The following is a 57,671-nucleotide window of genomic DNA, read 5'->3' as shown; positions in this document are numbered from 1 at the left end:
ATTCACTTTTAAGAAGGCTTTGAGCCCTAACATTACCAAGATAATTCCTAACACCCCGAAAGGATAAGCAACAGCGTAGGCGGTAGAGAGGTTCGGCATTGTAGCTGGGTCGCCTTTAAATACATCTTCTAAAGTAGCTTGAGCAGCTCCTAACCCTGGAGTGTTGGTTACGGCACCTGACATTATACCTACCAAGGTACCCATATCGGTCTGGGTGATGTAGTGGATAGCAATTACAGTAAGTACACAACTCACAATAGAGAGCACTGCCAAGAGATTGAATTTGATACCTTCTTTTTGGAAGGAGGCAAAAAAGCCAGGGCCTACTTGTAGTCCGATGGTGTATACGAACAGAATCAATCCGAACTCTTTTACAAAATGTTGAATATGGGGGTTTACAGTGAATCCTAATTCGGCCATAGCGATACCTGCGAAAAGTACCCAAGCAATACCAAAAGAGATGCCAAATATTTTAATTTTTCCTAAAGCAACTCCTACTGCGATAACCACGCTATACACTATCACAGTGTAAGCCACACTCTCGTGGTTAGTCATCAAGTTCCAAAGCCATTCCATTTAATGTCTAATGATTAATGTTTAGTGTTTAATGATTAATTAAGCTCCCGACCTCCGAAGAGGGACAATCCACAAATACAAGTGTTTGTAAGGGAACTGTTTTTATATAGATTTAAGAGAAACTTTGCCAAAGGTGCGAGCCACACGAGCTGAGAACTTTGGCAAAGTTAAAATTTTATTTATTATCCTAAGAATGGATAACGATAGTCTACTGGTGGTACAAAAGTTTCTTTGATAAGGCGTGGCGATACCCAGCGCAATAGGTTTTGGGCAGACCCAGCTTTGTCGTTAGTACCTGAGGAGCGTGCACCACCGAAAGGTTGTTGCCCCACTACGGCTCCTGTAGGTTTATCGTTGATATAGAAATTACCCGCTGCGTTTTCGAGTACTTTCACTGCTTCGTCTAACGCATAACGACAAGTACCAAATACAGCTCCTGTGAGTGCATAAACTGAAGTTTCATCAACGAGTTTCAAGGTTTCTTCCCATTTAGAGTCATCATATACATACACAGTTACTACAGGTCCGAAAAGTTCGGTTTCCATAGTGGTATAATGAGGATTGGTGGTTACAATCACGGTAGGTTCTATAAAGTATCCTTTGCTTTTATCATATCCACCACCTACAAATATCTCAGCATCTTTGTCTTTTTTAGCTTGGTCTATATATTTAGCTAATTTATCGAAAGAATGTTCGTGAATTACCGCAGTGATGAAGTTCTCAAAGTTTTCAGGAGAACCCATTTTGAAAGAGAGTACATCTTTTTTTACCAATTTCAGCGTTTCGTCTGCCTTCGATTTAGGTAAGTATACGCGAGAAGCGGCACTACATTTTTGTCCTTGATATTCAAAAGCTCCACGAGTAATAGCCGTAGCTACTTGTTTGGGGCAAGCACTTGGGTGGGCGATGATAAAGTCTTTACCACCTGTTTCACCTACAATTTTAGGATAAGAGCGATAGAGGTGAATATTGTTACCTATCTTTTTCCAAATATCTTGGAATACTTCGGTAGAGCCTGTAAAATGAATACCTGCAAAATGAGGGCTTGCTAAAACAGTATCGGTAATCATAGCTGCATCGCCGTGCAATACGTTGATAACACCATCGGGTAAACCTGCTTTTCTGAGGACTTCTACTATCATTTCAGCGGAAAATATTTGTGAAGTACTTGGCTTCCAAATGACTACATTTCCCATAAGGGCAGCACTGGTAGGAAGGTTGCCTGAGATGGCGGTGAAGTTAAAAGGCGTGACAGCATATACAAAACCTTCCAACGGACGGTATTCTACACGATTCCATACGCCTTCGGAAGAGTTAGGCTGGTCGTTATAAATATTAGCCATAAACTGCACATTAAAGCGCAAGAAGTCTATCAGCTCGCAAGCAGAATCTATTTCGGCTTGGTGTACTGTTTTAGACTGTGCTATCATAGTAGCAGCGTTCATTTTAGCACGGTAAGGACCTGCAATGAGGTCGGCAGCTTTTAAAAAGATAGCAGCGCGTTCTTCCCACGCAAGGTTAGCCCACTGAGTACGCGCCTTTAGCGCTGCTTCAATGGCTTGTTGTACGTGTTCTTTGCTCGCTTTGTGGTAAACACCCAATGAGTGCTTATGGTCGTGAGGGGAATGCATTTCACCTGTCTGACCTGTACGTACGGCTTCACCTCCAATATAGAGAGGGGCATCTACTTTAGTATTCCACAATTCTTTATAGGCTTGTAGTACAGCCTCACGCTCAGTACTTCCTGGCGCATAACTTTTTACGGGTTCGTTGGTAGCTTTAGGAACCTTAAAAAATCCTTTTCCCATAGTATAGTTGTTTTTAGTTGTTGATACAATTCGAAAATTTCGGCTAAATTACAACAATTATTTGAATGTGCAAATTTTGATGAGATAATTTCTCAATTCAGGTGAAAGATAAAAGGTAGAGAGTAAAGAGTATGTTATAACTTCGTACAATTGTTTTAACTCGTTTGATAACTTTTTATGCTGTGAGCAAGTTGAGATATTTTAGTAAAAAGTGAAGAGAGAAAAATGTTTTGAGGAGGAAAATGTATCTGAATATCAATGTTTATTCGAAGGAAGAGCGAAGCTAAGACGAATCTAAGACGAACAATGAACGTTGCAAAACACGCGGATAGATATAGAATGAACGGAGGGTAATAGGAGTAAAACGAGTATAAACTGGTTTTATTAGCTTTACTTATTGTTTAAAAAAAGAGACTGTTCTTTTTTAAGGGACAGTCTCTTTTATTATTGCTAAGTGATATGCACAAATTTATAAAAAGGTACCACTGCTTTCAGGAGAAAGATCAGAAGCTATAATGTCGTCTTGATCTTTTTTTATTTCGGCTTTACTAACGCCAAACTCGCGCATTGCATCTTCTACCGTCTTGTCTTCTCGCAAAAGGTCTGTGTAGATATGTATAGGTATTTTTACATCTAACACTTTATTAGCAGGCACAGTATTATAGGTTAGATTTGCGGGCTTGGTAGCGAAAACACCTAATACGATTTGTAAATCGAAGTTTATATAGGTTCTTTTTACTTCAAAGAAACCTTTTAACCCTATCTGTTCTTTTCTAAGCTCCCCTTTAGGGGCATTAGGGTTTTTATCAAAACCACCGCCTTTGATGTACAACTCTTCAGGATTAGTATCACGATATTTGTAGTCGAGTGCTTCAGCTTGGGTAGGCACAGTTGTATTGCTGGCTACTGCTGCAAAATTATTTGCGATAAAGAAGAATTGGTAGTGATTAGGAGCATCACCAGTGCTCAGTTGTGCATTTACACGCTTGCCGTCTTTATCGTAAAATATCAATTCTATACCGTATAAGCTCACGCCTGCATTGTGCTGATGATTGTGGAGAGCATCTTCGTCCTCATCTTCATCGTGGTGATCATCAGCCACTACATCAGTTCCTTCCCAGCGGATAGCAGTAGGGTTATCGGTAGCAGGTGTAGGCACTCCATTTATGTTATTAAAATAGAAACGTTGTACTGTTTTGAGGTATTTCACAGGGTAATCGGGGTTTCCGTGAAAATAGCCGTGAGAATGCCCTTTGGTAAAGCGCACTTCGAGTTTGCTCCACGTAAATTCAGTAGGGTCTGTAATAATAGGGTTTTCTGGGTCTTTGTCCTTACTGCAAGAATTAAGGGTTATTGTTACAAATAGTAAAAATAAACTGATTTTTAAGATATAATATATTCTTTTCATCGTTTTTTAATATTAAAAGTTATTGTTTTGTAAATAATGTATTAGCAAGGTATCACCTTTGCCAAAGTTTAAAATTTTGACAAAGTTCATAATACACACAGCTAACGAATAATCTGTATAGGGAGTATCATATCGGAGTCTAATTGAAAGGCGTTAGAATACTCCACTACGTTGTATGGACGCTCTTCTTGAGTTTTAGGGTTGAGCTTATTAGCAATAAGAAAGTGTGCTAACTTGATGCGCAACTTGTAATCACCTGCGGTAGCGTCGTCTTTGATGTGAAAGACGCCTTTAAGTCCAATAGGGTCGCGCTGCTCAGGGTTGGTTTTATCCCAAGTGCGCAAGCGCAAATTCACTCCTTGTGTGCCGTAAGTACCATTTTCGGGGTCGGTATCCTGATATACATAGCTTACCGCTTTGTTCATAGCCGTTACCATAGCGGTTCTTCCCGCTTCATCTTTAGGATATTCTCCTTGAAATAACTGAAAGAAGTGCTGATGAATAGGAGCCATTTTGGCACTTACAAACTCGTGGTTCATACGAGCTCCATTGTTGTAATAGACAATCTCGAAACGATATTCGTGTCCCACTTGCCATTTTATAGGCTCGGTGATGTCATACACTATTCCTTTAGCTGATTTGTTGGCGGTGCGCTCTTGCACCTCGTTAGTTCCTAAATTGGTAATGATAAACTGCACTTTGTCGGGCATATCGTGCCCTCTGTCTTTGGTTTCATCGTTTGGAGAAGTGGGTTTAGTGTTGTCTTTACTACAACTGCCCATTGTAAAACATACTAATGCTATTAGACTAATAGCTTTTAAATAATAAGATATCTTTTTCATTTTAATAGTGTTTAAAAATTGTAATTTACTCTTAAATATACGTTTCTACCCAAATCGTGGGCATAGTACCTAAAACGATTGGTGTATTCCTTATATTCAGTATTAAAAAGGTTTTCGGCGGATAACCTTATGTCCAGGGTTTGGCGTTTGCCTATATCCAAAGTACCTCCTATGCTCGCCTCGAAAAGGTGATAGGCATCGGGTGTAGTAGGTACTAACTCTTGTGAGGGCTCAAAGCGTGTTTGCTTGGCTACAAAAGTATGCCCTATGCTAGCACTCATACGGCTTAATAAACTGTTGCGGTGCGTTTTGTTATATTCTAGCGACTGACTGAAACGAGGGGCAGGGATAAACGGAAAGTAACGCCCCGTTTTCACTTCGTTAGCCCATACTACTGAGGCTTTCAAATGGTAGTCTAAACTTGTAGGATTGCCTAGTTGTGCTACTCTGTTTTTGTTTAACAAACGAACAGTAGCATCGAGGTCAGCGCCTCTAAAAAACGCATTGGCTTGGGTGTACTGAAAGATAGGATACACGCCTGAAAAGAGGGTTTGCACTTCGCCGGTAGGATAATCGTAAATGTAATTCTTAATATATTGGATATAAAGGTCGAGATTTACATTCCAACGTTTATTCTCATTGTTTAGCAAAAGAGAGGTAACCCACTTCACTCCTGTTTCTGATTCGAGCTTATCGTCACCTAAATCATAAGTGCCTGCGCCGTGATGAAGTCCGCTACTGTACAGTTCGTTCACCTGAGGAGCACGCCACGCCACGCCTATGTTAGATTTCAGTTGTGAAACTCGTGAAAGAGGCATTGTTCCTCCTAAGGTATAGGTGAAATTATGGAAGTTGTGTTCGCCTCCGTAACGCTGTGAGTACATATCGTAACCATCGGCATTGAGGTACTTATAGTCGTAACGTACACCTGCTTCTAATAACCAAGCATCTCGCTGAAAACGTTGTATTGCAAAAGCACCATAACTAAGAGAGGCATAGTTAGGGATTACAGGTACTACCCCCGTACCGGGTTGGTTGTAGTTGTCCTGCTTGTTGAAACTACCCCCTATGGTACTCTTCCATTTGCTGTAAGCGTTTTCCCAATACACATCGAGTGCGTGGGTAGTGAGCTCCATATTTAAGGCTGGGATGCGGGTTCTGTCCATTCGGCGAACACTGAACTCCTGACGAATATCTTTCTGAAAAGCGTATTGTGCGGTGAGTTTTCCTCCGAAGGGCAAGAAATAGAACGCTTTACCTTTTAACAGGTGGTGCACTACTTTTTGCTTGGGCGCATTGATGCTATACGAAAACGGATAGGTGGTAAGCGGTCTTCCAATTTCGAACCGAGCGAGCAAATCGTCTAAATTCCCAATATGCGAACCGTAGAACACACTGCTTTCGTTCTCATACCTACTGTAAAATATTTCGGCAGTACCTTTTTCCTTCTGAACGCCTGTTGCTACTGAGAAATTGGCTTCACGAGCAGCAGTGTTATTCAGTAGGTAATTAGCTGTACTGATGTCGCCTGAACGTTTTAAAGTTCCTTGTACACGCCACGCCCAAGAAGGTAACTCGGGGACTGAACTTTCGACTTTTAACGTAGTACTCAATTTGCGTCCGTTAGAGCCAAACGAAGAAGCTAAGTTGGCGTGCAGACCGTCGCTATAAGGGAGTTTTTTTTGTTCTATGAGAATCACTCCACCTAAGGCATCAGAGCCATAACGCACCGATTCAGCACCTTTTACCACCGTTATTTGGTCGGCTACCAAAGGGTCGATTTCGGGAGCGTGGTCGGCACCCCATTGTTGTCCTTCTTGGCGCACTTCGTTGTTGAGTATCAAGATACGATTGCTGTGCAAGCCGTGAATTACCGGTTTGGCAATAGTCGCGCCTGTTTGTATCATCGATACTCCCGATATAGAGGTGAGCACTTTGGCTAAATCGTCGCCTTGTTTGTCTATCAAGCTATTTCTTTTGAGCGAAATGGATATGATAGATGGAGTTAAGCCTCTCACATACTGTTGAGTTGTATGTCCTGATACGGTAGTCCCTTCGAGTACGCTCACTGCTTCTTTCATTACAATCACAAGAGGTTGTGAGTGTGGAATGATGACAGTACTTTCGTAATCGTGATAACCTAAATAGGTTACTTTGATAGGGTAAGAGCCCTTGCTGAGTTTTTTTATCGTTACCTTCCCATCGGCATCGCTTATAAAGTGCTTTCCAACGAAATGCACTACCGCATTGCCTAAGGGTAGTTTTTGAGTGTCTTCTATTTGCAGTTGCAAGGTTTCTTGCGCATATAGCGAGAATGCACAACTGAGTAGCAGAAGACTGAATATCTTTTGCATAAAATCAATTTGGAAATTTTGGGAATTTGAAAATTAGCAAGCTGGGTAAGAAGAGGAATGACTCCTCTTTTGCTAATTTACTCATTTAGTCGTCTGCTAATTACATCGGAGGACCTCTTGAAAAGATAGTAAAGGCGTTTTGAGGAAAGCCTTTTTCGATAAAGAAGAATACTGCTGTTGTACTTTGCTCTAAGAATTGATAGATAAAAAATGAAGGAGCAAAGAACTGATGCAGTTGTACAAAAATACAATCGTGATGAGTGTCTACCGCTGAAAGGTGAGCGTTGTGATGACACTTATCGCCGGTAGCTATAGCGCATAACTCTTCCTGAGTGTGGTGATTATGAAAGAATTCCCCCACCGGAAAAGCTACTTTCAGCATACAAAACAGTAGCAGAAAGGCGAAGATGCGCGTGTGTAACGATTGTCTTTTCATAGTTTTCAAGATGCAAAATTACAAAATAATTATGAATTGCAAAATATAATAGAGCGATAAATTTTAGTTTGAACAAATTCTTACTAATAAAAAGCCATAGTAGAAAAGATTTCTACTATGGCTTACTAAAAAAACAAGCATTGTTTTTTAGAAAAATTAATAATCAATAAAGGTTACTTTTTAAAAAAACTCTACTTCATAAACATCAATGTACTGATTATTATATTTTTTAAAGTTTTTAAACGTTAATGTTCTTACTTTGATAGGAACTTTGAACTTTATACAAAGTTTTTTTCTGTGTTCATCACGTGTGTAAGTACCTTGCAAATATTCCTTTATATTATCAGGAGTTGCATATATATCTACTCCCCCAATAGTTTTATTTTCTGCCCATCTTTGATTTTGTACAATGATAACTCCTCTTACTGTTGTTTCTTCTGTGAAAGTTGTTTTTAAATATACTTCTTCTTCAGTATTAATCCACCAATTTGTGTTATAATTTTCATCTTTAAGAGCTCCTAATCTATCAGACTTATAATTAGAATCAAAAGTATATTTATTACTATCCAATTTTTTGTCGTCATCAATAGTATCAGCATTTATTAGTTCTATATTATCTCCTTGCGGGTACTCTTCTTCTGTAAAACTAATTTTAATACGATATGCTGAATCTTGGTCAGAAGTGGCTACGGGCAAATCAGTAGGAGTAGTACTAGTTACTTTCACACGGAAACGTAAAGTATATTCCTTGGTGATGTCCAAATCTTTAAAGGCATAGGGTTTAAGCGTTACCTTAAAAGTTTTAGAAACTGTACCAGAGCTCAATTCAGCTTTTTCAATGGTGAAAGATCCCTCAGGGAGACTACGCTCATAGCCCACTTTTTCGGTTTCAATTTTTAGATTAATTACTTCACCGTTTTGTAAGGCACGTTTGGCAAACTTAGGGGTGAAAGTGAAAGTGGTAGCACTGATAGTCTTGGAGGTAGGATCTCTAAATATCTTTTCTATTGTTTCGTTAGGCGAAAAGATAACTAAGGTTTTAGAAAGATCAACAGGAGGGTTACTCACTTGTGGGACAGTGGGTGCAGGTTCTTTTAGTACATCAAGTTCTTTGGTGTCGGGGGTACAACTTATAGCTAAAACAGCTGTAAGTAGTGCCCCTAATAAATATATTCTTTTCATTGTTTTAGCTTTTTTAAAATTCTACTTCTGTATTATAATCAACGGTAGGTAATTTTTCTTCTACACCTATTTTATGTACATACCATTTTTCAGGCATTTTTTTATGAGGGTTAGTAGAAGCATTTTTAATTACTTTTTCATTGTCTTCTGTTTCCCAAGGGTCTTCGTTATAGGGGACATAGAGTTCTAAACCTTCACTATCAGGTTTTACGAAGTTTTGAGTTGCAACTACCTGTCCTTGTGTAAGGGCTTTACTCCACAAACGCATTTCGCGCACATAGGCATTGAGATTGCCATTACCAAAGCAAAGAATAGGAAAATCATGTATTTTAGCAGGAGCAACAGAATCAAACATCAATTCTCCATTTACATAAATTTTCAAGTAAGGGCTATCGTTGTTTTCTTCGTATACTACTGCTATGTGATACCATTTGTCGGCAGTAGGAGTACCACTCACAGCATTAAATTTAAATCCTGTACCCTTGGGAGTATTAAAACCTAATTTCAAACCGCTATTCATTATAGTAAAAGAACCACCATATAACACATTGTATAGAGCTGAATTAGAATCAGCACGACCATTGGGGTACATCAAACCTGCATTATTTGATGCATTTACAGGAGCAATAGAATACTGCATTGTCCAAGCGGTGAGTTTTACATCTTTTTCATATGTTTTACCACTTTCTTGTTTACCTGTATTTTTACCATAGATAGCGTGGAAAGCTCTGTTTCTTAGATGTGCTACTTTGGTTTTAAATGAACGATTCAATAAAAATAAAGCGGTTTTTCTATCCCCTTGGGCTATGATGTTGCCATCAAGAGGGTGTAAACGCACAGCTACAGCATAGTTATTAGCTCCTGATAATTTATTGCCTTGTGCATCTTTTAAAGCTTTGATGTTAAATTGCAATTTGCCAGTGGAGACCTGTTGTCCCTTAGGAATAAGTACTTTAAAACTATTGCCTGTTTGAGGAGTACCATTACCTGTATAACTCATTTCTATCACATTAGCAGGTAACAATTCATAATCCACCTTATTAGCCTGATTATAGTTATCTATCACTGTGGCATCGAGGGTTACTTGGTAGTAAGTATCTTGTGATACAGGGTTAGCTAAGCGGACTTTTATTTCGGTGGCTTTTTCACTACCACTATCGTCTTTAACCTTTATGGTAGAAACAGCGGCATTGTCAAATAGAACTACTTTTTGAGGAGTAACCCCTGAGGTATTAGGTAGTTTTTCACAAGCTATAACAGTAAGTACCCCAATTGTTAGTATTAAAATCTTTTTCATAGCTTACTTTTTATTAGGTTTATTGATGGTGATTTCTTCTTTAAAATCTTTATACTCCTCGTTGGAGCGCGGGTCTATAATACGGATTGCCTCACGCAACCAAGCGTAATGTTTGTATTTGCGACCGCTAATTTTATTACTTTCCATATATCCTTTAAAAAGGGAACTTTCGGCAGAAAAGGAGTAGTCAAGCTCGCCGTGGTAAGAACCTACCCCTCCCACTTTTCCTATTTTTGTTGCTTTTGCTTTTACAATTATAGAAAGGTAGCTTCCTTTTTCAAATTCAGAGGTGGAAACACTTTTGTGAGGATTACTTGTAAAAGGTTTATCTACCCTTGTATCTCCATAATCTTGCATAATATATTTGCTAATATAGCTATCTACATCATCTGTATTGATAAGTTTTTCATATTGTCCATCAAATAACAAACAGTATTTTTTCTCTGCATAATTTCCTTTTTCAAAAAATGGTTTGTAAGCTTTGATATATTCTTTTTCTTTTTGGTGATAACCTGTGTGGTTTTCATCGAAGAGTTCGCGCAAATACTGCTTGCGTTGTTCTCCTGAATATTTTTCACCAAAATATTTACCTATTTCTCGAATAAAAGTATCCATATTCTTTTGATAACCATTGGTAGAAGAACCAGAAGCAAATTCATTATAACTGTAGTAGTTATGATTACCAATAGTAGGCTCCCAGTCAATATCAAAGCCATCTAAACCACAAGCAATAATATAACGGGCTAATTCACGGGCGTAGATTTGGCAGCGATAGGTTTCGTTATCAGAATCTTTCTCTTCGCCATATTTTTCTCTGAAAAGGGTAAAACCTGATTTATTTCCTTCATTAGGTAATCCTTGTCCTACATTGGATACTTGCCAACACAAAAAGATTTTGCTACCCTTTTTGTGAAATACCTCCAAGTCGTATTTCTCGTTATCAGTCATATCAGCGGGTTGTTTACCATAACCTCCCCATAGAGAAATGGCAGTGGTAGTATCAGGAATAGATTGTAACCACGTACGTTCGAGTCCATCAGCGGCACGCCAGCCTGTCCACCACATATAAATAAAAGGTTTTTCGCCTGTATTAGCCCACGCTTTTTGTTTGTATTCAGTGAGCATTTTATAGTAGGCTTCCCATTTTTTTTGTGCCTCAGCTTCAGCTTTGGCTTTGGCTTCAGCTTCGCGTTGTTGTTCTTGTTGAGCACGTTGTGTAAGCTGCTGTTTATAATCTTTTTCTATATCTAAAGGCTCTGTTTTTACACAGTTTATTACTAGTAACCCTAAGAAACAAAGACTAATATGTTTTATATAATTTAAACTTTTCATAGTAATTATTTTTTTAATATTACTTATCTTTTTGTTATTTGCAATTATCTTGTATTGGGGTTTGCATCCCACCATAGGTGGGTATTACAGTCGTCAATGGCGCCAGCTCCCAATAATTGAATACCTTTTAGTACATTTTCTCTGTTTTCACCTGTGTATTCTGATTGTGGATAGATAGCACGGCGTACTCCTTTGGTACGCCCATCGGTAGACATTATAGTGTTACCGTGAATCGCATCAGCATTGTATTCTACAGGCTTGATTTGACGAGGATAACCTGTTCTGCGCCACTCACTCCACGCTTCGTGTCCATCGGGGAAAATGGCTAAATACTTTTGGGTGATAATTTTCTCTAACTTATCTTCATTAGTACCATTATAGGCTACGGTTACTGATGAAGGGGCTGCTTGATTGTATTTACTGTCAATAGGATCTATGTAATCAGCTGGTTTATCAGTATTGTTATTAGTATAGGCATTAGAGTTCACTCCGTTTTCTCTAAAACTCATAGCAATACCTTCTTCATAAAGAACTTGGTCTGTTTTAGCATCAGTAGTAAGTCCAAAGAGTTTTGCCTCTGCTCTTAGGAAATATACTTCTGAGGTTTTCATTACAAAAGTGGGACCATCTTCTTTAACGTTAGGATAACCAAAACCTAAATAATCTTTTTTACCCATAAATCCTGCACGAATACCCTGTAACTGTGTTTGGTTAGTATAACCATCAGGTTTTTCAGTAGGGTTGAGTTTAAAGTATACTGTCAATCGAGGATCGTTATATCCTTTAAGATAAGACAATATAGTAGCTCCAAGACGTGTATCTTGATAGTTATTGGCTATCATTTCTAAGCAATTTAAGATGATGAGGCGTTCATTCGTTTGAAGTTTTGCCATATCAGTAACGTCTTCCATTACTCCTCCGTCTAAGGCTTTTTGAGCTTCCTCTTTAGCTTTGTCTTGTGCTACATATCTGATACGCACAGCCATACGGAGCCTAATAGAGTTAGCAAACTTAATCCATTTATTTAAATCACCTCCATAGAAAAAGTCATTTTCGCGTATACTTTCTGGCAAACTATAGCTTTGTTTGAATTCTTTTAGATAGGTAGTAGCTTCGGTAAGTTCTTTGAAAAGCTGATTGTATATAGCTTCTACTGAATCATAAGGTACCTTAGTAAGTCCTTTTCCTTGATTTGAGTAAGGTAGCGGACCAAACATATCAGTAGCACGAAGCACCCCTAAAACTTTACAAATCATCGCCATTTGGTATACAGCTTTATAGGTAACATCATTAGCATCGGCATCGATGGTATTGGCTTTGATATCGCGCCAAGAAGAGATGATATTACTAAACATACCAGAATAGTTATTGTTCATCCACCATTCAGCCATATAACCTGTAATCATAGTTCTACCGTTGTTCCATTTATTGATAGGAGGAGCCATATAGCCTACATAGCTGTCTCCCATCATATTGATGGAAGTTTGGTAGAGATTTGTTCCATTCACAGCGCGAGTAGGAATAATTTGATTCTGAATAGTACCTAAATAACCTGCTACATTTACCCCATCACGTTCAGCTAACTTTTTAGTGGGGTTGGTGGGATTAGTATTTATCTCCTCAAAATCTTTGGTACAAGAGAAGATGAAGAGTGATAAAATACTGATATATATTATCTTTTTCATTGGTTTATATTTTTTAATTGATAATAATTTTTATAATGCTGCCTTAATAGAAATACCCAAACTTCGTAAAGAGGGCATTCTGAAAAAATCTGCAGTATTGCTATATCCTCTTGTATTTACAGTTGATTCAGGATCAAAAGGAGCTCTGAGATATAACATTGCTAAATTGTAACCTGTTACTGACATACTTAGCGATTTAAGCCATTTCATTTTGTTTATTTCATTTAATGGTAAACGGTAGGTTAGTGATAACTCCTGAATGCGTATATTGGTAGCATCGTAGCTATAGTAAGCGGGCAAGCTCACTCCTCCGTTAGCAATGGTCTCATAGTATTTTTTGGCATCGTATAGCTGTCCGTCTATCATTACGCCACCTCTGTCGCGAGCATCGGCAGTAGCTTTTGATACACCATATTGGTCAAGCCACGCTTGAGTACGTGATTGCACAATGCCACCAAAGCGACCATAAATCATTACATCAAGTGATAGATTTTTCATAAAAGTAAAACTGTTTCGCCAACCCATTGTAAAATCAGGAGCTGTGTTACCTATGAGATACTCACGGGTATTATCAATTTCGTAAGTACCTTTACCAGAATCTACTAATTTACCGTCGGCACCACGTTTGAGGAGTTTATCAGTAATCACATCGGTCATAGATCCTCCTTCGCGTATACCTCCTACTTTAGTGATACTGAAGTGAGATCCGTCGATAGGGTTGCGGTAGTTATGCACTAATTCCTTTACGAGGTTGACGTTGCGTGTGAAAGTAATATGGCTACTCCAATCTAATTTTCCAAAAGATTGGTTAAAACCTAAACCTGCTTCAATTCCCTTATTTTCAATATTACCTGCTTGTAGCCATAAACGTTTATAACCACTAGACTCTGGTAAGTCATATGACAAAAGTTGGTTATAGGTATTTGATTTATATAGAGTAACATCCAAACTGAGAGCATTTTTTAAGAGTTTAGCATTCATACCTATTTCATAAGATTTGGTACGCTCAGCAGTAAAGTCAGGGAAAGGATAATCTCTATCAGGACTAATGCCTGTGCCACTAAATCCAAAAGTACGGGTACCTGGTGTAAAGCCTTCTTGTGAAATAGGAGAACCTACTTCGGTATATGAACCGCGCACCTTTAAATAGGACAGCCACTCGGGCATTTTTACAAATTCTGAAATGACGCCTGAGAGTCCTACTGAAGGATAGAAAATAGCTTCATCTTTGGTATTGACGAGTTGCGATGCCCAGTCTGTACGCCCTGTGAGAGTAAGAAATAAGCGACTTTTCCACCCTAACTCAGTACTACCAAAAACAGCTATATTACGTGTATGACTATGGGTTTGTACTTTTCCTCCGCGAGGGTCTAAATTACTTGCTGCAAAGAAGTTGGAAATAGTGTGAAGATTTCCGCGGAATCCTGCGGTTTTATTAAGGTTGTCGTCATAAGAAGAACCTATGTTGGCAGTGATGTTGAAGAGTTTGCGGTCGTTACCGTCGTGGTCTACATATTTACCAAAGTTCTTATTGATGTTCAGCATTATATCGGCATAAGTTTGGTTAATAGTACGCATAGTGTAGCGCCATTCCCCACGTTTTCCTACTCCTGTACTTGGGTCGGAGGTAGCATAAGCTCGCATTTCGCCTTCTCCTTGTGTGTTGTCAATACGTACACGCCCGCTGATGTTTAACCAAGAGAGTACATCGTAAGTAAGTGAAGCTGAATACATATTGCGTTTTCTTTTTTCAAAGAAGAGTTGGCGATATATATTCCAATAAGGATTTTCTTTTACTACACCATTAGATACATTACCTACGTAGGGGTAATATTGTTCGTGAATTTTGCGAGAAGGATTCCAGCGCTCCCACGCTTTTAGTTCGTCAAAGTTATCCCCGCGTGGGAAAAGGTATAAAGAGGTCAGAGGGTTAAACCAGCCTCCTTGCGAATACATATTTTGATTACCTTGCAAAATATAGCTCGCCGAGAAATCGAAATGTAATTTGTTATTAAAAAAATGACTTGTATTGCGTCCCATAAAGTTATGGCGATAATAGCCATTGGTAGGGATAATTCCTTTAGAATCAGTAGAAGCGAATGATACAAAGGTTTGATTTTGTGCTGATCCTAGTGAAAAATCTACTGCATTGTTATGTACTATCCCTGTGTGGAAAAATTTTAGAGGGTCATAGGTAGAAGGAGTTGCAAGTTTAGGTCCCCAGCTGGTTTCTCCACTACTGCCGTAGGTGTTTTGGAACTCAGGTGTAATAAAAGGAGTAAGTACTTCTACTTTTGAGTTGAAGTTTACTGCTACTTTACCTTCTTTTCCTTTTTTTGTGTTGATAATCACTACTCCATTGGCAGCTGCAGCTCCATAAAGGGCAGCTGCAGAAGGTCCTGTAAGTACGTTGATACTTTCAATATCTTCGGGATTGAAGTCTGAAATACTTTCTCCCCCTCCTACGATACCGTTGTCACCGCCATCAGAGGCAGAAGAAGCATTGTTGAGGGGAATGCCATCTACTACATAAAGAGCATTGTTACTACCTGTGATAGATTTTGCGCCACGCATAATCACTTTGGTAGCACCTCCTACTCCTGATGCACTACGTTGGATATTTACCCCCGCTACTTTACCGTTGAGATTATTCACGAAGTTAGCATCTTTTACTTTGGTGAGTTCTTCCGCTTTCACCTGTTGAACGTTGTAACTCAGTGCTTTTTCTTGCCTTTTGATACCCAAAGCCGTTACTACTACTTCACCGAGTTGTTGAGTTTCTTCTTTTAAGATAATGTTTAGAGTAAATGTTTTTCCACCTCCTGTAGGTATTTTTTTACTTTGAGAAATAAAACCAACAGAACTAAATTCGATAGTAGCTCCTTCTTTCACTTGGATAGAGTACTTACCATCCATATCCGTTGCCATACCACGCGTTGTAGCTTTCACAACAACCGTTACACCAGGGAGAGGAATACCTCCTTCATCGGTAACCTTCCCTGAAACTGTTTTTTCCTGTGCTAACAAAATACTGCCATAAATTGTTAAAAGCACTGCTATAAAAAATCTTTTGTTCATAGAATAGTATAAAAAAATTAATACTTCAAGATGTATTTCACAATTGGGGGCAAAAGTACAAAATGTTTTTAATAACGTCAAAGATAAAAATGAATATTTTTTAAAAATAATAAAAATATTCTATAACTTTATAGATTTGCAGGATATTCTTTGTGAAATCTTAAAGTTGTGATGTGATTTTTTTTAATGATATTGATATTAATTAATGTCAGTTTGATGTAAAGAGTGGTGTTATGCCTTAGGGGGCGAACAGTTCAGAAGGGTGTGGAGCCTTCGGAAGATATCGGAGAAGTTCGGAAGAGGGGAGGGAGGGTTTTTGATGAAAAAAGGCTATTAGATGGGTGTGGTTAGCTTATAGAGAGCTTATACGAATCTTGGACGATTGGTATAGAAAGGGTGTGTAAGTATTTGAAAGTGAGTGGTTAAAAGATGAGAAAAAGAGGTGGTTTTGAGGGTAATAAAACGAATTAAAACGGAAGTGAAGAGGTGGTTGAGATATATGAGAACCATATTTGAACAATATGTGTGAATAATTTTGTATATTTGCCGAAAATTAGAATGTATGATAAAACTTATTGTAACGGATATTGATGGTACTTTGGTGAATAATCAGAAGGAAGTACCTGAGAGTTTTTGGGAAGTTTTTAAGGAGATACGAGCCCGTAGAATTAATTTTTGCGTGGCGAGTGGACGACAAATACAGAGTTTGCACGAGCTTTTTGCACCTATTAAAGACGAGATAGCTTTTGCTCCTGATAACGGAGCTTCGCTAATATGCAAAGGGAAGACGCTTTTTGAAAACCCTTTGAACCCTAATGGTATTCGCCCCATATTGGAAACTTGTGAACAGATTGGGCAGATAGGGGTAGCGCTTTGTGGAAGAGAGAATGCCTACATTAAGACGGATAGTGTTACTATTTTTGATGAAATAGCCAGACATTATCCCGCTCATACAAAGGTGATGAACTTTTCGGAAGTGAATGATGACATCTTTAAGATAACTATTTGTGATGAAGGAATTTCAAGGATCAATAGCTATCCTCTTTTGAAAAAGTATGAGAATGATTTTAATGTGGTGGTCTCAGGTGAGATATGGCTTGATATTACCCGAAGTGATGTGAATAAAGGGGTGGCGGTAAGACGTCTGCAAGAAAAATTAGGGGTCTTGCCATCGGAAACAGTGGTTTTTGGCGACCATATGAACGATGTGGAAATGATACAAACCGCTGAGATGAGTTACGCGATGAAGAATGCCCAAGAGGCTTTGAAAGCTATTGCTAATTACGTGACTGAATACGATAATAACGAGGCGGGGGTAGTGAAAACTATACAGCATTTGATAAAATAAAAGAAGAATAGCAGAAAAGAAGAAGTACAAAACTCATAAAAAAATAAGAAAGGTTACCTGTTGATTTTCAATAGGTGACCTTCTTTTTTGCAAGAAAAATTTAAAATTGGACGCAAAAAAATAATACAAAAGATATATAAGATACAATTATCTTTTATATATTTGCACCCAGAAATTACAAAAACACTAATATATTTTATTTATGACAGCTAAGAAATTATGGATTTGGCTTGGGGCAACAGTGGCTGCTTCATTCCTTGTGCTGATTCTCTTCGGTATAGAAATATACCGTACAGCACCTCCTTTCCCCGAAAAGATTGTAACGACCAATGGGGAAGTGCTCTATGAAGGGCAAGACATTAAAGATGGTCAGAATGTTTGGCAATCGATGGGTGGTCAAACCGTAGGTAGTATCTGGGGACACGGTGCTTATATAGCACCCGACTGGAATGCTGATTATCTACACCGCGAATCGGTATTGCTATTAGAGCTCTTTGCTCAGAAAGACGGTAAGGTGTACAAAGACCTACCTGAAGATGAGCAAGCGAAGTACCAAGTGCAGTTGCGCAAAGAGTTGCGTACGAACACCTTTAACCAAGAAACAGGTGTGATTACCTTCTCGCCAGAGCGTGCTCAGGTGGCTAAAGAGTTGGCTACATATTACACCAAACTCTTTATGGACGACCCTTCGCTAAGTGAAACGCGCACTCATTATGCGATTCCGAAGAATGCTATCAAAGACCCTGTGCGTATGCAACAGATGAATGCATTCTTTACGTGGACTTCTTGGGTATGTAGCACTAATCGCCCTAATAGCGATGTAACCTATACCAATAACTGGCCTTATGACCCTGTGATAGGCAATCACCCCTCGACTTCACTACAAATGTGGTCAGGATTTAGCGTACTGATGTTGCTTTTCGGGGTGGGACTCTTGGTGTATTATCACGCAAGCAACAAAGAGGAAGAAGAAAATGAACATCTTCCTGCGGAAGACCCAATGCGCGGTATGAAACCTACACCTTCAATGAAAGCTACCCTTAAATACATTTGGATAGTATCGTTACTTATCTTGGTACAGATGGTGGCAGGGGTGATTACAGCGCACTATGGTGTAGAAGGAGGAGGTTTCTTTGGCATTCCGCTTGATATGATATTTCCACAGGCTATTTCGCGTAGCTGGCACGTACAGTTGGCTATTTTCTGGATAGCAACCTCTTGGCTGGCTACAGGACTTTACATAGCTCCTGCGGTATCAGGACACGAGCCTAAATATCAAAAATTGGGGGTAAATATACTCTTTATTGCCCTACTGATAGTGGTGTTAGGTTCTTTGGCAGGACAATGGTTTGGCGTGATGCAAAAATTAGGCTTAGTAGAAAACTTCTACTTTGGACATCAAGGTTATGAATATCTAGAATTGGGTCGTTTTTGGCAAATACTATTGCTTGTAGGCTTATTCTTGTGGTTGTTCTTGATGGTAAGAGCTTTATTACCTGCTTTACGAAAGAAAGACGAAAACCGCCATTTGTTATTGCTTTTTGTGTTAGCTTCTATTGCTATTGCCGCTTTCTATGGAGCAGGCTTGATGTACGGTCGCCAAACACATATGGCTATTGCCGAATATTGGCGTTGGTGGGTAGTTCACCTTTGGGTAGAAGGCTTCTTTGAAGTATTTGCTACCGTAGTGGCTGCTTTCTTGTTCTCACGTATGGGCTTGTTACGCTTGAAAGTGGCGAGTGCCTCAGTATTGTTCTCTACTATTGTATTCTTAGCAGGGGGTATATTGGGTACATTCCACCACTTGTATTTTAGTGCTACCCCTACGGGTGTATTAGCCTTAGGAGCTACTTTTAGTGCTTTGGAGATTGTGCCTTTGGTACTCATAGGATATGAGGCTTATCACAACTACAAGATTTCTAAATCTACTGAGTGGATAAAAGCCTACAAATGGCCTATCTATTGCTTTATTGCGATGTGTTTCTGGAACTTCCTTGGGGCAGGAATCTTTGGTTTTGCTATTAACCCGCCTATTGCCTTGTACTACATTCAAGGATTGAACACTACGGCAGTTCACGGACACGCAGCCCTCTTTGGGGTATATGGTATCCTTGGTATTGGACTTATCTTGTTTGTGCTTCGCGGTTTGTATCCTGATCGTCACTGGAATAACAAGATTCTTGGTTGGGCATTCTGGTTGATAAATATAGGGTTGCTCGTGATGTTGGTAGGAAGCTTACTTCCTATAGGTATTATGCAAGCAGTAGAAGCTATTCAAAACGGCTATTGGTCAGCGCGTTCTGAGGAGTTTATGCACACCGATTTGATGCAAACCATACGTTGGTTACGCATTCCAGGTGATATACTCTTAGCAATAGGTGAATTGCTATTGGTATACTTCATCATTGGACTTAAAACCGGTTGGTCATTAAGAGACAAGCGATAATTTACAAAATAAACTTGAAAAAGCCAAAGAGCTGTCCTCAAAAGAGGACAGCTCTTTGGCTTTTTGGGTATAAAAAAGAGCAAATCATAAGCCGGATTCTGTACCTACTCTTACCGAGCAGGTGCTTATCATTTATCTCGGTTAATGATTGCTCATTAGCTCTAACCGCCTACCCTCCAACATCGGGCGAGCAACCCTCAAACGCTGGTTTACGCGACGTTGCACCTCATAGAGTTTACCTGATTTCACTATGGCATTACCCATACATTCTTTCTGTTGCACTTGTCCTCGCCTCACGGCGGACGGGTGTTACCCGCTATGATGCTCTGTGGTGTCCAGACTTTCCTCTACTTTCGTAGCGATAAGCTGATTTGCTCTTTTAATCTTTATTAGTAGTCTCCTAAAGTTTCAGGATTCTGTGCCAAGCCTTTGGCTAATTGCTCGTCGTTAGGAGCCTTGCCGTGCCAAGCGTGAGTGCCCATCATAAAGTCTACCCCATTACCCATTTCGGTATGGAGTAAGATACACACGGGTTTGCCTTTGCCGGTTAAAGCTTTTGCATCTGCCAATCCTTTTAAGATAGAGGCGATATCGTTACCCTTTTCAATATCGATTACTTGCCAACCAAAGGCTTCCCATTTGGCGCGAAGGTTGCCCAAAGGCATTACTTTATCAGTAGGTCCATCAATCTGTTTGAGGTTGTAGTCTATAGTAGCGATGAGGTTGTCCACTCCTTTACCCCCGGCATACATTGCCGCTTCCCATATTTGCCCTTCTTGCAGTTCACCATCGCCGTGGAGGGTATATACCAAGTGGTTATCGCCGTTGAGTTTTTTAGCTAAAGCCACCCCAATCGCTACTGAAAGCCCTTGTCCCAATGAACCCGAAGCCACGCGCACACCTTCCAACCCTTCGTGAGGTGTAGGGTGTCCTTGTAAGCGAGAATTGAGCAAGCGGAAAGTGTTCAGTTCACTTACTGGAAAGAACCCACGTCGTGCTAATACACTGTAAAACACTGGCGATATATGTCCGTTAGAGAGGAAGAATAAGTCCTCGTTTTTACCTTCCATAGAGAAAGGTAGTTTGATGTCCATTACCTCGTTGTAGAGGCATACAAGAAATTCAGCGCAACCCAAAGAGCCCCCTGGGTGACCTGAATTTACATTGTGAACCATTCTGAGGATATCTCTACGCACCTGCGTAGTAAGGTCGGTAAGTTGCTGGATATTCATTGTATTTCTTTAGTTTTAAATTTTTAATACCGCAAAGGTACAATTTTTAAAGACAAAAGCAACAACGGAAGGATAATAAATTTTATTTCTTCATATAATGAGCTTTCTTATACATTATCTTTGAAAGTAGGAAAGAGGGCATATATGAGAGGAAGCGCATTAACCATTTCATTTGTTTTGGGAATAGAAGCAATGCTTTCTTTTCAGTAATAGCTTGTGTGATTTCCCTCACAGCTTGGGCTTCGGTTACAAGAAAAGGTTTCTTAGAGAGGTCGTTGTGGTTGAGGTCGCGTAGTTTTTGGGTATCTACATAGCCTGGAGCAATGGTAGTAATTGCGATTCCATACGGACGCAAAGCACGGCGATAAGCATCGGCTATTTGTATCACACTACGCTTGGTCTTGGTGTATAGGCTTGACTCGGGGTAGTCTAAAATACCTGAAATAGAAGCGAGTAAGACTATCTGTCCGCCTGTGTGGCACATTGCTTTTCGTCCAACTTCTAAGCAGTTCACAGCTCCCATAATATTGGTTTGAAGCATTGCCACAGCCTCTTCATAGCTAATATCATCTGCTACATCTTCAGCATAACTACCTGCACAATTGATGAGCAACGACAAAGCCCTCTCACCTACGAATTGCTGTATAACGTTTTGTAATTGCACTATATTGCTTACATCGGCTTGGTACTTCTCAAAACGCGATTCATCAGTGAGCTTTTGCAAATCTCTTCCACATACGCCTACGCGATTGCCTTGTAGGTGATAATAGCTTGCCAATGCTAACCCTATGCCTGAGGTGCCTCCTATGATAAATACATTCATTGTTTAAAAGCGTTTATTGTAGTTTGATAACCGTAGTTCCATTGTTTTTCTATTTGTTCACGATAGTGAGCGTAGTTTTTTGGGAAGTGAATACCTACCGTACATCGCTTCCAGTTGATATACTTCTCTGAGTAAAATCGTTTTAAGACCATAGTAGCATCGCGGGTATTGATGAGCCGAGCGGGATATTGTGCTACTTCGGCTAAACGCTCGTTGCCACTAAAACCTAAAACTGCACGCACTAACGCTTCTTCAGTAGAACTATAAGGCTGTTTTTCCTCTCTTATCACTTCTTGCGAAAGAGCATTTGCTAATTCTATAGGTAGTAAATCTATTGCGCCTCCTGCAAATACATTATCTGCTATATTCACCGGAGCTACGTAGAACATATCAGAAATTGAAATGCGGACAGCAGTGAGCATTGGTATCTCTGTTTTAAGGAAAATATCTTTAGCAACTGCCGATTGTAAATAGTTATCAGAAGAGATTTGAATGGCTTGCAGATTTATATGTCTTGCAGTTTCTGTATCGGTAAAGAGTACTTTTTGGTAAAGCTTACGAGCCCCTCTCCGTTTGCCACATTCATCAGGAGTGAATAACATTTTAGAACCGACAATAATAGTAGGTAGGGCAGAGGAGAAGTGCACTTTGGCGAGACTCGGTAATAGGTTAGAAAGGTCTTGTGCCATTGTTACCAAATAGCGATGAGACACATCTTCAATATAAGGAGCGTGCCTCTTGTCGTATTGTTTTTTTAGAGCTAAAAAGCCTATACGGTATAATTGACTATAAGGGGTGAGAGAAAGGCTCTTGATGAAGTTATAAAATTCTTCGGATTGCAGGTAGGCTTTGCGAGCAGTATGTGTAGGAAAAGCGTTGATGATTAGAGTTGCAAAAGCACCTCCACAAGAGGCTATCAGTAGCGAAGGAGTTTTGCCTAAATCATCTAAAGCATTGTACATACCGCCATAAAGGGCAAAACGTGTACCTCCTCCTGAGAAGACTAAGGAGCGATGGAATGTTTTCACTGTACCCATAGAAAGAACCATATACTGTTAAACAAAAGGCTATCCATACGGTCTAAAAGTCCGCCGTGACCAGGAATAAGGTTGCCAGTATCCTTTACGCCTGCTTTGCGTTTGAGAAAGGAAATACATACATCACCCCAAAAACCGAAAAAGCTAATAGCTACCCCTAAGAGCAACCACGTGTGAAGGGACGATTGCAAACCGAGCACATACGCCAAACACACGCTTACTAAAGGTGTGAGTAAAATTCCTCCTACGCAACCTGCTATAGTTTTATTTGGACTCACCTCGGGCAGTATTTTCCGTTTGCCAAGGCATTTACCTGATAAGTATTGAAACACGTCGTTCAGTTCGGTGGAAACAACCAAAAAGATAACCCATAGTAAGCCGTTAGGTACTGAAAACAAAAAAAACAAATGTGGATAAGCAAATAGAACCATACCCAAAGAGAGGGCTATATAAGGTGCTTCGTTTTTGGCTACAAAGAAAGTTCCTAAAACTGAAATAATGAGCAGAACTATAGCCCCTAATAAATAAATTTGATAATGAGGAAAACAGAAAAGTAAAACGCCTTGTAGTATAGCAATAACAATAGGTAAGTAACGGGTATTGAAAGAAAAGAGCTGTCCTAACTCCTTTAAACATTGAAAACTCACCCAACATATAAAAATACGCATCGTAAGTTTATTATATACAGCCCCTGCGAAGACAGCAATAATGAATACCCAACTCCTAATGCGAAGAGGTACATCGGCAAACTTACTATGGCTATTAGTGTTGGGCATAAAGTCCTTTTTTGAGACGAATAAAGGTGCTGAGGGACAGTAAAGCAATTATAATCCCGAAGACAATCGCTGAGTAGGAAGTGATAGAAACGCTCAAGAAAGCTAAAAGTCCGTAAATGCCTATTAGTAAGGCACGGTCGCTTTTACCCATAGGTCCTTCATAGCGTCTTTCACCGCCTAACACTTTGCCCATTACGCCTGCAAATTCATTGAGAACGCTGAGCACAATAAAAATAACTACTAAATAAAGGCTTTCGGGGTGATATTTCAGCAAAGGGAAGAAGATGAACACATCGGAAATCACATCACCTAATTCGTTGAGGATTTCACCTAAATAAGTGGTTTGCTGGAACTCGCGAGCCATCATTCCGTCGAGTGCATTGAGAATCATACGCAAGAGTAAGCCTATAGGTAAGGCTAAGAAGAAGTAACGACATTCAGAGGCTTGCCAAAAGAGCACTCCAATTATTAAAGAAAACAAAATAGCAACTATCGTTATTTGGTTTGCAGTTACTTTCTTACGATGCAAGAACAGCAAGATAGGGTGTAGCAACTGCTGAAATTTAGGTTTTAGTTTGTAAACGGAAATCATATACTGAGCTATATAAACATTGATGAGGCAAAAGTAATAAAAAATAGTGAAAAACAAAACTTGCTTTTCACTATTTACTAATTATTTCTTAAGCCAATTGTTTTCAAACTTACAGTTCTTGTATTCTCCGTTTACTGAAATGTAAGTTTTCTCGATATGTTCTTTCATCCACTTACTGATGGCTTTCAGTTGTTTTTCTTTCAGAGCTAAATCTTGTATCTTTACGTAATCCTTTACAAAGTCGGCTTGGTGTTCCTCAATACGGTTGGTGATTTGGTAAATCTTATAAGTTTTTTTACCAGTTCTATCTTCGTCGAGGAAAGGTACTGATACCTCATTGTCTTTAAGGTCTGAAATGCGAGCGTAAAGTGTAGGCTCTATACGGGTAAGCTCGAAACGAGTAGAAAGGTCTTCGGGGTTGATAAGCTGACCGCCATCGTTGCGGGTTTCTTTTTCATCGGAGAAATTACGTGCAGCCTCGTCGAAAGTAACCTCTTTGTTTACAATGCGGTCGCGTATTTTGGCTATCTTCTCTTTAGCTTCGTTGAGAGCTTCTTGAGGAATTTCAGGCATTAACAAGATGTGTCGTACACTCACTTCCTTACCGCGAATCTTGTCCATTTGGATAATATGCCAACCGAAGCTAGACTCAAAGGGCTTAGATATTTCTCCTTCCCGCAGAGTGAAGGCTACGTCTTTAAAAGCTTTATCAAAAGCAGAGTTACGGTTGAAGGTGAGTACTTGTCCGCCAGTAGCGCGGTCTTGGGAGTAGAGAATGGCTTTGGTAGAAAAACTCATACCGTTTTCCTCTACATCTTTTTTAATATCGTTGAGTTGGTTTATTACTTTTTGTACCGAACTCTTGGGAGCTACAGGATTGACTACAATTTGAGCGATTTCTAATTCAGTACCAAAGTGCGGACGTTCATCGGCTGGAATAGCGTTGAAGAAAGTACGTACTTCCTCAGGAGTTACTTCTATATCTTTTATAATTTGTTGTTTCATACGCTGAGCGAGCATACTCACTTTTAGGAGGTTGAAAAGCTCGTCGCGCATAGATTGTTCGTCGTCTTTTTTATAGAACTCTAAAAGTTTCTTAATGTCGCCACCTAACTGAGCGGTCAAAAACTCAATACGTTGGTTCACTTGGTCACGTACTTCGCTATCGGTGAGCTTCACACTGTCTTGCACAGCTTGGTGAGCGTAGAGTTTGTCCTCCATCAGTTTGCCGAGCATCTGGCAACGGTTGATTTCACGAGTGTCTACCTCTTGCTGTTGCAAATCAATATACGCCTTGTCGATATCTGATTCTAAAATCAAATAATCACCTACTACCGCTGCTACACCATCTACCTTTCTGCGCTCATTGTTTTGGGCAAAAAAGGGAGTCGTGAACAACAATATTACAAGTACTGACCAAATTTTTGTTTTATTCATAAACTTCGTTATTAACTTTAAACGTTCTGTTATTATATCAAAAGATGTGCCTAATTGCACTAACCAATTTGCAAAAGTAGTATTTATATTGGAAAAACGAAACTTTCTACTTTATTTTATTTTAAAACTACCGATGAACCACCCTATTGCGGGAAAGTAAAAAAGAGCAGTGAATGCCCATAACCATTCATAAAAATTACTGAAAATAGGATAGTTTACAATTACTGAAAAGCCTTTGTAGGTGATGAGTATCTCGGTGGTGATAAAAGCAAAAAGAAACAAATAAACGAGCCATCGGTTTACTTTGTATACTTCTTCTAAAAACAGCAAGAGACCTATGGTTACAATCCCTAGAAAATTAAAGTGCAAGTAACTTATCAACAGGTCGATGTTTTTAAACAAATAAGGCGTAAGAACAGGGAAAGCACCTGTGAACATCATCACTACTTTGGCGATAAAGAAACTGATAAAAACCGTAGCTAAAAAACTCTTAGGTTGAGTTTTTAGGTATAAACGCAATATCATCACTACCGCAATGAGCCAAATAAGCACCGAAGTTCCTCCTACGATATAGTAAATAGGATAGCTAAAATAGCCTACCCAAGAGATGAAAAGCGAACCTATAATTCCCGCTTGAAACAGAATGAATACACGCTTGATGAGCTGAGGATATTGAACGTCCCAACCGTATTTTTTTATAAAGAGTCCCATTAGGCTACTGAGCATAAAACCATTGTATTGAAAGTGCAAAAAGAAGGCAATGGCACACATATACATATCAGAGAACTTGCCATATTTCACTATGGTTACGGGCATTAGCCATATTCCCAAACTCGATAGGATAAGATACCAAATTCCCATTTTTACAAAAGGGGAAGTGGCATACTTCATAAAAAACTTCGCAAAAAAATAGGTACAGAAGATAAACACTGATGAAAAACTGATAGAAACAGCCCCATATCCTTGAAAAGGAAAGCTACATAACATACCTAATACCGATAACTGAGTGATGTAGAACAGCCATCGGTAACGTTTGTGAAGTTGAGCGTTAAGAGGAATGAAAGTTCGCACTAAAATAGCCGAGAGCAGTACGTATACAAACCCTAAAAGTGCTAAATGCGAATGAGTATGCACGATATTTCGATAATTGAAATCGAAAGGATAGTCCACTACTTGTACCGAGCGCATAAAGATACCCAAGCACACTACTATAACGAAATAGGTGAATGCCCATCGTACATCAGTTCGTATGTTTAATTTAGTATTCAAAAGTACCATATTCGCTTTTTATAGTGAGACATTTATTATCTGATGAAGCTACTCTACCTATGATTTGTGCTTCTACATTAAATGATTTTGCAATAGTGATAATATCTTCTGCAATGGCTTCCTCTACATAGAGCTCCATACGATGCCCACAGTTGAACACCTGGTACATCTCTTTCCAATCGGTGTTAGATTCTTCTTGAATGAGTTTGAAAAGGGGAGGGGTAGGGAAAAGGTTGTCTTTGATAATATGTAAGTTATCTACAAAGTGCAATATTTTAGTTTGTGCGCCTCCACTGCAATGCACCATTCCACATATTTGGGTATTGTTGTACTTTTCTAATATCTTCTTGATGATGGGTGCATAGGTACGGGTAGGAGAGAGAACGAGTTTGCCAGCGTTTAACGGACTGCCAATTACCTTGTCGGTAAGTTGTTTCGTGCCAGCATATACGAGCTCACTGGGGACAGAGGCATCGAAACTTTCGGGGTATTTGTGTGCTAATACTTTTGCAAACACATCGTGACGCGCTGAGGTGAGTCCGTTGCTACCCATACCGCCATTGTATTGGTTTTCGTAGGTAGCTTGACCGTAGGAGGCGAGTCCTACAATCACATTGCCCGCTTTGATATTTGCGTTATCAATCACTTTACGGCGTTCTACGCGCGCTGTAACGGTAGAATCGACAATGATAGTGCGCACTAAATCACCTACATCGGCAGTTTCTCCTCCTGTAGAATGGATATGCACTCCAAAGGCAGAGAGTTCTGCAATCAGCTCTTCTGTTCCGTTGATAATAGCTGAAATGACTTCCGCAGGAATGAGGTTTTTATTGCGCCCAATGGTGGACGAAAGCATAATATTATCGACTGCTCCCACGCACAATAAATCGTCTATGTTCATTATGAGGGCATCTTGTGCAATGCCTTTCCATACGCTTAGGTCACCGGTTTCTTTCCAATACATATATGCCAAAGCCGACTTGGTGCCGGCACCATCGGCGTGCATTACAAGACAATAGTTGTCGTCGCCCGTAAGGTAATCGGGGACTATTTTACAAAAGGCTTTGGGGAATAATCCTTTATTGATATTTTTGATAGCTTTATGCACTTCGTCTTTGGCTGCCGAAACTCCGCGTTGTGCATAACGTTTGCTTACTTCCATTATAGTTTATTTTTGAGAGGCAAAGGTAAGAATAATTTATCAATTAGCAAATTTGGTACAGTGTGGTGTGAGCCACAAGGGTAGGTAAAGAATGAACGAACAATAGTTGAAAGAAGGCTTGTAGTTAATGATTAATGGTTAATGGTGAAATTGGGAGAGGATTATACAAAGCTTATAGGATAATCGAACAATGAGTGGCTCTACAGTGGCTCTACAGTGGCTCTACAGTGGCTCTACAGTGGGTCTACAGTGGGTCTACAGTGGGTCTACAATGGGGCAACAGTGATGAATAAACGAAGGAATAACGAAGGAATAACGAAGAATGGACGAAGAATGGACGAAGAAACAATAAATGTAAGATGAATGTAAGGTGAATGGAAGGAATAAATGTGTTGTGTAAATGACGGTCTTTTGGTGCTGAAAGGGGGAATTTGTACAATTGTTATTATTTTACTACTTTTGCCAAAAATTCTGTACTGATGGAAGCAAATGTTATCAGAGCTGGAAATTACAACGTTTATTTTAATGAGGAAGGAACTGATTTTATCAATCGAATAGTTGCGGAAAAACGTCCTTCGAAGCTGTTTTTGTTGGTGGACAGTCATACCAATGAAAAATGTTTGCCTGTGTTTTTACCTACTCTCATTACTGATATTCCGATAGAAATTATAGAAATAGAAGCGGGAGAACTGCATAAAAACCTCGATACTTGTACGCAAGTGTGGCACGCACTTTCGGAATTAGGAGCCGACCGCAAGAGCTTGCTCATAAACGTAGGAGGAGGAGTGGTAACCGATTTAGGAGGCTTTGTGGCTTCTACCTATATGCGCGGAGTGCCCTTTATTAATGTGCCGACGAGTTTACTGGCAATGGTAGATGCCTCGGTAGGGGGGAAGACGGGGGTGGATTTAGGCCCTTTGAAAAATCTTGTAGGAGTGATAAACAATCCGTTGGGGGTGGTGATAGACTCGCAATATTTAGGAACGTTACCTGCTGAGGAATTGCGTAGCGGAATGGCAGAGATGTTTAAGCACGGACTTATTCGTTCGGAGGCTTATTGGAACAAAATGTGTGATTTGAGAAGCCTTTCGTTAGCTGATTTAGACAGCCTTATTCACGAATCGGTGGTAATAAAGAACGAGGTGGTAATGCAAGACCCGAAAGAATGTGGATTGAGAAAAATACTGAATTACGGTCATACGCTGGGGCACGCTATCGAGTCGTATTGCTTGGAAAACCCTAATCGCCAATGTTTGTTGCACGGAGAGGCTATTGCGATAGGAATAGTGTTGGCTACTTACCTATCGGTGAAAAAGTTAGGCTTCCCTAAGGATAAATGCGATGAGGTGAAAAGCGTATTGGGTGAGTATTTCAGCAAACAAACTTTTCATAAAGAGGATATTGAGGATATTTGTGAGTTGATGCGTTTTGACAAGAAGAATGTAGCGGGCAGAGTACACTTTGTGCTTTTGGAGCAGATAGGTAAGCCTAAAACGGATTGTGTAGTGCCTGAGGAAGAGATTTACGAGGCGTTTGAGTACTATAGTGCGAGCCACACGGGGAGATAAAAGGTAAGACGTAAAAGGTAAAAGGTAAAGCCAGTGAGAGCTCACAGCTGGGTGTGTGGAGGCGGATTAATTAGCAAATGAGGAAATGAGAAAATGAGGGAATGGGAAAATGGGGAGATGAGAAAATTTGACTAATAAAACAATAATTAATTATGACAACCTTTTTTAGGACGTGACAGTGATTTTTTTGGGTGAATATTAAGTGAGGAAGCAAAAGAAATTAAAAATATATAAAGAATTAAACATTGAGATATAGCAATTACAATAGTATTTTTTGGTTATTTATTTTGGTGGTGTTGCAAGGGTCGGCACAGAATTATTGGCGCAAAGCTGATTTCTCGACTCAGCGCAGTGCAGCAGTAACTACTAATAACCCAAATTATCAGTATTTTACACTGAATAAAAAGGCGTTTGCACGTGCTTTGGAAACCGATAGTAGACGCAGTGAGGCTACCGTTCAGATACCTGATGCCAACGGAACACTCATTACTTATCGCATTGCACCTACGCAGGTTCTTTCGGAAGCAGTTGCACGCAAATATCCTTCTATTAAAACTTTTGTGGGTAAATCAGTAACCGACCCCTCTAAACATATTCGTTTTACGTGGAGCGATTATGGGCTTGATGCTATTATGGAAGAAGAGTTGAGCTATTCGTTTATAGAAGCAGAAGATAAAGAAGGTGTTTATTACAGGGTTTATCGTCGTAAGGATGTTGAAAAAGCATTCATAGACTGTAAAACATTAGATGTGCCTACTCTTTTGCAGGAAAGTAAAGCGGCTCAACGCCCTTCATTTCAGACTAAACCTATGCAACGTACTTTTCGCATTGCAATTGCTTGCACCCACGAATATACTGATTATTTCTGGGGGAAGGCTTCAGCTTTTGCCCAAATAGTCAGTACGCTAAACCGTGTAAATGAGGTCTATGGGCAACAGCTGTCGATTGTTTTTCAGTTAGTTTCGGACGATAGTATAGTATATGAGACTAAAGATACTGACCCTTTTACGGGTATTAACTACGAAAAAGAATGGTACGAGAATAAAGCTAGTGTACTGCAAGAAGTTTTGGACAACAAGATAGGTAATGCTAATTATGATATAGGGCAGTTGTTTCACAATGCCGCAGAAGGAGGTAATGCAGGTTGTATAGGGTGCGTGTGTACCAACGACCTCAAGGGACAGGGATTTTCGTCTTATCCGTTTGCTTACGTACGCAATAGAAGTGCTTTTGATATAGATGTGGTAGCTCACGAGATAGGACATCAACTGGGGGCACGGCATACTTTTTCTTATCGCAGAGAAGATGGGTCGGGGTCGCAGATGGAACCAGGGAGTGGTACTACTATTATGAGCTACGCAGGAGTTACGCGATATTATGATGTGCAACAGAATGCTGACCCTTATTTTCATCACCGCACTATTTACGACATTACAGATAACCTACAAGGCAAGTCTTGTGCTACCGAAATTTCTACGGGCAATACCCCTCCTGAGATACCCGACTTGAAAAGTTATACTATTCCGTATGGAACTGCCTATTTATTAGAAGGTACTGCTACCGATGCTGATGGCGATGCATTGCTTTATACGTGGGAAGAAAGCGACAATTATACAGAAACGGGTAATTATTATTTTTCACCTACAATACGTTCAGGAGCTACGGCACGCTCTATGAAACCCTCAGCACAATCATATCGCTATATCCCGCGTTTGGAGCGTATAGTAGCGGGAACGCTCACCCAGCAAAAACCTAAAAAAGGAGATGCTTGGGAAACAGTGCTCAACATAGGGCGTACCTTGCATTGGACTTTTATGGTTATCGACCGTCCTTTAGCAAGCAATCAAACAGGAAATACAGCTTATAAAACCATTGATGTGGTAGTGAGTGCAGACGCAGGTCCGTTTAAAGTGAGTTCGCATACCGAGCAAAGCACCTGGTATGTAGGACAAAAAGTAAGTTTGCAGTGGGATGTAGCTAACACTGATAAAGCACCTGTGAACGCCGAAAAAGTGAAAATACTCTTTTCGACTGACGGAGGAGCTACTTTTTCGCATACCTTAGCTACGGGCTTACCCAATAATGGGAAAGCTGAAATAAGCGTGCCTGATGCTATTAAAACGCAGCAAGGAAGGTTTATGGTGAAAGCTGAAGAGAACCTATTTTTGGCAGTGAATGCAGGGAATATCATCGTAAAAGAAGATGACGATGTGGATAATGACGGCATACCTTCGCGTATGGATAACTGTCCGACTGTAGCCAACCCTGACCAAGCTGATGCTGATAATGACGGTGTAGGCGATGTTTGTGATGACGATATGGACGGTGATGGGATTTTAAATGTTTTGGATAACTGTCCTACCGTGTCTAACACTACCCAACAAGACACTGACAACGATGGTATAGGAGATGCTTGCGATAACGATATAGATGGAGATGGTTTCTTAAATGACCAAGATAATTGTCCTAATGTATACAATCCAGACCAAGCTGATTTAGACGATGACGGTATAGGCGACGCTTGTGATGACGATGTAGATGGCGACGGAATCCCGAATGCACAAGACCCACAGGTGGATTATGTGCTTATCTCCAACGCTTTTACTCCTAATGGCGATGGGGTGAATGATACTTATGTGATAGCGCGCGCTGAACGATACCCTAATAACACCCTGTATATATTCAATACCTTAGGGCAATTAGTATACTCGGCTCACAGGTATAAGAACCAATGGGACGGAAAGAAATCTGATGGTACCTTAGTGCCACAAGGTTCCTATGTAGCTATTTTCAGCATTGACGGCAGTGAAAAGAACAAGAAACAACTTTGGATTTACATTAATTATTAAGAAGAGAAAAACACAGAATCCTATGAAAAAGATATTATTAAGTATGTTGGTAATAGGCACAAGTGCTTTGCACGCACAAGCTACAGACCCTACATACATTTTTTATCAACAACACGAAAACCTAATAAACCCAGCGGCAGTGGGAATGGAGTTTGGACACACTATTTCGGTGGATATACGCAACCAGTGGCGAGGAATGACCGAAGCCCCACAAACACAAATCCTTTTTACTACGCATCGTTTGAGTGACCGCGTGGGGTTAGGTTTTTCATTGGCAAGCAACAAAGTGTTTATACAGAAACAAGCAGGCATTTACGCTGATTTCTCGTATGCAATACCCATTTCGTACAACTCGCGATTGATAGGAGGAATTAAATTTGGCGGTGATTTCTATAATATAGACGGCAGTGATATGACGTATTACAACGGCTTGTATAACCAATATTACCCTAATGGCACACGTATGCACCCTACTTATTATTACGACCCTTATTTGCAAACCATTTCAGGAAAATTCCAGACTAACTTTGGGGCAGGGCTGTATTATGACCACCCTAACTTTTACGTAGGTTTTTCTATCCCTAATATGCTTGCTACCGATAGGGTGCGAATGGATAACGACCAAATGACTTCTTTAGCTGAAACGATGTACTTCTATACTATAGCAGGCTATTACTGGCGTCTTACTCCCGATTTTACTATTAAACCGCGTTTGCAGATGCGCTTAGCCAAAGGCGAATATCCCTCGACCGATATTACAGTAGCAGGAAACTTTTTGGAACGAGCAGAATTAGGGGTTACTTATCGCACAGATAAAGCTGTGAATGCTTATGTATTATTTAATATTCCTAACTATTATGTATCTATAGGCTATGGTTTTGAGAGCTATTTTCAAACCCATATGAATTTACAGTCGCGCAACTCTCACGAGTTTTTGGTGCAATTTAAATGGTAAGGCTAAGAGGTGAAAATGAAATAAAGAGTGTTATTATAATTCAGAATTTAAGTGTTTGAGTTGTTTTTGTTTCTAATTGTTAGTTTATATTGCCTTTACTCAAATATAGGAGCTTTGTAGTTACAATTTGCTCTTATCTTTTATTAGAAGAAATTATTATCAGAATGAAAAGAAGATTACTTATCAGTGTTTTTTTGCTTATCGCAGGAGCACTACAAGCTCAATCTATAGACCCTACGTACATATTTTATCAACAACACCAAAACTTGGTGAATCCAGCTGTAGTGGGTAAGGAAAAGGGGCATACTATTTCAGCAGACATTCGCAACCAATGGCGTGGAATGAATGAAGCTCCTCAAACGCAAACCTTTTTTACCACTCACAAGATAACTGACTGCGTGGGCTTAGGACTTTCAGTAACCAATAATAAAGTATTTATTCAGAAACAAACGGGTGTTTTTGGAGACTTTTCTTATAGAGTGCCTATAAACGAACATTCTAATATCGTAGGAGGAATTAAGTTTGGAGGAGAGTTTTTTAATATTGATATAAGCCAAATACGCACATATAATCACTTGTACAATACGGGACAGAATGCTACGCGCTACGACCCCTATTTGCAAGATATCTCAAGGAAGTTCCAATTCAACTTTGGGGCTGGAGTTTATTATGAATTGCGTGACTTTTATGTAGGGCTATCTATCCCCAATATGCTCGCTTCTGATAAAGTGGGTATGGAAAATGATGTAATGACTTCCGTTGCTGAGAATATGTTATATTATGCAATGGCGGGCTATCATTGGCACATTTCCTCTGATTTTACTCTAAAGCCAAGTGTACAAATACGTCTTGCTAAAAAACAAGAAGCCTCAACAAACTTCACAGTAGCTACTGACTATTTAAACCGTGCTGAGGTAGGGCTTACCTATCGCACTGATAAGGCTTTTAGCTCTTATGTACTCTTCAATATTCCGAATTATTATTTATCAGTGGGATATGGTTTTGAAACCTACTTTCAAACACATCTCAATTTACAATCGCGTAACTCTCACGAGTTTTTAGTACAAGTGAAGTGGTAGTGTGAGCCGTACGGGCAACTATTTTACTGTATATTGTAGCGTAGTATACTGTGCCACCCGAAAACCTCCAAGAGGGTTCTCACGAGAATTTCCTTTGTTCACAATATTACCTATGGGGCGCGTAGGAATAGTAAATGGACCTTGTCCTTCTGATAGTCTTATAAGCATTTGCACAAATTCTTTGTATTGAGGGTGAATCCGATAAAGCGTTACGTTTACAATATCTCCTTTGTTTAACTTATCATTATTGAGTCCTGTCATTATAAAGAAAAACTTATAGTTAGCTATATAGTTGTCGTCCAAAGTCCCGTAAGTAATTTTTTTACTACTACTTTGTGTCAGCCTTACTAAATAAGCATTGGCTACACCATCACTAATACCGTCAAAGTAGAATTTTAACTCTATTTGGTCACCTAAAAAGCCTCCGTTTTCTTTCTGTACTATTTTGTCAGAAGGTATTATAGGAGCTTCAAGCATTTTGCTCTTAGCAGTATAGGTTTGTCCGTTGAGTTCTATGATAAGTTCATAGTCCTTGCCCAATTCAGGAGTGATACCTGCCGGGAATACATAACGGCTACCGCCTTTTAATGTGGCTACGTTATCAGTGGTAATGGTAGAAGTACCGTCCCATAACGAGAGTTGGTACTCTTGTGTTTGTGTTTGAGTATGTGCTTTGATTTTCACAATGGCGTTATCAATAGCAGGTGAAGGCGTATCGCCAAAATAGGCTTCCGTATAACTGATGTCCACTACAGGATAGGCTTTTGTCTCTCCTTTCTTCCAATCGAGAGATGCATCAATCACTAACTTTTGAGGAGCAGAGTCCAATTTTAAATCTATGACCTCTTCACAAGAAGTTAAAGCTAAAGCACTGAGAAGTATAATATAGATATTTCTTATTTTCATAGTAAATAGAGGTTTAAGCATTAGAAACTAAAGTTATAAGTTACACTGGGTATAATACCAAAAATAGAGAGTTTAACGGCTTCATTTTTATGGGTGTCTAAGTTCTCACGAAAGGAAACACTCACAGCATTCTTGCGGTTGTACACGTTGTAAATACCGAAAACCCATTCGCTTTTCCAACGCTTGTTTGGGCGTTGTGGTGTATAGGTAGCCGAAAGATCCAAACGGTGATAAGTAGGCAAGCGGTATTCGTTGCGTTTGCTATAGTCAGGAACACTCATTCCTAAGTAGTTATAACGTCCTACGGGGTAATTAGTAGGTAAACCTGATTGAAAGTTAAATACAGCTCCAAATGTCCATTTAGCAGAGAGCTCATAGGTAGCCGTAATCGAAACATCGTGAGGTTTGTCGTAGGGAGCACTATACCAGTCGCCGTAGTTGATACCTATTTCTTCAGAGGTACGTCCTTTAGTTTGCATTTCCGATTTTGAGAGTGTATAAGCTATCCACCCAGTGAGTTTACCGGTGTTTTTACGCAATAACAGTTCTAAACCATAAGCTCTGTTTTCCCCTGTTAGCAATACTTGTTCAATCGCTTCGTTAGCAATGAGGTTCGCACCGTCTATATAGTCTAAGCGATTTTGCACTTTCTTGTAGTAAGTTTCGACCTCTATGCTGTATTTATCGTCCGAGAAGTTAGAAGCATAACCCAACGCCACTTGGTCAGCTAACTGTGGTTTGATAAACCCATCACTGGGTGCCCATACGTTCAAAGGCGAAGGCGAAGCTGTGTTAGAAATCAAATGTACATATTGAGCCGTGCGTGCATAACTCGCTTTTATTGATTTATTATCGTTGAAAGCATAGCTCATAGTAAAGCGTGGTTCGAAGTTAGAGTACAAATTTATAATACGGTTGCTACCGTAGTACTTCGTCCCAATAGGAGTCGCTTTCTGATAGATTTGTCGGCTCGTGTTAAATATCACAGGGTTGTCATCTTTATACATATTTATTGTGCGTTTCCCTAAGTGATAGAAAGAGCTCAATCTCACTCCGTACGATACCGTAAGAGCTTCTCCTAATTTCTGTTCAGCATCTATATAAAAAGCTGTTTCGGCAGCGTATTTATGGTCAAGAACCTTTTCTTTGATAGTAGAGGCAGGAGATTTAGGGAGGACTTTACCAGGTTTGAAGGTATAATATAGTCCTTGAAAGCCGTAGGTAAATTTAAACTTCTCTGATACATAGTTTTTGAAATCATATTTTAGGTTAAAATTTTCTATCCCTGATCTCCATATCATATCAAGCAAGTTAAAGTCAAACTTATAGTCGTAATTGCTATAAATAACCGAAAGGTTTGAGAAGAGCTTCTCAGTAAATAAGTGATTCCAACGTAAATTCACTAAAGCATTACCATAAGCATTAGTGAGGTTATTGCTCAGTTTAAAAAAGTCCCTACCAAAGTAGCCCGAAAGATACAGCGCATTGTTTGGGTTCAGTTGGTAAGAGAGTTTTGTATTGAGGTCGTAAAAGTACATCGAATTTTCATTGTTGCTCAGTTTGAGGAAGAGATGAGCGTAAGAAGCGCGACCTCCTACTAAAAACGAGGCTTTGTCTTTCACTATAGGACCTTCGGCAAGTAATCGTGAAGAGAGCGCCCCTATGCCCCCTGTGGCCCCAAACTTGTTCTTGTTACCCTCTTTCTGATAAATATCCAAAACCGAAGCAATACGTCCACCATAGCGTGCTGGAATCCCTCCTTTGTATAGCTTCATATCACGTATAGCATCAGCGTTGAAGACACTCAAAAAACCAAAGAGGTGTGATGCATTGAAAATCGTTGCTTCATCAAGAAGCACTAAATTCTGGTCGGCAGCACCTCCACGCACGTTAAATCCTGATGATGCTTCGCCTGCGTTGCTCACCCCTGGCATCTGCATCAGCGTTTTGATAATATCTACTTCACCTACCAATACAGGCAGTTTCTTCACCGTAGCAATAGGAATAGAAGCTACACTCATTTCAGGCTTGCGTACTGCTGTTTTCTGGGTTGTGGTATTTGCAGTTACGTCTACTCCTGTAAGCTGAATAGCCTCAGGCTTCAGTTTGTAATCTTTGCGGATATTCTTGTTTAGTACTATAGTTTCTTGGTGAGTACCATAGCCTATATACTCAATGGTAATGGTATATTTGCCTTCGGGCAAGGTAATAGAATAAAACCCGTACTCGTTGGTAGAGGTACCTGTGTGCAATTCTTTGATGATAAAGTTTACCCCTAAGAGCTTTTCGCCGTTAGAAACATCAGATATCGAACCACTAAGGGTGTACTTGTGCTGTGCAAAAACAGCAGTTGTAGCTACTAAAAACAATAGTAGCAAACATTTTCTTTTCATATGTTACTGTTTTTATTTTTCGGTACAAAAGTATAAGATAAGATGTTTATAGCACTTATCTATTTCTTGTAAAAAGTTATCAATTTTGTGTCTTTTTGAGTGCAAAGGTATAACAATATTGTGGTTTATACAAAAAACTAATCAATTATTAGTGGAACTTACAAAATAATAACCAACGCTTGATTGTTTTTTAACTAAACTTACAACTTTAAAAATCTACTAATTTACCAATTAAAAAAATACCTGTCGTGCTACGACTGCTTGTGTGGCTCGCACTTTCTATTCACTCTTCCATACAAAAAAGTCAGCAATTAGCTTTACACTAACTGCTGACTCTTATCTCATTTGCTAATTTACTAACTACACCTGTGTAGCACGCACAATATATCAACAATATAAGCAGATTGACTCCTCCCAAAACGTCTTCTTTATGTTTTATTGTAAGAAAATCAGAAGTTACTTGGTTCATTTCGTACTGCTGAAAAGCTAAAAGTGAAGTTTCGTAAGATAAAGGTATGATAAAAAACTCACCCAATATAAATACTGCGATTGAAAGTATAAGCAATAGTAAGTTTTTCCGAGTTCTTTGGCATAAGTAAATTACAATATTGCCTATAAGGAACAACCACATTCCCTTAATCATTCCCAGTTGAACCATCGCATCTATAAATCGGCGTTGCCATAAGAAGAACGAAGTGTCTTGTGGTGTAGAAAGCATATTCATCGCTATAAAAGCCGAAATATTTCCTATTAATAAACTAAGCCCCACAATAGTAATAAATTGAGCTACTCGCTGAAGAAGATTTTTACTTTTCATCTGTTATTCTGTTTTTAATTTCTGAGATGCAAAATAATGCAGAAGTGGTGAGATAAAAATTAACTTGGGGTAATAAATTACATATAGGCTATTCTTCTTCTAATTCTGCTCAATGATTGTGGAGTAACTCCTACAAACGAAGCTATGTATTTCTGTGCTACTCGTTGCTCAATATTTTTATATTGTTTCATAAATTTCGAATAACGTTCTTGCGGACTATCAGTAAGTCCCGAAATGATGTATTGTACTGCTTTGATAAAAGTCTCTTCAAGTAGTAGCCTACCAAACCGTTCACCCTCTTCTATTTCTTTGTAAAACCGTTGCAAATTACCGTAAGAAATCATTTGCAAAACACTATCTTCAAGTGCAATGATTGTTTTCTGTGAAGGTGTTTTAGTTATAAAACTCTCATAGTCGCAAACAAAAGTATTCTCTTCGTTAAAGTGTATAGTAAGTTCTTTCCCATCATAATTCATAAATTGCCTCAGTAACCCCTTGTTTACATAACAGAAATGCTTACAGACTTTACCTTCTTGTAGTAGTACCTCTCCTTTGGCAAGATACAAAGGCTCAAAAAGCTCTTCTATAAGAACACAGTCCTTTCCCGAGAGAGCTATATATCCCCTTATCTTGTTTAAAAGTAATTCGTATTTCATCTTCCATACAAAAAAGTCAGCAATTAGCTTTACACTAACTGCTGACTCTTATCTCATTTGTTAATTCATTAATTGTCTGTGCGACTCGCACCGGATCGCACTATTTTCCTTTACCACCGATAGCAGGGTCTTTCATTCCCTCTTCAATCATAGTGTAGAATTGGTCGAGCTTAGGCAATATCACAATACGAGTACGACGGTTTAGGGCACGTCCGTTAGCATCACCATTGCTTGCTAAAGGCACGTAATAGCTACGACCAGCTGCAGTCATACGTTCAGGAGCAACTCCAAAGTCTTTTTGTAAAACACGTACAATCTCGGTAGCACGCATTACGCTCAAATCCCAGTTGTCACGAATACAACTTGTTTTGATGTTTACGTTATCGGTGTGTCCTTCCACCATAAACTCAAAGTCAGGTTTATTTTTAACCACTTTTGCAACTTTTTCAAGTACGCTCTTTGCGTTTTTAGAAATAGTGTAGCTACCACTGCTGAAAAGCATCTTATCAGAGATATTGATAAATACCACACCTTTTTCTACTTTGATGTCTACATCTTGGTCGTCTAAGTTACCCAACACTCCTTTGAGGCTTTGTACCAAGGCGAGGTTTATTGAGTCACGACGGGTAACAGCATCGCGCAAATTCTTGATAGTTAAATCTTTTTCACGCAAGCTTTCCAATGATTTTTCAAGGTTCTCAGCACCTTTTTGGGTAAGCGTAGTAAGGTTACCCATATTGTTGATGAGCTGCTGATTGTTTTCTTTGAGCAAGTCGTTCTGATTTTTCATACTCTCCAACTTGTGAGTCAAGTTGTTCTTTTCGTCTAAACACATATTGAGTTTTACGGTAGCAGTGTTTAGCAAATCCTCAGTCTGTTTGTTTCTTGCTTCTAATTCAGCATACTTCTTTTTGGATACGCACGATGTGGTAATTAATCCCAACACCGACATTGCGATAATAAATTTTTTCATATAGTTTATGTTTTAAAATTAATCAATAGGCAAATGTACGCCTTTTTTTATTATTGTGCAATAAAAATGCCAACTTTTCGTCTTATTTGCTTTTTGGTTTCTCTTTAGCCTTCTCTTTCCCTGCCTTATTCTCTTTTTTAAGCGACGGATTTGCAAGCAGATTCTCCTCCTCGTCTATCTCCTCAGGGGTCTTCATTCCCTTAATTTTCTTGGGTTTTATTTTCTTCTCCGCATCGCTAAAAATCTCTTCTTTACTGCGGATACGTTCATCACCTCGCCATATAAATTCCTTAAACTTACGGTCGTTCACGTGTAATTTATCGTCTGGGTATAAATTCCCCGATGGTTGTGTAATAAACACCGTTTGTTGTATTTGCTGGTCTTTGTTTAAATAGAGCTTAATATGACTACAAGTCAGTTTGTTGATACCTACCAGCTCCTTAGCGTCGTTATACACGTAATAAATAGACTCGGTATTCTGCAAAAAGTCTATTTGTCGCAAAACATTTTTCTTGAATTTGCCATACAAGAACTTACCTTTCACTTGGTTATAGCCATCGCCCAAACTGTCTTTCTCTACCACCAGTGCGTTGTTAAACACTTTCAAAGAGTCCAATTGCTCGGTCTTCGTATTGGCAATCAGGTGAATATTGTCACCCGTCATTTGGCTTTCGCCCGTCCAAGCTACAGGTTTGCCCACCATTTGGGTCAGCCCATTAGCCTCGTCAGAATGAATTGAATCGCACTTGGCTTGCATATCACTTTTGAAAATACGAGCATCGGGGTAAGCGCGAATCACGCGGTGTTGCGGTTTGCCAGTAACCAAAATGCGCTTGCCGTGCATATACATCGAGTCTTTCTCCACTAATGTGATTACCACTGCCTTTTTGGTGATAAACATCGAATCTTTTGCCTTGTGAATTTCGCCGTAATGCCCTCGTACAAAGGTCTTGTTTACCGTGTCCGAAATGAAGATATTGTTAGAGCCCGAAGAAAACTGACGGCGTTTATCAAAATACAAACTATCGCCCACCAAGGTTTTTAGGTCGTATTCTATCTTGGCGTGCTTCATAAAATAACCCAATTGTCTACGCGTATCGTAAAAACCTCGCTCACAATACACTTTGTAGTCAGCGCCCACAATGGTAGTTTTGCCGTAAAAATAGGCGTTGCCCGAATTGTGATAATAGTCCAACACCTGCGAATTAACCGTAAAATCTCTATTGACAATCTTTACCGAATTGGTAAATTGGTTTTTCTTAGTCGTTACGTAATACTTTCCTGTTTTGCTGGTGAGCTCATTTTCAGGGTCAGTAATTTTCCCGAAATTGTTGTAATAAGCCTCCTGAGAGTTGCGGTCGAAGAAGAGTTCTTGGGTTTCCAGCGTCATATTCCCATTGCGCAATAGCACGTTCTCGCGGGCTACAGCCGTTTTAGTATTCCCTTTATACGATACGTACTGACTGTTCATTTGTAGTGTGTCGCCTTGCTGTAGCACTACATTGCCGTGTGCAATCACCTCGTTTTTCTCCTCGTAGAGCACTGCCAAATCGCACCACACGTCTAACCCTTGATGTCGAAACTGTACCCGTTGTCCGTCCGATTTAAAGATAGTAGCCCCAGGATATTTCTCATTGTCAATCGTAAATTCCCCCCCGTAGATAATTTCGATACGGCGGGTCTTGCTATTGTCATTCTGAGCCCAAAGGTTAGTACAAAAGGTTAATAAACAAGTGAATAATATATAGTAATACGTTTTTTTCATTCAAATTCATTCCAATGATGGTGCAAAGATACGAAAATAATCATAAATGCCAATACATCTATGCCCCACACATCAATTTTTATACCATTCTCTTCCAGTTCACAGCCTTTACTGTTTCTATATTCCTCCTTTTTCGTCTCTATATACTTTCGTTTTTCCAGTCTTCTTCCTTCGCTTAATTAACACTTTTTAACTCTTCACCCTTCGCTCTTAATCCCTCATTCTTAACTACTTATATACCTTTTCTATACTAATCGTCCAAGATTCGTATAAGCTTCCTATAAGCTTTCTATAAGCTAACTATACCATAACCCTATCTTCGATACTTTCCGATACTCTCCGAGATTCTCCGATAACACACCTTTGCAATCCCTTCAAAACCTTCTCCATTTCCTCATTCTCTCATTTCCTCATTCTCCCATTTTCTCATTTAATTTAAATTTGGTGGTTGAGTATTAAATTCGTACCTTTGCACTCTATTATATCACGTAGCAAGTAAATGAACAATAACACTCCCTATCATACTCCTGTACTCTTAACGCAAAGCATTGAGGGACTGAATATCAAAGATAATGGCACTTATGTCGACGTTACCTTTGGTGGGGGAGGGCATTCGCGCGAAATCTTAAAGCACCTCGGTAAAAACGGACGCCTCTATGCGTTCGACCAAGATGCCGACGCCCTTAATAATACCATCGATGATGAACGTTTTACTCTTATTCAGCAAAACTTTAAGTATCTGCGTCAGTATTTGCGCTTTTATGGAGTAACACAAGTAGATGGGGTTTTGGGTGATTTTGGGGTTTCCTCTCACCAGTTCGATGTAGCTGAGCGCGGTTTCTCTACTCGTTTTGAAGGTACACTCGATATGCGTATGAACCAGCAAGCTCCTCTTTCAGCCCAAGAAGTCGTCAATGAGTATGGCGAGATAGAACTCACTCATATCTTTTTTCAATATGGCGAACTAAAAAATGCCAAAGCGATAGCCCGTGCCATAATCAGTTACCGAGAGCAGAAGCCAATACGCTTAGGCAGTGAACTACAAGAGGCAGTAAAAGCTCTCTTGCCTAAATTTAAAGAGAACAAAGTGTTAGCACAAATCTATCAAGCCATTCGTATAGAGGTAAATGCCGAAATAGAAGCTTTGGAATCATTTTTGCTACAACTCCCTACCGTAGTCAAGCCCCAAGGGCGTATCAGCCTTATCAGCTATCATTCACTCGAAGACCGCTGTGTAAAACGCTTCATTCGAGACGGACAGTTAGAAGGAGCTCCTGAGAAAGATTGGTATGGCAATGTGTCAGTACCCTTTAAAAAAGTAGGCGGTCTCATCACTCCTGATGATACTGAAATAGCACAAAACAGCCGTGCTCGTAGTGCCAAACTCCGTATCGCCGAACGTTTAAACTCATAACTGAAAAAAAAATGGGAAAAGCCACTGATGAAATAAAGAATATATTGCGAGGAAAATTTTTGGTAGAAGGTAAAGAAGCTACCCGAAATTGGTTTTTCATAAGCTTCCTTTTTGCTTTGGGAGTTATAATGATAGCCAGCTCGCATATGGTAGACCGCAAAGTACACCAAATAGCTAAGCTCAACGACGAAGTAAATGAGCTCAAGAGTGAATTCGTCGATGTGCGTTCGCGTTTGCAGAAAGTGCGTTTGGAGTCTTCGCTTTTAGAACAATTAGAAAGTAAAGGACTCAAACAACCCGAAAAACCACCACAAAAAATAAAGGCAATTGTAGAAGAGTAATCTTTGAGATAATAGATAATACAAGTAGAAAGAAGCATTGGAAAAAAACGATAAAAAGATAACATCGCGCACTTATTTGGTAGCTATTATGATGCTACTGATGATAGGTGTCATTGCGGTAAAGCTCATAAAAATACAAATTGACGGTGATGAGTATCGCGCCAAAGTAGACGAAACTACCTTGCGAGAAGCTGATATTATCCCCAGTCAAGGTAATTTGTATTCTGATGATGGTAGCTTACTTGCCACTTCGGTAACTCGGTATGATATCCGTTGGGACGGTATTGCGCCTTCCAGAGCTAATTTCAATAGGTATGTAAAACCCCTCAGCGATTCGCTTTCGCGTATGTTTGGAAAACCCAATAGCTATTACTTAAATCTCTTTAAAAAAGAACGTAGCTTAAAAAATCGCTATATGCTCGTAGCCACTAATCTGGGTTATAGCGAGTACTCCCGAATCAAGAAATTCCCTCTCTTCAATAAAGGTCCTTATAAAGGCGGTATCATCGTCGAGCGCAATATAAAACGCGAATATCCATTAGGAGGGATTGCACACCGCAGTATCGGCTATGCCCGTACTGATGAAACAGGCTATACTACCCGTGTAGGTTTGGAAGGTGCTTATGCCAGCTATTTGTTAGGAACCAAAGGTCGACGCGTAGAACAAAAAATAGCACAAGGACAGTGGAAACTTGCCAGTGGTTTTAATATCATCGAACCTAAGGACGGCTACGATGTAGTGTCTACCATCAATATCAATATCCAAGATATCGCTCACCACGCTTTGCTTACACAACTTAAAAAATACAAGGCTCATCACGGTTGTGTGATAGTAATGGAGGTGAATACAGGTGAGATAAAAGCTATTTCTAACTTAGAGCTGAATACTAGAAACGATACATATTCTGAGCGTTATAACTTTGCTATTGGTGAAGCACACGAACCTGGTTCAGTCTTCAAACTAATGACGGTAGTAGCCGCTATGGAAGCCCGCAATATCGATACGACTTATGTGGTAGATATCAAGGAAGGAAAACAACAGTATTACGATAAGACTTTTCAAGACTCTCAACATAGGTTTACAGGAAATATAAGTCTGAACAAAGCTTTTTCGGTTTCTTCTAATGTCGGAATGACTGAACTCGTGCATAGTCTCTTTTCAAAGTCTCCTTCTGATTTTACTACCAAGCTCATTCAAATGAACCTAAATCAACCCTTAGGTTTACCTATTTTAGGTGAAGGGATTCCCTATATTCCTACACCTCGCGACAAAATATGGAGTGGGGTAACGCTTGAGTCAATGGCAATAGGTTACTCCGTAAAGATTACTCCTTTGCAAAGCTTGGCTTTCTATAATGCAATTGCCAACGGGGGAGTAATGGTCAAACCTCGAATGATAAAAGAAGTAAAGGAATGGAATAAAACAGTAGAGAAGTTCAATGTAGAAATTGTCAATGGTAAAATATGTTCTAAACAAACTGCTGACCGTGCCAAGGGACTATTGGCTAATGTAGTAGAACGTTCCTACGGTTCAGGACATCGCCTCCATTCTCCCGATTTCTCAATGGCAGGTAAAACAGGTACAGCCCGTAAGAACTATGCTAGTGCCGATAAGAGTAAGCTTAGCTATATATCTTCATTTGCAGGCTTCTTTCCTGTCGATAACCCGAAATACTCTTGTATAGTGGTAATTCACGAACCCGATAAGAGTGTAGGTTTCTATGGTGCCGATGTATCAGGACCTGTATTTAAGAGTATTGCTCATAAAATCTATACCAATTCGCTGTTGATGGATACGGTAGAAAATGTAGATAAAATATCAGCGAGTACTACTACAAACTACGAAGATTACTACGCCAAAGCTGCTAAGTACAAAACTATAATGCCCGACCTTAGCGGTATGAACGTAATGGACGCTGTTGCTCTCTTGGAGAATATGGGCTTACGAGTGAAATTCTCTGGTGAAGGTAAAGTAAGCGCACAATCAATTGCCAAAGGTACTAAAGTGCCCCGCAATATAGTAGTAGTGTTACAATGTGGCAAATTAGAGAATTAACATTATGAACTTAAAAACATTACTTAAAAACATCACTATAAAAACTTCCCTTTATGTGGAAGATAAAGATATTACCTCCGTTTGCTTCGACTCCCGCAAGGTCGAAAAGGGAAGTATGTTTGTTGCCATCACGGGCACGCAATCTAACGGACACGAATACATAGACCAAGCTATACGCAGTGGTGCTACTGCTATCGTATGTGAGCAATTACCTCAACAGCCCTTGCCTGATGTGAGCTATATAGTAGTCCCCAATAGTCATAGTGCTTTAGCCTTGATTGCAGCTAACTTCTATGGCAATCCTTCCGAAAAACTTACCTTAGTAGGCGTAACAGGTACTAACGGAAAGACTACCATTGCAACGCTTCTCTACCAATTGTTTAGAAAAGCAGGACAAAAAGCGGGGTTGCTCTCCACAGTGGCGGTATACGTAGACGACCAGCGCTTTGAAGCAACTCACACCACCCCCGACCCTCTTCAACTGAATCATTATCTGCACTTAATGGTAGAACAAGGGGTGAAATATTGCTTTATGGAAGTGAGCTCTCACGGCATCGACCAGCATCGTACTGAAGGACTACAGTTCGCAGGAGGTATTTTCACTAACCTCACCCGCGACCACCTCGACTATCACAAAACCTTTGCTGCCTATCGCGATGTGAAAAAGCGTTTCTTTGATGCGTTACCCGCTACCGCTTTTGCCTTAGTAAACAACGATGATAAGAATGGGGCTTTTATGTTACAAAATACCAAAGCTCAAAAGAAAACATACGCACTCAAAACTCACGCAGATTATAAGGCATATATCATTGAGAGTAGATTTGACGGCTTGCTGTTGCGCATCAATCAGCACGAGGTATGGACAAAACTCATAGGTGAGTTTAATGCCTATAACCTTTTGGCGGTATATGCTACAGCTACTCTATTGGGTATTGACGAACTCGAAACGCTTACTCTTATCAGTGCCATAGAACCTGTGGCAGGACGTTTTCAGTATGCAGTATCGGCTACGGGAGTGATTACCATAGTGGATTATGCTCATACCCCCGATGCCCTTGAAAACGTTCTGAAAACCATCAACGATATACGCACTCACAACGAGACCCTCACTACCGTAGTGGGCTGTGGAGGCAATCGCGACAAAGGTAAACGCCCTATAATGGCTGATATAGCTACAAACCTCAGCGATAATGTAATCCTCACTTCCGACAATCCTCGCAACGAAGAACCTGAGACAATTCTTTCCGAAATGGAACAAGGGGTACAGCCACAATACTTCCACAAAGTACAAACCATCACCGACCGTCGTCAGGCAATACAATCTGTTTGCAAGAACGCTCAAAAAGGTGATATTATCCTCATCGCCGGTAAGGGACACGAAACTTACCAAGAAATTAAAGGCGTTAGACACCATTTTGACGACTTTGAAATCGTACGGGAATACTTGGAGCTCTATAAGAAATAAGATTAGGTTTTAAGAGGGAAGTTTTTAAGTATTTACATCATTATAAAAATAAACTTTTCCAAGAACTTAAAGCTCTTGGAAAAGTTTATTATGCCACTACTTTGTTTTAAGATTTAAATTGTATAAATTTATTTTCCTTATACGACGTTCATTAAGATAAAAAAGCTCCAACTTTGTTGGAGCTTTTTTCGTGACCTCGACAGGATTCAAACCTGTAACCTTCTGAGCCGTAATCAGATGCGCTATTCAGTTGCGCCACGAGGCCATTGTTGTTCTTGTTTTACGGGTGCAAAGGTACGACCTTTTTTGAAACCTGCAAACTTTTTCACAACTTTTTCACAAATTATTTTCTTCTTACTTTACTTGCACTCTCCAGCCGAAGGGATCTTCAGCCTTGTTATACTGAATGTTAAGTATCGCTTGTTTGATTTTATCGGTATATAATTCAGCAGGACGATTTACGCTGTAATCTTTGCCTTTGTAGCCAAATCCAGATATAGGGCTAATTACCGCTGCCGTTCCGCAACCAAATGCTTCTTTCAATTCACCTTTTTCAGCAGCTTCGATAAGTTCGTTTACTTTCACTGGACGAATTTCGGTTTTGATACCTAATTTTTCGGCTACTGTAATGATACTTTTACGAGTTACCCCATCAAGAATACGCTCACTAGTAGGGCAAGTAACAAGGGTGTCACCAAAACGGAACCATAGGTTCATTGTACCTGCTTCTTCTAAGAATTGGTGTGTAGCATCGTCTGTCCACATTACTTGTTGATAGCCTTCATTGGCAGCTTCCTGAGTAGGGAAAAACTGACCTGCGTAGTTACCTGCTGCTTTAGCAAAACCAAAACCTCCATTAGCAGCACGGCTGTAATAGTCGGCTATTTTTACTTTTACATCGCCTTTGTAGTAGGCCTGTACAGGGGCAGTAATAATCATAAAAAGGTAGTTTTTAGCAGGAGCCGCTTGTACGCCAGCAGTAGTAGCAATCATAAATGGGCGCAAATAGAGGGCATTGCCAAAACCTGGTTTTATCCACTCACTATCAATATCTACAAGAGTGCGGAGTGCTTGGTCAAACCATTCTTCAGGAAACTCAGGCATTGCCAATCGTGCGCAAGATTTGTTGATACGTTTATAGTTTTCTTGTGGACGGAAAAGAAAAACGTGTCCGTTGTCATCTTTATAAGCTTTCATTCCCTCAAAAACAGCTTGCCCATAGTGGAATACGCTTGCTGAAGGCTCAAGGGTTATAGGAGCATAAGGTTTGATGGTTGGGTTTTGCCACTGTCCATCTTTGTATTCGCAGATGAACATATGGTCAGCAAAAGTTTTACCAAAACTCAGTTTTGAAAAGTCTATCTGGTTAATACGACTTTCTTTTACTTTTTCAATTTTTAAATTCATATTGTTTTAGTTTTTGATTTTGTCTAAATTTTTGTCAAAGGTACAAAATATTTTTTAACTTTGTCGCGTAAAACACAAAAATCTTTACCTATATTTTTCAACGCACTAACTATTAAACGATTACTTGTTACTTTTTATCTTTTACCTAGACAATGACTCACGAACTTATAAAAACCTCTGATGGTTCTACCAGCTTTTATATTCCACAGTTGGACGAGACCTATCACTCAGTACACGGCGCGCTTCAAGAAACTCAGCACGTGTTTATCAAGAACGGACTGCAACTATTTGACCATCAAAGCATCTCTATCTTAGAAATTGGATTTGGCACGGGGCTCAACGCTTTGGCTACTTACAAAGAGCACGAATCCTTGCAACTCAACATTCACTACGAAACGGTAGAAGCCTACCCACTTTCGTGTGACGAAGCCTCGCAAATGAACTTTCCACAGATGCTCAACGCTACAGCACTCGTGCCCGTTTTTGAGCAGATGCACCGTTGTGAGTGGAACAAACTCATTACCCTATCACCCTCTTTTAGTTTTAAAAAGCGATTACAACGTTTTGAAACTATTAGTGATGTCGATAGTTTTGACCTTATTTATTTCGATGCTTTTGGGGCGCAAGTACAACCTGAATTGTGGCAAGAAGCTATTTTCCAACAAATGTACACTGCCCTTAAACAAGGAGGCTATTTGGTAACCTACGCTGCCAAAGGCTCTGTGCGTCGTGCAATGCAGGCTTGTGGTTTTATGGTGGAACGATTACCAGGACCGCCTATGAAAAGGGAAATGTTACGCGCTCACAAGGATTAAAGCCCAAATGTCCGTTTTTCACATAGAGTGGAAAAGGTAAGTTGTTAGTATACAATGCTCCTGTACCTAAACCTTGGGGCATTGGGTTGCGAAGTGTGTACGTCCACTGCGCAATGGCATTAAGCCCTATGTTGCTCTCCAAAGCCGATGTTATCCACCAACCTATGCCTAATGTTTCGGCGAGGGTTATCCATTCTTCAGAACCTCTATAACCTCCTATGAGCGAAGGTTTTAAAATGATATACTGCGGTTGTATATCTCTCAGAAGCCGTTGTTTTTCTTCCCTTGTAAATACCCCTATCAATTCCTCGTCGAGGGCGATAGGTAGAGGTGTTTGCTCACATAGTTCAGCCATCGCTTCCCACTGTCCTGCGCGTATAGGTTGCTCAATAGAGTGTAATTGCAAAGTAGCCAAGCGTTCTAAATACCTCAGTGCTTCATTTGCTTGAAACGCACCATTAGCATCTACTCGTATTTCTATATCGCTTGCCGAAAACTCATTGCGCAAGGCTTTTAAAATGCGATATTCTTCTTCAAAGTCGATCGCTCCTATCTTCATTTTGATACAGCGAAAACCCTGAGCGAGTTTCTCTTTTATCTGCGTTTTCATAAAGTCGGGAGAGCCCATCCAAATGAGTCCATTAATAGGTATAGCGTCTTTGCCCTTCGTAAAGTTCGAAGGAAAGAGCTCGTACCAGTGTGGAGCTGCTACCGACCTAAATGCTTGTTCCACCCCAAATTGTATAGACGGAAAAGTCTTGAGCTCTTCTAATAAAGCCTTTTCTCCCAAGAGTAAGTGTTGTTCTACCCATTGCAATTTGGCCTCATAATCAGGTACGTCATCGGCACTAAGCCCACGAAAGAGATTGCATTCTCCTATGCCTTTTTTGCCCTCTTGTTCTATTACTAAAAAGAAGGTTTCTTTGGAGGTAAGAACCCCTCTTGATGTCCCCGAAGGACGTTTAAAATTGAGAATGTGTTTAATCATAATTTGGTGCGAGCCGCACAAGCATTTTATCAATTTGTCAATTTTCTAATTGCTAACTACTAATTTTCTATGGTTTTTATCTATTTGTATCAATTCGACTGTGGTATAAGTATCAGGCAAGTATTTTTCAACCTTTTCTGCCCATTCAATAAAACACCAATCGCCAGAGTAGAGGTATTCTTCAAAGCCAATATCAAAAGCCTCTTCCTCGTTTTTAATACGGTAGAAATCGAAGTGGTAAATCTTATCATTAGTACCTTCATAAGAGTTCACAAGGCTAAAAGTAGGGCTGCTCACATTGTCTGTACTACCTAGGGCACGCACCAAGGCTTTGATGAGTGTTGTTTTGCCAAATCCCATTCCTCCTTTGAAAATCAACACTTTGCAGTGTAAGTGAGGAAGAAGTTTTTTCGCAATTGTATCGATATCCGCTAAAGTGTAGGTAAATTCCATAATGTTATTTTTGAGGGCAAAGGTAGCAAATAATTGCGAATGTCCTCCGTTCGACATTGAAAAGAATTTTTAATGTTATATACAAAAATCTTAAAAAATCAAAAAATGGAAATTAACTGAATTATAGAAATTATATTATTTTTAACTATTGTATATCAAGTGTTTATATACCTTTTGTATAACAATCTTCCAAGATTCGTTCAAGGTTCCTATAAGCTTTCTATAAGCTAAGTATAAGTTATCTCCTAAATTTAAAAGTTCTTTTTATTTTAAAAAATATCCTTTTTTTCTTTTTTGTTTTCAAAAACTTTCGTATCTTTGACCCGAAATTAGTATTTGCTAATTGTTATTGTCAATTATTCATTGAATATGGTATATATAGAATTATTAATCGTGCTCCTCGCTATCTTTGTAGGAGCCAGAGTAGGAGGTATTGGGCTCGGTATCTTCGGTATGATAGGTTTAGGAATTCTGGTCTTTTGTTTTGGACTCAAACCTGGTAATCCGCCTATCGATGTAATGCTTATCATTGTAGCAGTTATTACAGCGGCTGCTACCTTGCAAGCAGCGGGAGGTTTAGATTATTTGGTGAAGGTAGCCGAGAAAATTCTGCGCAAAAATCCCGCTATGATTACCTTCTTGGCGCCTGTAGTCTGCTACTTTTTTACTTTGTTTTCAGGTACAGGTCACATTGCCTATTCGCTTTTGCCTATCATCTCCGAAATTGCTACCGATAGCAAGGTACGCCCTGAGCGTCCCCTTTCTATATCGGTAATAGCTTCGCAACAGGCTATTACAGCCAGCCCTATTTCGGCAGCTACAGCCGCTTTACTTTCAGCTGAGCTCTTAGGTAGTAAAGGTATTACGTTAGGTAATATCCTGATGGTGTGTATCCCCGCTACGATTATCGGGGTAATTGTGGGTGCTATAGCCGTGAGTTTTATGGGCGTTCCTCTCGAAAAAGACCCTGAATACCAACGCCGTTTACGTGAAGGTCTTTTAGAAAAAGAAAGTCATACCGCTTCGCAAATGACCGGTAAAGACCTGCAAAGAGCCAAAACGTCAGTGATTATATTCCTTATAGGAGTCCTCTCTATCGTACTTTTTGGTTCTATTGATACCTTGCGTCCATCTTTTGAAGTAGGAGGTGAGAAAGTACAAATGGGAATGACCCAACTCATCGAAATTATAATGATGTCTATCGCTGGTTTGATGATTATCTTTGCTCGAGTAGACATCAATAAAGCAGTAAAAGGTTCGGTATTTATTGCAGGTATGCAAGCCGTGATAGCTATTTTTGGGATTGCTTGGATGGGAGATACCTTTTTCAATGGCAATATTGAGTTCTTCAAAATGCACATCGAACAAATAGTTACTCAATATCCTTTCCTCTTTGCAGTAGCCCTTTTTGTAATGTCTGTTCTTTTATTTAGTCAAGCCGCTACGGTACGAACTCTTTATCCGTTAGGGATTGCCTTAGGCATTCACCCAATGGCACTCATAGCAATGTTCCCTGCCGTGAATGGCTATTTCTTTATCCCTAATTATCCTACCGTAGTAGCTGCTATCAATTTCGATAGAACAGGTACCACTCGCATAGGCAAGTACGTGCTGAACCACTCGTTCCAAATTCCTGGTTTTGTAGCTACTATTGTAGCCATTGCGGTAGGTTACCTAATAATTATGTTTATGTGAAAAATCTAATTTCTAATTCTTAACTTTCCATTTAAAACTAATAACTAAAATTATATATGATGACATTGATGAAAAAAATTGCCCTCTCATTGCTTTTAATGATGACTGTGGCAGTCTTTGCGCAACAAAAGCCAAAGATTCGTATTTTAGCTACTGGCGGTACTATCGCAGGAGTAAGTAAATCGAATACTGAAACCAACTATAAAGCTGGTGAACTTGGTATTTATCAACTCTTGGAAGCAGTGCCTGAAGTGAAGAATGTAGCCAATGTAAGTGGTGAACAGATTGTGAAAATCGGTTCACAAGATATGAACGATGAGGTATGGCTCACCCTTGCCAAACGCATCAATCAGCTCTTAAATAAAGAAGGTTATGATGGTGTGGTAATCACCCACGGTACCGATACAATGGAAGAAACCGCCTACTTTCTTAACCTTACCGTACACAGCAAAAAACCTGTGGTAATGGTAGGAGCAATGCGTCCTGCTACCGGTATGAGTGCCGATGGTCCTCTAAACCTTTATAACGCAGTAGTAACTGCTGCCGATAAAAATGCTATGGGGCGTGGGGTAATGGTGTGTATGAACGACATCGTACTTGATGCCAAAGATGTGATTAAAACCAATACCACTGCTGTCGAAACTTTCCAAGGAGCTAACTATGGCAAATTGGCATACATTCACAACGGTAAGGTATTCTTTAATCGCACTCCTGAAAACAAACACACTTATCAATCTGTTTTCAATGTAGATAATCTTAAAGAATTACCTAAAGTAGGTATCGTATACAGTTATTCTAACGTATCCGAATTGCCAATGAAAGCTTTTATGGACGCTAAATTCGATGGTATTGTACACGCAGGAGTAGGTAATGGTAACCTCTATCACACTATCTTCGATTTGGCAGTAAAAGCTAGAGAACAAGGCATTCAGTTTGTGCGTTCTTCACGCGTACCTACAGGAGCAACAACTCTCGATGCCGAAGTAGATGATGCTAAATATCAATTTGTAGCTGCACAAGCACTCAACCCACAAAAAGCTCGTGTTCTATTGATGTTAGCACTCACTAAAACCAAAGACTGGAAACAAATCCAAAAATACTTTAATGAATATTAAGATTTAGTCTTTAATCGTTAGCTAAGTACTAACGATTAAAGACTAACAATTAACGACTAATTTATACTATGAAAAAAATATTATTGGCAATAAGCCTTCTGGTAGGAGGTGTTGCCACTGCACAACAAGATTTGCAAGACCAAATCAACCAATTGAGGGCAGAAATTGACCAGTTAAAAGCTACTGCTCCTGCGCCTCTACCTATGTCACAAGATGGAGAAGAAAACCCTATTCATAAGAAGTTTAATATGTACTTCAACTTTCAATCGAGCTTTGATCTTGAAAAAGTAAAAGACCAAGATATGACTGCTCAATTCAAAGCGCGCCAATTGCGATTGGAGGTTCGAGGTGATATTACCGACCGTATTTTCTACCGCTTCCGTCATCGTTTGAACAAATCAAATGCAGCAACCTCTTTGGATAATCTCGCCAAAGCTACCGATATGCTCTATGCAGGTTTCCGTTTAGACGATAAATGGACACTTACTGCAGGTAAAATGTGCCAAGCGTGGGGAGGTTTTGAGTTTGACCTAAACCCAATGAACATCTATGAATATTCTGATTTCGTAGACCATATGGATAATTTTATGTTAGGTGCGATGATTACTTATGCCCCTAATAAAAATCACGAGTTTAACTTCCAAATTACCGATGTGCGTAATGATAGTTTTGAAAAACTATACGCAGGAAGTAGCTTTGAGGCAAGCAAATCACCACTTACTTATATTTTTAACTGGAATGGTAGTTTCTTTGATAATAAATTGCAAACACGTTGGGGAGCAGGGATTCAGCAAGAGGCTAAAAATATAGCCAATTCGATGGTTATGTTGGGTACTAAGCTAAACTTACCTAAGTTTCAAGTCTTCTTCGATTATATGATGGCTTATGAAAACTTAGACCGTTTGCAATACGCTTCTGTTTATACCACAACAGCCGTAACTGTTCCTGCTTATTTAGAAGATACGTCCTATAATTCTTTTGTAGTAAAAGCCGAATACCAGCCTATTCCACAACTGAATATTTTTGCACAAGGAATGTATGAAATGGCTGATGTGAAAAATAGTAGTCTCCCTTCTGGGGCTTATAATAACAACTATCGTTCTTATGGCTATTATGCAGGGGTTGAATATTTGCCTTTTGAAAAGCAAGATTTGCGTTTCTTCTTGGCTTATATAGGGCGAGCATATGATTATGAACACCAACCGCTTTCTCCTATGTTAGATAAAAATAGAGTAAGTATTGGTTTGATGTACCGTATTAAGGCATTTTAGTGAATAGTGGATATAGCTGTTAAACATATTACATTACAACAATTCTCCACACCTGTACGTGTGGAGAATTATTGTGTATTTATATTTCGAGGAGAAGGAACTATTGCCGTAGATACGGTGCCCTATCCCTATGAAGGTAATACACTACTTTTTCTATCACCTTATCAATATTTTCAATGGGTAGAAGGTACTGCGAATGATAACCTACTGTTGGAATTCCACGGTGATTTCTACTGTATTGAGTACCATAAGAAAGAAGTAGCCTGTAACGGACTCCTATTTAACGCTATCTTCTTGCATCCTCATATCAAGGTTACTGATAAACGTTTTGCTGAAATAATAACTCTTTTTGAACGTATAGAAGACGAAAGTAAAACGCCTTCCCTTTATTCAGAATCTGTACTCAAATCATACTTGCAACTTATTTTGGCTTTAGCAAGTAAAGAAAAGAGCCTATTGTTAGAGCATACCTCTCTTAAAACTGAACATCATTTAGCTAACGACTTCCAAAAACTCTTGGAAGACCATTTTATTACAGAACGCAACGTGTCCTTTTATGCATCAGCATTATGTCTTACTCCCGATAGTTTTAGCAAGAAAATAAAAACACTTTTAGGGAAAACACCCAATAAACTCATACAAGAACGTGTAGTACTCGAAGCTAAAAAACTGCTTCATCTCACCTATAAATCCATTAAAGAAGTAGCCTTTGAACTCAACTTTGAAGATGAGTTTTATTTCAGTAGGTTCTTTAAAAAAAATGTAGGTCTCTCACCCAAACACTTCCGAAAAAAGGTGGGAATTTCTATCGTTGCCCAGCCTAAAACGGAAAAGTCTATGAAATAACCTTTTTTATCCATTCGAGATACAAAATAACGCCGTATCTTTGCCCCCGCAAATAAAAAGTTAATTTTAAATATTAAATCACTATGCAAAAATTATTATCATTTTTAGCCGATAGCGAACGTTGCTTTGTAAACTTTATCAGAGTCGCTATTTTTATTGTAATGGCTTGGATTGGTGGACTTAAAGTGTGCCAGTACGAAGCCGATGGTATTGTTCCCTTTGTAACGAATAGCCCGTTTATGAGTTTCTTCTACAACAATTCAGGCAAAACTGCCATTGATGAGAACGGCGTGACAGGTGAAGCAAACAAAGGTAAAGAAGTAGCCCAATACAAGCTACACAAGAATCCTGAAGGGAAGATGGTAAAAGCTAATATTGAATGGCATAAAGAGAACGGTACTTATGTGTTCTCATATGGTTTAGGAGCTTTTATTTGTTTGATAGGATTCCTTACTTTACTCGGTATTTGGTCGCCTAAAATAGGGGTGATAGGAGGCTTACTCACTTTTGGTATGAGTATAGTTACCCTCTCTTTCCTCATCACGACTCCTGAGGTGTATGTGCCTAACTTAGGTGGAGATATGCCTACGCCTGCTTATGGATTCCCTTATCTATCGGGAGCGGGACGTTTAGTATTGAAAGATATTATTATGTCGGCAGGTGGATTGATAGCAGCCTCAGAAGCTGCTCGCCGATTGCTAAAAAAGAATTAGAATTAAGGAAATATTAATTCTATCATCTAATTATAAGGGCTGTCTACCGCAAGGTAGACAGCCCTTTATATAATAAGTAAAGTGGGATTATTTATCTTCAAAAGTCCAATCGTCACGCACTTTAAGCACTTGTTCTATAATATCGCGCACAGCTCCCTGTCCGCCTTCAAGATGCGAAATGTAATCGGAAACTGCTCTTACTTCGGGCACGGCATCTACGGGGCAAATAGCCAATCCTGCTCGCTTCATTGGAGGGATATCGGGCATATCGTCACCCATATAAAGTATTTGTTCTCTTTTAAGATGTTTTTCTTTTTGGTATTTCAAAAAGGTTTCGAGCTTTTGGTGACGGAGCATAAAGATATCTTTTACACCGAGGTTTTCGAAGCGTTTTTGTACGCCTACGTTACCTCCTCCTGTAATGATACATATGGTGTACCCTTTGGCGATAGCTGTTTTTACTGCAAATCCGTCCTTCATATTCATACTGCGCAATAGGTCGCCGTCGTTATTTACAAACACTTGAGTATTAGTAAATACGCCATCAACATCAAAAATAAAAGTTGTGATGTTCTTTAAACGTTCTTTATAGTTCTTTCTTTCCATAGGTGTTTATTATTGATTTTGTAATTATATTGTATATTTCTCGTTCATAACCTACAAGCAAAGCTAAATGGTTAGCAATAGTTTGAGTGTCGCCGCGTCGTGCAGGTCCTGTTTGTGCTTCGAGGGCGGGCATTGTTTGGAGTTTTTCGAAAGTATTTTTTAGCAAAGGTTCTAATATTTCAAAAGGAATGGCGTGTGCCTCGCATATTCTTTGACTGATAGTTACCAAATGATTGGTGAAATTATTAACGAAAACAGCCGATAGGTGCATTATACTGCGTTGGTAACTACTCAGCAGATACACTTTTGTAGAAAGCTTTTGAGCTAATGGGTATAGAAATCTTTCGATATCCTCAGTATGTTCAGCCTCTAAACAAAAAGGAATGTTTGAAAAATTGACCTGAG

46 protein-coding genes, 1 tRNA gene and 1 other RNA gene (2 of these 48 cut by a window edge) are annotated in these 57,671 nt (G+C 39.5%); 16 read left to right on the top strand and 32 right to left on the bottom strand.

What is annotated here, in order from left to right:
• The 11 genes from C3V44_RS04555 to C3V44_RS04505 form a co-directional block, all read right to left on the bottom strand.
• On the bottom strand, positions 1-576 hold the start of the coding sequence (locus tag C3V44_RS04555) for a putative transporter (RefSeq protein ID WP_009411760.1). It extends 1,104 nt beyond the left edge of the window; only the first 576 of its 1,680 coding nucleotides appear in the window; its start codon is at positions 574-576; its stop codon lies off the left edge, out of view.
• Positions 577-758: 182 nt separating this feature from the next.
• Positions 759-2,384: an L-glutamate gamma-semialdehyde dehydrogenase gene (gene pruA / locus C3V44_RS04550; protein WP_106095685.1), complete on the bottom strand. Its 1,626-nt coding sequence runs from the start codon at positions 2,382-2,384 to the stop codon at positions 759-761.
• 469 nt (positions 2,385-2,853) lie between these two features.
• Entirely contained in the window at positions 2,854-3,792 is a 939-nt protein-coding gene (locus tag C3V44_RS04545; protein WP_106095684.1) for a hypothetical protein, read from the bottom strand.
• A gap of 101 nt (positions 3,793-3,893) precedes the next feature.
• On the bottom strand, positions 3,894-4,634 hold the full coding sequence (locus C3V44_RS04540) for a hypothetical protein (RefSeq protein WP_106095683.1): 741 nt from the start codon (positions 4,632-4,634) through the stop codon (positions 3,894-3,896).
• Positions 4,635-4,645: 11 nt separating this feature from the next.
• On the bottom strand, positions 4,646-6,988 hold the full coding sequence (locus C3V44_RS04535; RefSeq protein ID WP_106095682.1) for a TonB-dependent receptor plug domain-containing protein: 2,343 nt from the start codon (positions 6,986-6,988) through the stop codon (positions 4,646-4,648).
• 100 nt (positions 6,989-7,088) lie between these two features.
• The gene (locus tag C3V44_RS04530; RefSeq protein ID WP_106096625.1) at positions 7,089-7,370 is read right to left on the bottom strand and encodes a hypothetical protein; all 282 of its coding nucleotides are present in this window, start codon (positions 7,368-7,370) and stop codon (positions 7,089-7,091) included.
• 234 nt (positions 7,371-7,604) lie between these two features.
• Complete coding sequence (locus tag C3V44_RS04525) at positions 7,605-8,606, bottom strand: hypothetical protein (protein ID WP_106095681.1); 1,002 nt, start codon at positions 8,604-8,606, stop codon at positions 7,605-7,607.
• A gap of 13 nt (positions 8,607-8,619) precedes the next feature.
• Complete coding sequence (locus C3V44_RS04520) at positions 8,620-9,903, bottom strand: DUF1735 and LamG domain-containing protein (protein ID WP_016478921.1); 1,284 nt, start codon at positions 9,901-9,903, stop codon at positions 8,620-8,622.
• A 3-nt stretch (positions 9,904-9,906) separates the two neighbouring features.
• On the bottom strand, positions 9,907-11,310 hold the full coding sequence (locus tag C3V44_RS04515; RefSeq protein ID WP_034567857.1) for an endoglycosidase: 1,404 nt from the start codon (positions 11,308-11,310) through the stop codon (positions 9,907-9,909).
• Entirely contained in the window at positions 11,280-12,920 is a 1,641-nt protein-coding gene (locus tag C3V44_RS04510; protein WP_009750634.1) for a SusD/RagB family nutrient-binding outer membrane lipoprotein, read from the bottom strand. Before C3V44_RS04510 ends, C3V44_RS04515 begins: the two co-directional genes overlap by 31 nt.
• Positions 12,921-12,950: 30 nt before the next feature.
• Complete coding sequence (locus C3V44_RS04505; protein WP_016478919.1) at positions 12,951-15,998, bottom strand: SusC/RagA family TonB-linked outer membrane protein; 3,048 nt, start codon at positions 15,996-15,998, stop codon at positions 12,951-12,953.
• A gap of 562 nt (positions 15,999-16,560) precedes the next feature.
• Here C3V44_RS04505 and C3V44_RS04500 point away from each other — a divergent pair.
• Positions 16,561-17,346: an HAD family hydrolase gene (locus C3V44_RS04500; protein ID WP_016478918.1), complete on the top strand. Its 786-nt coding sequence runs from the start codon at positions 16,561-16,563 to the stop codon at positions 17,344-17,346.
• Between the two features lie 202 nt (positions 17,347-17,548).
• Complete coding sequence (locus tag C3V44_RS04495) at positions 17,549-19,792, top strand: nitric-oxide reductase large subunit (protein WP_106095680.1); 2,244 nt, start codon at positions 17,549-17,551, stop codon at positions 19,790-19,792.
• Between the two features lie 72 nt (positions 19,793-19,864).
• Here the strand turns inward: C3V44_RS04495 and rnpB are convergent.
• From rnpB to C3V44_RS04450, 9 genes are all read right to left on the bottom strand, one after another.
• Positions 19,865-20,170: RNase P RNA component class A (gene rnpB, locus C3V44_RS04490), an RNA gene on the bottom strand.
• 11 nt (positions 20,171-20,181) lie between these two features.
• The gene (locus C3V44_RS04485; protein WP_106095679.1) at positions 20,182-21,024 is read right to left on the bottom strand and encodes a transketolase; all 843 of its coding nucleotides are present in this window, start codon (positions 21,022-21,024) and stop codon (positions 20,182-20,184) included.
• A gap of 82 nt (positions 21,025-21,106) precedes the next feature.
• Positions 21,107-21,847 carry an SDR family oxidoreductase gene (locus C3V44_RS04480; RefSeq protein ID WP_106095678.1) on the bottom strand — a complete coding sequence of 247 codons (741 nt, stop codon included), beginning with the start codon at positions 21,845-21,847 and terminating at the stop codon, positions 21,107-21,109.
• Entirely contained in the window at positions 21,844-22,896 is a 1,053-nt protein-coding gene (locus C3V44_RS04475; protein ID WP_254425474.1) for a patatin-like phospholipase family protein, read from the bottom strand. The genes C3V44_RS04480 and C3V44_RS04475 overlap by 4 nt, the downstream gene beginning before the upstream one ends.
• Complete coding sequence (locus C3V44_RS04470; protein ID WP_106095676.1) at positions 22,872-23,660, bottom strand: phosphatidate cytidylyltransferase; 789 nt, start codon at positions 23,658-23,660, stop codon at positions 22,872-22,874. The genes C3V44_RS04475 and C3V44_RS04470 overlap by 25 nt, the downstream gene beginning before the upstream one ends.
• Positions 23,647-24,252 (bottom strand): CDP-alcohol phosphatidyltransferase family protein, encoded by a 606-nt coding sequence (locus C3V44_RS04465; protein WP_106095675.1) that lies wholly within the window; start codon positions 24,250-24,252, stop codon positions 23,647-23,649. Before C3V44_RS04465 ends, C3V44_RS04470 begins: the two co-directional genes overlap by 14 nt.
• Before the next feature lie 81 nt (positions 24,253-24,333).
• Positions 24,334-25,689, bottom strand: a complete 1,356-nt coding sequence (locus C3V44_RS04460) for a peptidylprolyl isomerase (RefSeq protein ID WP_106096624.1) — start codon at positions 25,687-25,689, stop codon at positions 24,334-24,336.
• A 111-nt stretch (positions 25,690-25,800) separates the two neighbouring features.
• A complete protein-coding gene (locus C3V44_RS04455; RefSeq protein ID WP_106095674.1) occupies positions 25,801-26,967 on the bottom strand; it encodes a hypothetical protein in 1,167 nt (388 codons plus the stop codon).
• The gene (locus C3V44_RS04450; protein WP_106095673.1) at positions 26,948-28,120 is read right to left on the bottom strand and encodes an AIR synthase related protein; all 1,173 of its coding nucleotides are present in this window, start codon (positions 28,118-28,120) and stop codon (positions 26,948-26,950) included. Before C3V44_RS04450 ends, C3V44_RS04455 begins: the two co-directional genes overlap by 20 nt.
• Positions 28,121-28,599: 479 nt before the next feature.
• Here C3V44_RS04450 and aroB point away from each other — a divergent pair, with 479 nt between their 5' ends.
• From aroB to C3V44_RS04430, 4 genes are all read left to right on the top strand, one after another.
• Positions 28,600-29,688, top strand: a complete 1,089-nt coding sequence (gene aroB / locus C3V44_RS04445) for a 3-dehydroquinate synthase (RefSeq protein WP_106095672.1) — start codon at positions 28,600-28,602, stop codon at positions 29,686-29,688.
• Positions 29,689-29,933: 245 nt separating this feature from the next.
• A complete protein-coding gene (locus tag C3V44_RS04440) occupies positions 29,934-32,537 on the top strand; it encodes a thrombospondin type 3 repeat-containing protein (RefSeq protein ID WP_106095671.1) in 2,604 nt (867 codons plus the stop codon).
• A 22-nt stretch (positions 32,538-32,559) separates the two neighbouring features.
• The gene (locus C3V44_RS04435) at positions 32,560-33,492 is read left to right on the top strand and encodes a PorP/SprF family type IX secretion system membrane protein (RefSeq protein WP_106095670.1); all 933 of its coding nucleotides are present in this window, start codon (positions 32,560-32,562) and stop codon (positions 33,490-33,492) included.
• Positions 33,493-33,656: 164 nt separating this feature from the next.
• A complete protein-coding gene (locus tag C3V44_RS04430) occupies positions 33,657-34,571 on the top strand; it encodes a PorP/SprF family type IX secretion system membrane protein (protein ID WP_106095669.1) in 915 nt (304 codons plus the stop codon).
• Between the two features lie 18 nt (positions 34,572-34,589).
• Here C3V44_RS04430 and C3V44_RS04425 read toward each other — a convergent pair whose 3' ends face one another.
• The 6 genes from C3V44_RS04425 to C3V44_RS04400 form a co-directional block, all read right to left on the bottom strand.
• Positions 34,590-35,477, bottom strand: a complete 888-nt coding sequence (locus C3V44_RS04425; protein ID WP_034575857.1) for a DUF4249 family protein — start codon at positions 35,475-35,477, stop codon at positions 34,590-34,592.
• A gap of 20 nt (positions 35,478-35,497) precedes the next feature.
• Positions 35,498-37,870, bottom strand: a complete 2,373-nt coding sequence (locus C3V44_RS04420; RefSeq protein ID WP_106095668.1) for a TonB-dependent receptor — start codon at positions 37,868-37,870, stop codon at positions 35,498-35,500.
• Between the two features lie 322 nt (positions 37,871-38,192).
• Positions 38,193-38,687: a hypothetical protein gene (locus tag C3V44_RS04415; protein WP_016478901.1), complete on the bottom strand. Its 495-nt coding sequence runs from the start codon at positions 38,685-38,687 to the stop codon at positions 38,193-38,195.
• Between the two features lie 77 nt (positions 38,688-38,764).
• A complete protein-coding gene (locus C3V44_RS04410; protein WP_106095667.1) occupies positions 38,765-39,343 on the bottom strand; it encodes a Crp/Fnr family transcriptional regulator in 579 nt (192 codons plus the stop codon).
• 100 nt (positions 39,344-39,443) lie between these two features.
• Positions 39,444-40,316 carry an OmpA family protein gene (locus tag C3V44_RS04405; RefSeq protein WP_009410200.1) on the bottom strand — a complete coding sequence of 291 codons (873 nt, stop codon included), beginning with the start codon at positions 40,314-40,316 and terminating at the stop codon, positions 39,444-39,446.
• Positions 40,317-40,398: 82 nt separating this feature from the next.
• Positions 40,399-42,081, bottom strand: coding sequence for an OstA-like protein (locus tag C3V44_RS04400; RefSeq protein ID WP_002671040.1), 1,683 nt, complete (start codon positions 42,079-42,081; stop codon positions 40,399-40,401).
• A gap of 499 nt (positions 42,082-42,580) precedes the next feature.
• Between C3V44_RS04400 and rsmH the strand changes: the two genes are divergently transcribed.
• The 4 genes from rsmH to C3V44_RS04380 all read left to right on the top strand — a co-directional run bounded on the left by rsmH (position 42,581) and on the right by C3V44_RS04380 (position 47,357).
• Positions 42,581-43,495, top strand: a complete 915-nt coding sequence (rsmH, locus tag C3V44_RS04395) for a 16S rRNA (cytosine(1402)-N(4))-methyltransferase RsmH (protein WP_106095666.1) — start codon at positions 42,581-42,583, stop codon at positions 43,493-43,495.
• Positions 43,496-43,506: 11 nt separating this feature from the next.
• Positions 43,507-43,836, top strand: coding sequence for an FtsL-like putative cell division protein (locus tag C3V44_RS04390; RefSeq protein WP_002671172.1), 330 nt, complete (start codon positions 43,507-43,509; stop codon positions 43,834-43,836).
• A gap of 88 nt (positions 43,837-43,924) precedes the next feature.
• Positions 43,925-45,892: a penicillin-binding protein gene (locus C3V44_RS04385; RefSeq protein WP_371411830.1), complete on the top strand. Its 1,968-nt coding sequence runs from the start codon at positions 43,925-43,927 to the stop codon at positions 45,890-45,892.
• 4 nt (positions 45,893-45,896) lie between these two features.
• Positions 45,897-47,357 carry a UDP-N-acetylmuramoyl-L-alanyl-D-glutamate--2,6-diaminopimelate ligase gene (locus C3V44_RS04380; protein ID WP_106095664.1) on the top strand — a complete coding sequence of 487 codons (1,461 nt, stop codon included), beginning with the start codon at positions 45,897-45,899 and terminating at the stop codon, positions 47,355-47,357.
• Between the two features lie 191 nt (positions 47,358-47,548).
• On the opposite strand, the gene C3V44_RS04375 is transcribed toward C3V44_RS04380, so the two are convergent.
• Positions 47,549-47,622, bottom strand: a tRNA-Arg gene (locus tag C3V44_RS04375).
• Between the two features lie 89 nt (positions 47,623-47,711).
• Positions 47,712-48,764: a branched-chain amino acid aminotransferase gene (locus tag C3V44_RS04370; protein ID WP_106095663.1), complete on the bottom strand. Its 1,053-nt coding sequence runs from the start codon at positions 48,762-48,764 to the stop codon at positions 47,712-47,714.
• 152 nt (positions 48,765-48,916) lie between these two features.
• On the opposite strand from C3V44_RS04370, the gene mnmD reads away from it, so the two are divergent.
• The gene (gene mnmD, locus C3V44_RS04365) at positions 48,917-49,579 is read left to right on the top strand and encodes a tRNA (5-methylaminomethyl-2-thiouridine)(34)-methyltransferase MnmD (RefSeq protein ID WP_106095662.1); all 663 of its coding nucleotides are present in this window, start codon (positions 48,917-48,919) and stop codon (positions 49,577-49,579) included.
• On the opposite strand, the gene C3V44_RS04360 is transcribed toward mnmD, so the two are convergent.
• Positions 49,542-50,567 (bottom strand): o-succinylbenzoate synthase, encoded by a 1,026-nt coding sequence (locus C3V44_RS04360; protein WP_106095661.1) that lies wholly within the window; start codon positions 50,565-50,567, stop codon positions 49,542-49,544. The genes mnmD and C3V44_RS04360 overlap by 38 nt on opposite strands.
• A gap of 45 nt (positions 50,568-50,612) precedes the next feature.
• Entirely contained in the window at positions 50,613-51,077 is a 465-nt protein-coding gene (gene tsaE, locus C3V44_RS04355) for a tRNA (adenosine(37)-N6)-threonylcarbamoyltransferase complex ATPase subunit type 1 TsaE (RefSeq protein ID WP_174683111.1), read from the bottom strand.
• A gap of 312 nt (positions 51,078-51,389) precedes the next feature.
• Between tsaE and C3V44_RS04350 the strand changes: the two genes are divergently transcribed.
• The 5 genes from C3V44_RS04350 (at position 51,390) to C3V44_RS04330 (ending at position 56,660) form a co-directional block, all read left to right on the top strand.
• Complete coding sequence (locus tag C3V44_RS04350; protein ID WP_106095660.1) at positions 51,390-52,715, top strand: anaerobic C4-dicarboxylate transporter family protein; 1,326 nt, start codon at positions 51,390-51,392, stop codon at positions 52,713-52,715.
• Positions 52,716-52,771: 56 nt separating this feature from the next.
• Positions 52,772-53,830, top strand: a complete 1,059-nt coding sequence (gene ansB / locus C3V44_RS04345; protein ID WP_106095659.1) for an L-asparaginase 2 — start codon at positions 52,772-52,774, stop codon at positions 53,828-53,830.
• A 68-nt stretch (positions 53,831-53,898) separates the two neighbouring features.
• The gene (locus C3V44_RS04340) at positions 53,899-55,101 is read left to right on the top strand and encodes an OprO/OprP family phosphate-selective porin (protein ID WP_106095658.1); all 1,203 of its coding nucleotides are present in this window, start codon (positions 53,899-53,901) and stop codon (positions 55,099-55,101) included.
• Between the two features lie 6 nt (positions 55,102-55,107).
• Complete coding sequence (locus tag C3V44_RS04335; protein WP_106095657.1) at positions 55,108-55,947, top strand: AraC family transcriptional regulator; 840 nt, start codon at positions 55,108-55,110, stop codon at positions 55,945-55,947.
• An 83-nt stretch (positions 55,948-56,030) separates the two neighbouring features.
• Positions 56,031-56,660, top strand: a complete 630-nt coding sequence (locus C3V44_RS04330; RefSeq protein ID WP_002671199.1) for a DUF417 family protein — start codon at positions 56,031-56,033, stop codon at positions 56,658-56,660.
• Between the two features lie 87 nt (positions 56,661-56,747).
• Here the strand turns inward: C3V44_RS04330 and C3V44_RS04325 are convergent, their stop codons facing one another.
• On the bottom strand, positions 56,748-57,266 hold the full coding sequence (locus C3V44_RS04325; protein WP_106095656.1) for an HAD family hydrolase: 519 nt from the start codon (positions 57,264-57,266) through the stop codon (positions 56,748-56,750).
• A protein-coding gene (locus C3V44_RS04320; protein ID WP_106095655.1) for a Rossmann-like and DUF2520 domain-containing protein crosses the window boundary here: on the bottom strand, positions 57,247-57,671 show its 3' portion. It continues 346 nt past the right edge of the window; the window shows 425 of its 771 coding nt (coding positions 347-771); the start codon falls outside the window, past its right edge — the gene reads right to left on this strand; its stop codon occupies positions 57,247-57,249. The genes C3V44_RS04325 and C3V44_RS04320 overlap by 20 nt, the downstream gene beginning before the upstream one ends.

Source organism: Capnocytophaga sp. oral taxon 864 (genome assembly GCF_002998835.1).
GTDB lineage: Bacteria > Bacteroidota > Bacteroidia > Flavobacteriales > Flavobacteriaceae > Capnocytophaga > Capnocytophaga ochracea.
This window is presented reverse-complemented; position numbering and strand designations above follow the sequence as displayed.

Coding starts and splice junctions, on each gene's coding strand:
- pruA (WP_106095685.1), bottom strand. CDS start 2,384: ATGGGAAAAGGATTTTTTAAGGTTCCTAAAGCTACCAACGAACCCGTA.
- C3V44_RS04545 (WP_106095684.1), bottom strand. CDS start 3,792: ATGAAAAGAATATATTATATCTTAAAAATCAGTTTATTTTTACTATTT.
- C3V44_RS04540 (WP_106095683.1), bottom strand. CDS start 4,634: ATGAAAAAGATATCTTATTATTTAAAAGCTATTAGTCTAATAGCATTA.
- C3V44_RS04535 (WP_106095682.1), bottom strand. CDS start 6,988: ATGCAAAAGATATTCAGTCTTCTGCTACTCAGTTGTGCATTCTCGCTA.
- C3V44_RS04530 (WP_106096625.1), bottom strand. CDS start 7,370: ATGCTGAAAGTAGCTTTTCCGGTGGGGGAATTCTTTCATAATCACCAC.
- C3V44_RS04525 (WP_106095681.1), bottom strand. CDS start 8,606: ATGAAAAGAATATATTTATTAGGGGCACTACTTACAGCTGTTTTAGCT.
- C3V44_RS04520 (WP_016478921.1), bottom strand. CDS start 9,903: ATGAAAAAGATTTTAATACTAACAATTGGGGTACTTACTGTTATAGCT.
- C3V44_RS04515 (WP_034567857.1), bottom strand. CDS start 11,310: ATGGTGGGATGCAAACCCCAATACAAGATAATTGCAAATAACAAAAAG.
- C3V44_RS04510 (WP_009750634.1), bottom strand. CDS start 12,920: ATGAAAAAGATAATATATATCAGTATTTTATCACTCTTCATCTTCTCT.
- C3V44_RS04505 (WP_016478919.1), bottom strand. CDS start 15,998: ATGAACAAAAGATTTTTTATAGCAGTGCTTTTAACAATTTATGGCAGT.
- C3V44_RS04500 (WP_016478918.1), top strand. CDS start 16,561: ATGATAAAACTTATTGTAACGGATATTGATGGTACTTTGGTGAATAAT.
- C3V44_RS04495 (WP_106095680.1), top strand. CDS start 17,549: ATGACAGCTAAGAAATTATGGATTTGGCTTGGGGCAACAGTGGCTGCT.
- C3V44_RS04485 (WP_106095679.1), bottom strand. CDS start 21,024: ATGAATATCCAGCAACTTACCGACCTTACTACGCAGGTGCGTAGAGAT.
- C3V44_RS04480 (WP_106095678.1), bottom strand. CDS start 21,847: ATGAATGTATTTATCATAGGAGGCACCTCAGGCATAGGGTTAGCATTG.
- C3V44_RS04475 (WP_254425474.1), bottom strand. CDS start 22,896: ATGGTTCTTTCTATGGGTACAGTGAAAACATTCCATCGCTCCTTAGTC.
- C3V44_RS04470 (WP_106095676.1), bottom strand. CDS start 23,660: ATGCCCAACACTAATAGCCATAGTAAGTTTGCCGATGTACCTCTTCGC.
- C3V44_RS04465 (WP_106095675.1), bottom strand. CDS start 24,252: ATGATTTCCGTTTACAAACTAAAACCTAAATTTCAGCAGTTGCTACAC.
- C3V44_RS04460 (WP_106096624.1), bottom strand. CDS start 25,689: ATGAATAAAACAAAAATTTGGTCAGTACTTGTAATATTGTTGTTCACG.
- C3V44_RS04455 (WP_106095674.1), bottom strand. CDS start 26,967: ATGGTACTTTTGAATACTAAATTAAACATACGAACTGATGTACGATGG.
- C3V44_RS04450 (WP_106095673.1), bottom strand. CDS start 28,120: ATGGAAGTAAGCAAACGTTATGCACAACGCGGAGTTTCGGCAGCCAAA.
- aroB (WP_106095672.1), top strand. CDS start 28,600: ATGGAAGCAAATGTTATCAGAGCTGGAAATTACAACGTTTATTTTAAT.
- C3V44_RS04435 (WP_106095670.1), top strand. CDS start 32,560: ATGAAAAAGATATTATTAAGTATGTTGGTAATAGGCACAAGTGCTTTG.
- C3V44_RS04430 (WP_106095669.1), top strand. CDS start 33,657: ATGAAAAGAAGATTACTTATCAGTGTTTTTTTGCTTATCGCAGGAGCA.
- C3V44_RS04425 (WP_034575857.1), bottom strand. CDS start 35,477: ATGAAAATAAGAAATATCTATATTATACTTCTCAGTGCTTTAGCTTTA.
- C3V44_RS04420 (WP_106095668.1), bottom strand. CDS start 37,870: ATGAAAAGAAAATGTTTGCTACTATTGTTTTTAGTAGCTACAACTGCT.
- C3V44_RS04415 (WP_016478901.1), bottom strand. CDS start 38,687: ATGAAAAGTAAAAATCTTCTTCAGCGAGTAGCTCAATTTATTACTATT.
- C3V44_RS04410 (WP_106095667.1), bottom strand. CDS start 39,343: ATGAAATACGAATTACTTTTAAACAAGATAAGGGGATATATAGCTCTC.
- C3V44_RS04405 (WP_009410200.1), bottom strand. CDS start 40,316: ATGAAAAAATTTATTATCGCAATGTCGGTGTTGGGATTAATTACCACA.
- C3V44_RS04400 (WP_002671040.1), bottom strand. CDS start 42,081: ATGAAAAAAACGTATTACTATATATTATTCACTTGTTTATTAACCTTT.
- rsmH (WP_106095666.1), top strand. CDS start 42,581: ATGAACAATAACACTCCCTATCATACTCCTGTACTCTTAACGCAAAGC.
- C3V44_RS04390 (WP_002671172.1), top strand. CDS start 43,507: ATGGGAAAAGCCACTGATGAAATAAAGAATATATTGCGAGGAAAATTT.
- C3V44_RS04385 (WP_371411830.1), top strand. CDS start 43,925: ATGATGCTACTGATGATAGGTGTCATTGCGGTAAAGCTCATAAAAATA.
- C3V44_RS04380 (WP_106095664.1), top strand. CDS start 45,897: ATGAACTTAAAAACATTACTTAAAAACATCACTATAAAAACTTCCCTT.
- C3V44_RS04370 (WP_106095663.1), bottom strand. CDS start 48,764: ATGAATTTAAAAATTGAAAAAGTAAAAGAAAGTCGTATTAACCAGATA.
- mnmD (WP_106095662.1), top strand. CDS start 48,917: ATGACTCACGAACTTATAAAAACCTCTGATGGTTCTACCAGCTTTTAT.
- C3V44_RS04360 (WP_106095661.1), bottom strand. CDS start 50,567: ATGATTAAACACATTCTCAATTTTAAACGTCCTTCGGGGACATCAAGA.
- tsaE (WP_174683111.1), bottom strand. CDS start 51,077: ATGTCGAACGGAGGACATTCGCAATTATTTGCTACCTTTGCCCTCAAA.
- C3V44_RS04350 (WP_106095660.1), top strand. CDS start 51,390: ATGGTATATATAGAATTATTAATCGTGCTCCTCGCTATCTTTGTAGGA.
- ansB (WP_106095659.1), top strand. CDS start 52,772: ATGATGACATTGATGAAAAAAATTGCCCTCTCATTGCTTTTAATGATG.
- C3V44_RS04340 (WP_106095658.1), top strand. CDS start 53,899: ATGAAAAAAATATTATTGGCAATAAGCCTTCTGGTAGGAGGTGTTGCC.
- C3V44_RS04330 (WP_002671199.1), top strand. CDS start 56,031: ATGCAAAAATTATTATCATTTTTAGCCGATAGCGAACGTTGCTTTGTA.
- C3V44_RS04325 (WP_106095656.1), bottom strand. CDS start 57,266: ATGGAAAGAAAGAACTATAAAGAACGTTTAAAGAACATCACAACTTTT.